This window comes from Streptomyces sp. NPDC059010 (assembly GCF_042740355.1).
In the GTDB taxonomy this organism is placed as follows: Bacteria; Actinomycetota; Actinomycetes; order Streptomycetales; family Streptomycetaceae; genus Streptomyces.
Genome location: NZ_JBHYJA010000004.1, coordinates 119366 through 174432, shown reverse-complemented (window position 1 = coordinate 174432; position 55067 = coordinate 119366). Strand labels below are relative to the sequence as shown.

At 70.6% G+C, this 55067-nt stretch carries 55 protein-coding genes and 1 tRNA gene (1 of these 56 cut by a window edge); 15 read left to right on the top strand and 41 right to left on the bottom strand.

Going from position 1 to position 55067, the window contains the following annotated elements; all coding sequences use genetic code 11:
- The 20 genes from ACFWYS_RS05760 to ACFWYS_RS05665 all read right to left on the bottom strand — a co-directional run.
- Positions 1 to 354, bottom strand: partial view of a polysaccharide lyase family 1 protein gene (locus ACFWYS_RS05760; protein WP_384763798.1) — the 5' end (the start) only. Its footprint begins 921 nt before the window's first position; only the first 354 of its 1275 coding nucleotides appear in the window; it begins with the start codon at positions 352 to 354; its stop codon lies beyond the left edge, outside the window.
- Positions 347 to 1393, bottom strand: coding sequence for a pectinesterase family protein (locus ACFWYS_RS05755; RefSeq protein WP_384763795.1), 1047 nt, complete (start codon positions 1391 to 1393; stop codon positions 347 to 349). Before ACFWYS_RS05755 ends, ACFWYS_RS05760 begins: the two co-directional genes overlap by 8 nt.
- A gap of 1 nt (position 1394) precedes the next feature.
- Positions 1395 to 2534: a pectinesterase family protein gene (locus tag ACFWYS_RS05750; RefSeq protein WP_384763793.1), complete on the bottom strand. Its 1140-nt coding sequence runs from the start codon at positions 2532 to 2534 to the stop codon at positions 1395 to 1397.
- A 103-nt stretch (positions 2535 to 2637) separates the two neighbouring features.
- Positions 2638 to 3951 (bottom strand): polysaccharide lyase family 1 protein, encoded by a 1314-nt coding sequence (locus ACFWYS_RS05745; protein ID WP_384763790.1) that lies wholly within the window; start codon positions 3949 to 3951, stop codon positions 2638 to 2640.
- A gap of 29 nt (positions 3952 to 3980) precedes the next feature.
- Positions 3981 to 4775 (bottom strand): rhamnogalacturonan acetylesterase, encoded by a 795-nt coding sequence (locus ACFWYS_RS05740; RefSeq protein WP_384763788.1) that lies wholly within the window; start codon positions 4773 to 4775, stop codon positions 3981 to 3983.
- Between the two features lie 135 nt (positions 4776 to 4910).
- Complete coding sequence (locus ACFWYS_RS05735; protein ID WP_384763786.1) at positions 4911 to 6260, bottom strand: ABC transporter substrate-binding protein; 1350 nt, start codon at positions 6258 to 6260, stop codon at positions 4911 to 4913.
- A 50-nt stretch (positions 6261 to 6310) separates the two neighbouring features.
- Positions 6311 to 8308 (bottom strand): pectinesterase family protein, encoded by a 1998-nt coding sequence (locus ACFWYS_RS05730; RefSeq protein WP_384763783.1) that lies wholly within the window; start codon positions 8306 to 8308, stop codon positions 6311 to 6313.
- A gap of 33 nt (positions 8309 to 8341) precedes the next feature.
- A complete protein-coding gene (locus tag ACFWYS_RS05725) occupies positions 8342 to 9850 on the bottom strand; it encodes a family 43 glycosylhydrolase (protein ID WP_384763780.1) in 1509 nt (502 codons plus the stop codon).
- Complete coding sequence (locus ACFWYS_RS05720; RefSeq protein WP_384763778.1) at positions 9847 to 10692, bottom strand: PmoA family protein; 846 nt, start codon at positions 10690 to 10692, stop codon at positions 9847 to 9849. Before ACFWYS_RS05720 ends, ACFWYS_RS05725 begins: the two co-directional genes overlap by 4 nt.
- Positions 10692 to 11864, bottom strand: coding sequence for a Gfo/Idh/MocA family protein (locus ACFWYS_RS05715; protein ID WP_384763775.1), 1173 nt, complete (start codon positions 11862 to 11864; stop codon positions 10692 to 10694). Before ACFWYS_RS05715 ends, ACFWYS_RS05720 begins: the two co-directional genes overlap by 1 nt.
- Positions 11861 to 13156, bottom strand: a complete 1296-nt coding sequence (locus ACFWYS_RS05710; RefSeq protein WP_384763773.1) for a polysaccharide lyase family 1 protein — start codon at positions 13154 to 13156, stop codon at positions 11861 to 11863. Before ACFWYS_RS05710 ends, ACFWYS_RS05715 begins: the two co-directional genes overlap by 4 nt.
- A complete protein-coding gene (locus tag ACFWYS_RS05705; RefSeq protein WP_384763771.1) occupies positions 13153 to 14049 on the bottom strand; it encodes a carbohydrate ABC transporter permease in 897 nt (298 codons plus the stop codon). The genes ACFWYS_RS05710 and ACFWYS_RS05705 overlap by 4 nt, the downstream gene beginning before the upstream one ends.
- Positions 14046 to 14981, bottom strand: a complete 936-nt coding sequence (locus tag ACFWYS_RS05700; RefSeq protein WP_384763768.1) for a carbohydrate ABC transporter permease — start codon at positions 14979 to 14981, stop codon at positions 14046 to 14048. Before ACFWYS_RS05700 ends, ACFWYS_RS05705 begins: the two co-directional genes overlap by 4 nt.
- An 84-nt stretch (positions 14982 to 15065) precedes the next feature.
- Positions 15066 to 16802 (bottom strand): L-arabinonate dehydratase, encoded by a 1737-nt coding sequence (araD, locus tag ACFWYS_RS05695; RefSeq protein WP_384763766.1) that lies wholly within the window; start codon positions 16800 to 16802, stop codon positions 15066 to 15068.
- On the bottom strand, positions 16799 to 17707 hold the full coding sequence (locus ACFWYS_RS05690; protein ID WP_384763765.1) for a dihydrodipicolinate synthase family protein: 909 nt from the start codon (positions 17705 to 17707) through the stop codon (positions 16799 to 16801). The genes araD and ACFWYS_RS05690 overlap by 4 nt, the downstream gene beginning before the upstream one ends.
- Positions 17704 to 18372 carry a GntR family transcriptional regulator gene (locus ACFWYS_RS05685; protein ID WP_384763762.1) on the bottom strand — a complete coding sequence of 223 codons (669 nt, stop codon included), beginning with the start codon at positions 18370 to 18372 and terminating at the stop codon, positions 17704 to 17706. Before ACFWYS_RS05685 ends, ACFWYS_RS05690 begins: the two co-directional genes overlap by 4 nt.
- 128 nt (positions 18373 to 18500) lie before the next feature.
- Positions 18501 to 19148 (bottom strand): dihydrofolate reductase family protein, encoded by a 648-nt coding sequence (locus ACFWYS_RS05680; protein WP_384763759.1) that lies wholly within the window; start codon positions 19146 to 19148, stop codon positions 18501 to 18503.
- Between the two features lie 39 nt (positions 19149 to 19187).
- Positions 19188 to 19805, bottom strand: a complete 618-nt coding sequence (locus tag ACFWYS_RS05675) for a TIGR03086 family metal-binding protein (protein WP_384763757.1) — start codon at positions 19803 to 19805, stop codon at positions 19188 to 19190.
- A gap of 77 nt (positions 19806 to 19882) precedes the next feature.
- Positions 19883 to 20329 carry a DUF6010 family protein gene (locus ACFWYS_RS05670; protein ID WP_384763754.1) on the bottom strand — a complete coding sequence of 149 codons (447 nt, stop codon included), beginning with the start codon at positions 20327 to 20329 and terminating at the stop codon, positions 19883 to 19885.
- 204 nt (positions 20330 to 20533) lie between these two features.
- A complete protein-coding gene (locus ACFWYS_RS05665; protein ID WP_384763751.1) occupies positions 20534 to 20692 on the bottom strand; it encodes a hypothetical protein in 159 nt (52 codons plus the stop codon).
- Between the two features lie 279 nt (positions 20693 to 20971).
- On the opposite strand from ACFWYS_RS05665, the gene ACFWYS_RS05660 reads away from it, so the two are divergent.
- Complete coding sequence (locus ACFWYS_RS05660) at positions 20972 to 21697, top strand: DUF4328 domain-containing protein (RefSeq protein WP_384763748.1); 726 nt, start codon at positions 20972 to 20974, stop codon at positions 21695 to 21697.
- A 111-nt stretch (positions 21698 to 21808) separates the two neighbouring features.
- Complete coding sequence (locus ACFWYS_RS05655; RefSeq protein WP_384763745.1) at positions 21809 to 23044, top strand: MFS transporter; 1236 nt, start codon at positions 21809 to 21811, stop codon at positions 23042 to 23044.
- Here ACFWYS_RS05655 and ACFWYS_RS05650 read toward each other — a convergent pair.
- Positions 22981 to 24144: a hypothetical protein gene (locus ACFWYS_RS05650; protein WP_384763742.1), complete on the bottom strand. Its 1164-nt coding sequence runs from the start codon at positions 24142 to 24144 to the stop codon at positions 22981 to 22983. The two genes, ACFWYS_RS05655 and ACFWYS_RS05650, sit on opposite strands and share 64 nt — an antisense overlap.
- Positions 24141 to 25094 (bottom strand): 5-dehydro-4-deoxyglucarate dehydratase, encoded by a 954-nt coding sequence (locus ACFWYS_RS05645; protein ID WP_384763740.1) that lies wholly within the window; start codon positions 25092 to 25094, stop codon positions 24141 to 24143. The genes ACFWYS_RS05650 and ACFWYS_RS05645 overlap by 4 nt, the downstream gene beginning before the upstream one ends.
- A gap of 186 nt (positions 25095 to 25280) precedes the next feature.
- On the opposite strand from ACFWYS_RS05645, the gene ACFWYS_RS05640 reads away from it, so the two are divergent.
- From ACFWYS_RS05640 to ACFWYS_RS05605, 8 genes are all read left to right on the top strand, one after another.
- Positions 25281 to 26090, top strand: coding sequence for an NAD-dependent epimerase/dehydratase family protein (locus ACFWYS_RS05640; RefSeq protein WP_384763737.1), 810 nt, complete (start codon positions 25281 to 25283; stop codon positions 26088 to 26090).
- A 259-nt stretch (positions 26091 to 26349) separates the two neighbouring features.
- Positions 26350 to 27120: a DeoR/GlpR family DNA-binding transcription regulator gene (locus ACFWYS_RS05635; RefSeq protein ID WP_384763735.1), complete on the top strand. Its 771-nt coding sequence runs from the start codon at positions 26350 to 26352 to the stop codon at positions 27118 to 27120.
- A 130-nt stretch (positions 27121 to 27250) separates the two neighbouring features.
- Positions 27251 to 28612 (top strand): ABC transporter substrate-binding protein, encoded by a 1362-nt coding sequence (locus ACFWYS_RS05630; RefSeq protein ID WP_384763732.1) that lies wholly within the window; start codon positions 27251 to 27253, stop codon positions 28610 to 28612.
- A 2-nt stretch (positions 28613 to 28614) separates the two neighbouring features.
- Positions 28615 to 29562 carry a carbohydrate ABC transporter permease gene (locus ACFWYS_RS05625; RefSeq protein ID WP_384763729.1) on the top strand — a complete coding sequence of 316 codons (948 nt, stop codon included), beginning with the start codon at positions 28615 to 28617 and terminating at the stop codon, positions 29560 to 29562.
- Positions 29562 to 30428 carry a carbohydrate ABC transporter permease gene (locus tag ACFWYS_RS05620; RefSeq protein WP_384763726.1) on the top strand — a complete coding sequence of 289 codons (867 nt, stop codon included), beginning with the start codon at positions 29562 to 29564 and terminating at the stop codon, positions 30426 to 30428. The genes ACFWYS_RS05625 and ACFWYS_RS05620 overlap by 1 nt, the downstream gene beginning before the upstream one ends.
- Entirely contained in the window at positions 30425 to 31414 is a 990-nt protein-coding gene (locus ACFWYS_RS05615) for a zinc-dependent alcohol dehydrogenase family protein (RefSeq protein WP_384763723.1), read from the top strand. The genes ACFWYS_RS05620 and ACFWYS_RS05615 overlap by 4 nt, the downstream gene beginning before the upstream one ends.
- Before the next feature lie 85 nt (positions 31415 to 31499).
- A complete protein-coding gene (locus tag ACFWYS_RS05610; RefSeq protein ID WP_384763720.1) occupies positions 31500 to 31724 on the top strand; it encodes a hypothetical protein in 225 nt (74 codons plus the stop codon).
- 74 nt (positions 31725 to 31798) lie between these two features.
- Positions 31799 to 33001, top strand: coding sequence for a TerD family protein (locus ACFWYS_RS05605; protein ID WP_384764131.1), 1203 nt, complete (start codon positions 31799 to 31801; stop codon positions 32999 to 33001).
- A gap of 82 nt (positions 33002 to 33083) precedes the next feature.
- On the opposite strand, the gene ACFWYS_RS05600 is transcribed toward ACFWYS_RS05605, so the two are convergent.
- The 7 genes from ACFWYS_RS05600 to ACFWYS_RS05570 all read right to left on the bottom strand — a co-directional run bounded on the left by ACFWYS_RS05600 (position 33084) and on the right by ACFWYS_RS05570 (position 41140).
- The gene (locus tag ACFWYS_RS05600; RefSeq protein WP_384763718.1) at positions 33084 to 34121 is read right to left on the bottom strand and encodes a LacI family DNA-binding transcriptional regulator; all 1038 of its coding nucleotides are present in this window, start codon (positions 34119 to 34121) and stop codon (positions 33084 to 33086) included.
- A gap of 97 nt (positions 34122 to 34218) precedes the next feature.
- Positions 34219 to 35235: a 1-aminocyclopropane-1-carboxylate deaminase gene (locus ACFWYS_RS05595; RefSeq protein WP_384763715.1), complete on the bottom strand. Its 1017-nt coding sequence runs from the start codon at positions 35233 to 35235 to the stop codon at positions 34219 to 34221.
- Between the two features lie 13 nt (positions 35236 to 35248).
- A complete protein-coding gene (locus ACFWYS_RS05590; RefSeq protein WP_384763712.1) occupies positions 35249 to 35905 on the bottom strand; it encodes a GntR family transcriptional regulator in 657 nt (218 codons plus the stop codon).
- 99 nt (positions 35906 to 36004) lie between these two features.
- Positions 36005 to 37588 (bottom strand): TROVE domain-containing protein, encoded by a 1584-nt coding sequence (locus ACFWYS_RS05585; protein WP_384763709.1) that lies wholly within the window; start codon positions 37586 to 37588, stop codon positions 36005 to 36007.
- Positions 37589 to 37954: 366 nt separating this feature from the next.
- A tRNA-Met gene (locus ACFWYS_RS05580) sits at positions 37955 to 38036 on the bottom strand.
- A 38-nt stretch (positions 38037 to 38074) separates the two neighbouring features.
- On the bottom strand, positions 38075 to 39526 hold the full coding sequence (locus ACFWYS_RS05575; RefSeq protein WP_384763706.1) for an alkaline phosphatase PhoX: 1452 nt from the start codon (positions 39524 to 39526) through the stop codon (positions 38075 to 38077).
- 180 nt (positions 39527 to 39706) lie between these two features.
- Positions 39707 to 41140, bottom strand: coding sequence for a hypothetical protein (locus ACFWYS_RS05570; protein ID WP_384763703.1), 1434 nt, complete (start codon positions 41138 to 41140; stop codon positions 39707 to 39709).
- A 300-nt stretch (positions 41141 to 41440) separates the two neighbouring features.
- On the opposite strand from ACFWYS_RS05570, the gene ACFWYS_RS05565 reads away from it, so the two are divergent.
- Positions 41441 to 43270: an endonuclease/exonuclease/phosphatase family protein gene (locus tag ACFWYS_RS05565; protein ID WP_384763700.1), complete on the top strand. Its 1830-nt coding sequence runs from the start codon at positions 41441 to 41443 to the stop codon at positions 43268 to 43270.
- Positions 43271 to 43283: 13 nt separating this feature from the next.
- On the opposite strand, the gene ACFWYS_RS05560 is transcribed toward ACFWYS_RS05565, so the two are convergent.
- The 5 genes from ACFWYS_RS05560 to ACFWYS_RS05540 all read right to left on the bottom strand — a co-directional run bounded on the left by ACFWYS_RS05560 (position 43284) and on the right by ACFWYS_RS05540 (position 46534).
- Entirely contained in the window at positions 43284 to 44018 is a 735-nt protein-coding gene (locus tag ACFWYS_RS05560; protein WP_384763697.1) for an SRPBCC domain-containing protein, read from the bottom strand.
- Positions 44019 to 44070: 52 nt separating this feature from the next.
- Positions 44071 to 44685, bottom strand: coding sequence for an ArsR/SmtB family transcription factor (locus ACFWYS_RS05555; protein WP_384763693.1), 615 nt, complete (start codon positions 44683 to 44685; stop codon positions 44071 to 44073).
- A 275-nt stretch (positions 44686 to 44960) separates the two neighbouring features.
- Positions 44961 to 45341: a DUF3618 domain-containing protein gene (locus ACFWYS_RS05550; protein ID WP_384764127.1), complete on the bottom strand. Its 381-nt coding sequence runs from the start codon at positions 45339 to 45341 to the stop codon at positions 44961 to 44963.
- Positions 45342 to 45629: 288 nt separating this feature from the next.
- Positions 45630 to 46325: a hypothetical protein gene (locus ACFWYS_RS05545; RefSeq protein ID WP_384763690.1), complete on the bottom strand. Its 696-nt coding sequence runs from the start codon at positions 46323 to 46325 to the stop codon at positions 45630 to 45632.
- Positions 46322 to 46534, bottom strand: a complete 213-nt coding sequence (locus ACFWYS_RS05540) for a hypothetical protein (protein WP_384763688.1) — start codon at positions 46532 to 46534, stop codon at positions 46322 to 46324. Before ACFWYS_RS05540 ends, ACFWYS_RS05545 begins: the two co-directional genes overlap by 4 nt.
- A gap of 83 nt (positions 46535 to 46617) precedes the next feature.
- Between ACFWYS_RS05540 and dapA the strand changes: the two genes are divergently transcribed.
- Positions 46618 to 47520, top strand: coding sequence for a 4-hydroxy-tetrahydrodipicolinate synthase (dapA, locus tag ACFWYS_RS05535; RefSeq protein ID WP_384763686.1), 903 nt, complete (start codon positions 46618 to 46620; stop codon positions 47518 to 47520).
- Between the two features lie 150 nt (positions 47521 to 47670).
- Here dapA and ACFWYS_RS05530 read toward each other — a convergent pair whose 3' ends face one another.
- The 5 genes from ACFWYS_RS05530 to ACFWYS_RS05510 all read right to left on the bottom strand — a co-directional run bounded on the left by ACFWYS_RS05530 (position 47671) and on the right by ACFWYS_RS05510 (position 50544).
- Positions 47671 to 47892: a hypothetical protein gene (locus ACFWYS_RS05530; protein ID WP_384764124.1), complete on the bottom strand. Its 222-nt coding sequence runs from the start codon at positions 47890 to 47892 to the stop codon at positions 47671 to 47673.
- Between the two features lie 210 nt (positions 47893 to 48102).
- The gene (gene dapD / locus ACFWYS_RS05525) at positions 48103 to 49107 is read right to left on the bottom strand and encodes a 2,3,4,5-tetrahydropyridine-2,6-dicarboxylate N-succinyltransferase (protein WP_384763683.1); all 1005 of its coding nucleotides are present in this window, start codon (positions 49105 to 49107) and stop codon (positions 48103 to 48105) included.
- Between the two features lie 118 nt (positions 49108 to 49225).
- The gene (locus ACFWYS_RS05520; protein ID WP_384763680.1) at positions 49226 to 49762 is read right to left on the bottom strand and encodes a TetR/AcrR family transcriptional regulator; all 537 of its coding nucleotides are present in this window, start codon (positions 49760 to 49762) and stop codon (positions 49226 to 49228) included.
- Complete coding sequence (locus tag ACFWYS_RS05515) at positions 49762 to 50082, bottom strand: DMT family transporter (protein ID WP_384763678.1); 321 nt, start codon at positions 50080 to 50082, stop codon at positions 49762 to 49764. The genes ACFWYS_RS05520 and ACFWYS_RS05515 overlap by 1 nt, the downstream gene beginning before the upstream one ends.
- 72 nt (positions 50083 to 50154) lie before the next feature.
- Positions 50155 to 50544 (bottom strand): helix-turn-helix domain-containing protein, encoded by a 390-nt coding sequence (locus tag ACFWYS_RS05510; RefSeq protein ID WP_272117645.1) that lies wholly within the window; start codon positions 50542 to 50544, stop codon positions 50155 to 50157.
- A 101-nt stretch (positions 50545 to 50645) separates the two neighbouring features.
- Here ACFWYS_RS05510 and ACFWYS_RS05505 point away from each other — a divergent pair, with 101 nt between their 5' ends.
- Positions 50646 to 51053 (top strand): RidA family protein, encoded by a 408-nt coding sequence (locus ACFWYS_RS05505; RefSeq protein ID WP_384763674.1) that lies wholly within the window; start codon positions 50646 to 50648, stop codon positions 51051 to 51053.
- A gap of 4 nt (positions 51054 to 51057) precedes the next feature.
- Here ACFWYS_RS05505 and ACFWYS_RS05500 read toward each other — a convergent pair whose 3' ends face one another.
- Positions 51058 to 51942: an endo alpha-1,4 polygalactosaminidase gene (locus tag ACFWYS_RS05500; RefSeq protein WP_384763671.1), complete on the bottom strand. Its 885-nt coding sequence runs from the start codon at positions 51940 to 51942 to the stop codon at positions 51058 to 51060.
- 117 nt (positions 51943 to 52059) lie between these two features.
- A complete protein-coding gene (locus tag ACFWYS_RS05495; protein ID WP_384763669.1) occupies positions 52060 to 52968 on the bottom strand; it encodes an MBL fold metallo-hydrolase in 909 nt (302 codons plus the stop codon).
- Positions 52969 to 53050: 82 nt separating this feature from the next.
- Between ACFWYS_RS05495 and ACFWYS_RS05490 the strand changes: the two genes are divergently transcribed.
- Together ACFWYS_RS05490 and ACFWYS_RS05485 are read left to right on the top strand one after the other, a co-directional pair.
- On the top strand, positions 53051 to 53902 hold the full coding sequence (locus tag ACFWYS_RS05490) for a LysR family transcriptional regulator (protein WP_384763666.1): 852 nt from the start codon (positions 53051 to 53053) through the stop codon (positions 53900 to 53902).
- Between the two features lie 199 nt (positions 53903 to 54101).
- Positions 54102 to 54929 (top strand): AbfB domain-containing protein, encoded by an 828-nt coding sequence (locus tag ACFWYS_RS05485; RefSeq protein ID WP_384763664.1) that lies wholly within the window; start codon positions 54102 to 54104, stop codon positions 54927 to 54929.
- Positions 54930 to 55067: the final 138 nt, after the last annotated feature.

The window sequence follows — 55067 nt, the reverse complement described above, 5'->3', positions numbered from 1 at the left end:
GTACCGGGTGTCGGACCACTCGGCCCCGTCCACGCCGAAGCAGGACATGTACCGGGCGAGGTCGTATCCGGGCGCGTAGTCCTGCTCGCCGAGCAGCGAACCGTCGTCCGCCTCATGCCCGTCGATGTCCCCCACGACCCGGATCACCTTGGGCGCCGCGGGGTCGCCGCCGTTGCCGAGGGCCTCCTTGAGCTCGACGCGGGTGCGCACCGTCCAGGTGGTGCCGCCCGCGCCGCCGGTGGTGCCGGAGCCGGTGGCGGCCCAGCCGACGGGTTCCCGGACGGGGGCTGCCGAGGCGGGAGCGGGCAGCCCGAACAGACACGCGCAGACGAGGAGAGCGGCCACCCTACGCATACGGCCGCCAGTCCCCGAGATACGTCCTCCGCGTGTTCAACCTGGCTTCTGTGTAAGTGAGTTGGGGCCGGTTCTCCGGAACCGTGATCACCGCTCCCGGCCCGCTGTTGCGGTACTCCCTGAACCGCATGGCCTGCCAGGGGTACTGCTCCCGCATGTCGGTGTACGGCGCCACCGCGTCGATCCCGGGCCCGATCCGGGTGTCCCGCACGACGAGCGACGGCCGGGCGGTGGTCTCGTACGACGGCACCCAGGGCCGGGCCAGCTTGTACGCCCCGTCCTCGGCGCCGGAGGTGATCCGGGAGCGGACGGCGAGGATGCCGTGGGGGTTGGCGCGGGCGGTGGACGGCGCGAAGACCATGCCCTTGGGGGTGAAGTCCACCGCGCGCTGCAGCGTGTGGAAGTGGCAGTCCTCGAAGACGGCCGTGGCCCGTCCGAAGACGAAGTCGACGTCGCCCTCGATGTAGCAGTGCCGGAAGTACTGCCGGTCGAAGGCGTCGAGCGCGGTCGTGTCGACGAAGAGGGTGTCCTGGTGGGCGAGGAGACGGACGTTCCCGAAGGACGACCGGTCGCCGGTGACATACGCCGCCACCGCCTGGGTGCCGGTGATGTCGGGGTGGTCGGCGCGCAGCCAGTCGTTGGCCAGGGTCAGGTCGCGGACCGTCAGTCCCGGGGCGGCCGAGGTGAAGGTGGCGGAGCCCGCGGTGCCGTAGGTGCCCGAACCGTCGGGCTTGGGTGTGCCGTTGGCGTTGTCGTAGACGATGACGACGTCGCGCGGGTCGCGGGTGGCGCCGCGCAGCGTCAGCCCGGCCTTGTCCTCCGGGACCTTCACCACCTCGCGATACGTCCCGGGATGCACGACGATCGTCCAGCCGGGTCCGTCCACCGCGTCCACGGCCGCCTGCACGGAGTCCCCGGGCCGGACGTGCCGCACCGGCCGGGCACCGGAGGCAAGGGCGAGGGCGGGCGTGGGGGTGGACCCGAGGGCGGCGGTCAGACCCCCGGCGATCCCGGCCGCCAGCAAGGTCCGTCTGCGCATCTCAGCGGCCCTCCTTCCACGGCGTCCAGTCGCCGAGGTACCCCTCACGGGTCGCCGACCCGGCCTGTTCGGCGGTGAGCTGGGGCCGGTTGCCGGGGACGGAGACGACGGCGCCCGGGCCGGTGTTGCGGTACTCGGCGAAGCGCTGGTTCTGCCACGGGAAGTCGTCCGACATGTTGGCGTAGGGCGCGACCGCGTCGATGCCGGGACCGAGGTGGGTGTCGCGGACGGTGAGCGACGGGCGGGCGTTCCGGTCGGAGCTGGGCACCCAGGGGCGGGCCAGCTTGTAGTGGGCGTCCGGGGCCTCGCCGGTGACACGGCTCCCGGTCACCAGGTAGCCGCGCGGGTTGGCGCCCGCCGTCGAGGGCGCGAAGACGAAGCCGTACGGGGCCGACGACAGGTCGGTGCGGTTCAGGGTCCGGAAGTGGCAGTGCTCGTACACGGCCGTGGCCCGCCCGAAGACGAAGTCGACGTCGCCCTCCACATAGCAGTGCGCGAAGTACTGGCGGGCGAAGACGCCGAGGGCCATCGAGTCGGCGTACAGGGTGTCCTGGTGGCCGAGGAACCGGCAGTGGTGGAACGCGGACCGGTCGCCCTGCACCTTGATGGCGACGGCCTGGGTGCCGCTGATGCCGGGGTGGTCGGCGCGCAGCCAGTCGTTGGCGAAGGTGATGCCGCGGGCGGTGAAGCCGTCGGCCTGGACGAGGGTGGTGGCGGAGCCGGTGGTGCCGTAGGTGCCGCCGCCGGGCTTGGGGGTGCCGGCGGCGTTGTCGTAGACGATGACGACGTCACGCGGGTCGTCGCCGGCCCCGAGCCAGGTCATCCCCGTCCGGGTCACGTCGACGGCGACCGTCTCCCGGTACGTCCCCGGCGCGATGACCAGCGTCCAGCCGCTGCCGCTCGCCGCGCTGAGGGCGGCCTGGACGGTGGTGAAGTCGCCCTGGCCGGAGGAGTGTACGTACAGGGTCTGCGGGGTCAGCCGGGCGGCGGGCGAACCGTACCGGCCGAAGGGGCAGGGCGGCCTGGCGTGGTCGGCGGCCAGGGCGGGGACCGGGGCAAAGACGAGTGCGGCGCCTAGGGTGGCGCCCGCCGTCAGGAATCCCCGTCTGGTCAGGGGCGGTCGGAGGTGGGGCGAGGGCATGCGGGTGCTCCTTCGCGGGGCGGCTCGTGCTGGGGTTGCCGGGGAGGGGCGCCGGAACTGCGGTGCGCCCCTCCCCCGTTGAGCGCGTCAGTGCGTCAGTGCGTCAGCCCAGACGGCCGGCGCCCGCGCAGCGGTTGACGATCCCCGGCACCGCCTTGGGGTTGTCGACCTTGGTCCGCAGGGTCGGTGTCCACCCGGCCCCGGACTGGAGGGTCTCCGCCGGGATCTCGGCGTTGTGGACGGCGATGAGGTCGGTCGGCTTGCCGTTGACGTAGTTGTTCTCGGCGGTCAGCGGCGACTCGTTCCACTTCTTGAGCACCTTGCCGACCTTGGCACCGGCCGGCAGCGAGATGCTGTTGTCACTGGCGTGGAGCTGCGAGGAGATACCGACACCGAAGATGTAGTAGTCGTCCTTCTGTTCCTCGGTCACCACGTAGTGGTTGTTGTAGACGTCGACCTGTCCGAACCGCACGCGCGGGGAGCGCTGGAGGATGCCCTCGAAGCGGTTGTGGTGCATGGTGACCTTGAGCTTGCCGCCGTCGGTGGCGGCGAGGCCGTCGCCGTTGCCGATCAGCATGTTCTTGTCGTGGTCCTGGAAGCGGTTCCAGGACACGGTCACGTAGTTGGAGCCGCGCACGATGTCCGTCAGGCCGTCGTGCTGCTGGAAGACCTTGCCGAAGTAGACCGGCCGCTCGCTGTCGGGGTAGCGCCCGTCGGTGAACGTGTTGTGGTCGAGCCACACATGGTCGGTGCCGTAGACGACCACGGCGTCGTACTCGGAGTTCCAGTTGCCGGTCTTGTTGTCGTCGGTCGGGTCCCACTTGGGGAAGCAGTCCAGCGGGGCCTCGATGGTGAGGTTGCGCATGATGACGTTCGAGACGCCCTTGATCTGGAGGCTGCCGCCGAGGATGCCGGAGTCCTTGCCGACGCCGACGATGGTGGTGTTGCTGGGGACGTTGGCCTTGATCTCGGTGTCCTGCTTGGCGGCGGAGGCGACCCGGGCGTCCTCCTGCGGACCGCTGGCGACCTCGTCGTTGCCCCAGACGGCCGGGTCGTAGTCCTTGAGGTACTGCTGGAGGTCGTAGCCGTCGGTCACGAAGGCTTCGCAGCCCTCGGAGACGGCGTCGATCATGCCCTTGACCTGGATGATCTTCGGGGCATCCGCACCCGCCTTCAGCGCGGCCTTGAACTCGGCCCACGTGGTGACGGTGTAGACGTGCTGGGCGTCGGCGGCCGACCCACCGGTGGTCCCCGCCCCCTCCGAGCCCCAGCCGTCACTCGCGCCGAGGACCTGCCGGCCGAGGTCACGGGGCCCGGCCTGCGCTCCTGTGCCGGTCAGCCCGAGGACGAGCGCGGTGCAGCCGATCAGTACGGCAGCCTTCACTGTGGCATGCCCATGCCATACCTGTGCGTTCATTGTGCGGCTCTCTTCTGCGGTCGGGGTGGTTACGCTGCGGCTTGCGGCCAGGTGATCCAGGACTCCGGGATCTCCTCGTCGAGCCGCCGCACGTCCTGCGGGCCGAGCACCCGCGTATGCAGCAGTTCCTGCGCCACGAGCCGGGCCACGGCAATGGCGCCGGGCGGGTTGAAGTGCGTGTTGTCCTGCTCGGCGGCGGTCCAGTTGAAGTACTTCTTCGTCTCCTCGACCCCGATCCGCTGCCACAGCGCGAGCGACAGCGCCTGGATGTCGAGCAGCGTGACCCGCTTCTCCTGCGCGAGCGCGCGCATCGCCGCCGGATAGTCGCCGTGGGTCGGCACGGAGTTGCCGTCGGCGTCGAACCTCCGCCGCTCGACGGCGGTGGCCAGCACCGGCCGCGCCCCCCGCTCCCGGGCACCGTCGACATACAGCCGCAGATAGTCCTGGTACGTAGTCCAGGGCTCGGTGTACCGCGTCGGGTCGGTGGCCTTCTCGTCGTTGTGCGCGAACTGGATCAGCAGAAAGTCCCCGGGCCGAATGGCCTGGAGGACGACATCCAGCCGCCCTTCATCGACAAAGCTCTTGGAACTGCGCCCGTTCACCGCGTGATTGGAGACGAGCAGGCTGTTCCGCAGAAAGAAGGGCAGCGCCATGCCCCACCCGGTCTCCGGGGCGGCATCGGCGTATTTCTGGGCGGCGGTGGAGTCGCCGGCGATGTAGAGGGTGCGGGGACCCCGGCTCGCCTGGGCGGTACCAGTGCCGGCGAAGGCAAGAGGAACGGCAGCAGCGGCAGCCACGCTGACCTGTCTGCGGGTAAGAGACACAGGGTTGCCTTTCAACAGGGGAAAGTGAAGCTCCCTCAGGGGCGCGGGACTGTATCGATTTGCGGCTCCGCCGCGTGGGCGCGACCAGCCACAACGAAACCCGCAGCCGGCCGCGCACCAGAAGCGACCGAGTTCCTAGCCCTTCCTTTCCTTCCACTCCGCCTGAGCCTCATTCAACTGCTCAGCCATCGTGTCCAGAAAGTCCTTGGCACTCATGTCCCCGTTCAGCACCTTCTGGAGGTTCGGCTCGTTGTCGGCCTTGGAGATGGTGTTCCAGTCAGGCAGGTAGTACGGCAACTGCACAATGGACGTGGACCCGTCCGTCAAAGCGGCAGCAGCAAGCTTCGTGGGCTCGGCCTTCGAAATCCACGCATCCTTGGCCGCGTCGTTGTTCGCCGGCACCTGCCCCGCCGCCTCGTTGAACTTCGAGTTCTCCTCGTGCGACGTGGCGAACTCGATGAACTTCCAGGCGGCTTCCTTGTTCTTGGAGCTCTTGAACAGCCCCATCCCGTCCACGGGGTTGGACACCTGAACCCGCTTACCGGCGGAGCCGACCGGCTGCGGAATTCCCCGGAACTTGTCCGTCCCCAGCGCCTTCACATGGTCCTGGTACGACCCCAGGTTGTGGTTCAGCATCCCGATCGTGCCGGAATCCCACTGCGCGACCATCTTGGTGAAGTCGTTGTTGAGGTCGGCGGCCGGAGTGACCTTCTTGTAGAGCGCGGCGTACTTCTCCAGCGCGGCCACGTTCTTGGGGTCGTTGACGGTCGTCTTCGCACCGCTCGCGTCCCAGAACGACGTGATCCCGGACTGCCCGTACATCGCGTCCAGCGCCTGCGCGATGGACCCGGAACCACCACGGATGGTGTACCCGAACTCGTTCTTCTTGGCGTCGGTCAGCTTCTCCGCGGCGGTGAAGAACTTGTCCCAGGTGGTCGGCTCGTCCAGGCCGGCCTTCTTGAACAGATCGGTGCGGTAGTACAGCACACCGTTGTTCGCGGAGGTCGGAATCGAGTACAGCTTGTCGTCGCCACCGCCCGCGGCCTTCAGCGAGGCGACCATGTCGTCGTTGAGCTTGCCGTTCAGGGAGGACTTGGCGAGCCGGTCGTCCAGCGGCTCCAGCGCGTTCTGCGCGGCGAACCCGGCGAGCATGGCCGCGCCGACACCGCCGACATCCGGCAGGCCGCCGCCCTGGAGGGCGGTGTCCACCTTGGACTGGTAGTCGGTGGACGGGATCCCGACGTACTCGACCTTGATGTCCGGGTTGGCCTTCTCGAAGTCGGCGATGATCTCCTTCCAGATGTCGGTGCGCACACCGCCGTTGTTGTCCCAGAAGACGATCTTGCCCTTGCCGCTGCCCTCGGCGCCCTTGTCGCCGCCCGTGCCGCTCCCGTCGTCACCGCAGGCGGTGGCGGTCAGGGCGAGGACGGACCCGAGGGCGACGGCGGTGGCGGCGCGCCTGCTTCTGCGGATGCTGTTCTTCATTGGTCGGCTCTCTTCGTTCTGGATCCAGCGGAGATATGAAGCTGTGGGGGTCAGTGACGGGCGTACGGCGCCCAGCCGTCCGTGCCCTGGAGGTAGTCGGCGACGGTGTGGTCCCGTGCCTCGGCCTCGCTCATCTGCGGCCGGTCCGCGGTCACGGCCGCGCCCGGTCCGGAGTTCCGGTACTCGGTGAACCGCGCGCCCTTCCACGAGAACCCGCTCATGTCGGTCCACGGCGAGGGCTTGATCGCGGCGGGCAGTTCGGTGTCGCGGATCAGCACCTGGGCGACCGCGGCGGGCTCACCGCCCGGATGCCAGGGCCGCCCGAGGTGGAAGCTCCCGTCGGGGGCGTCGCTCACGATCCTCGACCGGGTGATCAGAAACCCGTACGGATTGCCCGTCCAGGTCGAAGCCGCGGTGATGTAGCCGTTGTTGGTGTCCGATCCCCGGCTCAGCGCGCGGATCACGGAGCGTTCGATGACGGTGGTGGCCCGCCCGTAGACGAAGTCGACGTCACCCTCGATGTACGAGTCGCGGACGTACACCCGGCTGATCACATCCAGCTTGGGGCTGTCGGTCATCAGGGTGTCCTGGTTGCCCAGGAAGGCGGTGTCCTCGAAGAGGATCCGGTCACCGGTCGTCTTCATCGCCAGCGCCTGCTCGCCGTTCAGCTCGTGCGCGGCCTCGTCGAAGTCGTTGCTGAAGGTGAGGTTGCGGGCGGTGACGTCGTTCGCGGCGATCCGGACGGTCGCGCTGCCCGTCGAACCGCCGTACGCGGCGGGCGTGTCGAAGACGACGACGGTGTCGGACCGGTCGCGTCCGGTCCCCTGGAGCACGACGTTCGGCTTGCTCGCGGGGATGAACACCTTCTCGCGGTACGTCCCCGGCGCGACGGCGATCGTCACCGGCACGGTGTTGCCGTCCGGCACGGCGTCCACGGCGGACTGCACGGTCGGGTGGTCGTCCGGCACCCGCAGTGTGGTGCCGATCCGCTGCTGCGGCCCGGAGAACCTCTTCACCAGGGCCGGCACGGCGGCCGCCGGGTCCAGCCGGTAGTCGTAGAACTCCCGTGGGTCGAAGGCGGCACCCCACTCGTCGGTCCGCCCCGTCGTGTTCCTCAGGATCGACCCGCGCTCGACCAGCTCGGCCGTCGTATCGGCCTGGTAGGGATGCTGGACCCCGTCGTAGTAGCTGTTCTCGATCACCATCCGGGTCCTGCCGCGCGACCAGTTCCCGTACGTCCACGTCGGGTCCCCGTCGGCCACCTGGGCCGACAGGTAGTTGTTGTAGAGGTGCGCGTAGGCGCAGTTGTCGGCCGACGGATTGCGCTGCTTCGTGCCCGTGAACCAGTTGTGGTCGACGGTGATCTGCGTCTGGACGTTGGTCGTCCAGCCGATCCCGAACGCCTTGTTGTGGTGCGTGAACCGGTTGTAGGAGACGGTGATGTACTGGCTGTCCTTGCGGATGTCGAGCAGCCCGTCGCCCATGTGCGTGAAAAGGTTGTGGTCGATCCAGACGTGGTCGACGGTGTCCATCTGGATGGCGTCGAAGTCGGTCGTCTTGCCGTCCCAGTCGCCCTCGACGTACGAGTCACGGATCGTCAGATTGCGGATGATGACGTTGCTGGTACCGGGGTTGAGGTGCAGCTCGCCGTGCACGATCTCACCGGTGTCGCCGACGCCGATCAGGGTCTTGTCCGACCCCACCACGATGTCCGAGCCGAAGGGTGCGACGTCGATCGATCCCGACACCCGGATGATGTACGGCTCGGGCGCCGCCGCGTACCTGGCCAGCGAGGCCTGGTCCGTGACGGTCACGACCTTGCCGCCCGCCCCGCCGGTCGTGCCGCCTGCGAGGGAGGCGAACCCGTGAGGCCGGTCGGTCCAGCGGTCGGCGGCGGCCGACGTCGCCGTCTCACTCGCGGCCCGCGCCTCCCCCATCGCCCCGAGGCCGAGCGCGGCGACAAGACTGAGCACGGCGGCCACGACCTTGCCGTGTCCCGGTCTCGGCTTCGCTCTCGGCAAGCGCTTGCTATCAAGGTGCTGCGTCATTGCGGCTCCCAACAGGCTTACGGGTGAGGTGCGTTACTGGGGGTCGATCCTGAAGTGCGTGAAGGTTGCCGCGCCGGCGTGTCCCGCTCCGGCGGGCGCGAGGGCGAACAGGCCGAGCAGCGCACCGACCCAGCGCCAGGGGGTGGCGGCGAAGACGGGACCGGACGACGTCCAGCCGTCCCCGATGTCGTGGAGGAAGCGGCACCGTGCCCCGTCCCCGGCCTCGATCCGCAGCCGTACCCGCCCCTCGGGAGCGAGCCGCGCATGCTCGGCGTCCCGTTCCCGCTCCGCGACGGCCTCCGCGAACCGGTGCACGACATGCACCGCCCCGTCCGCGCCCCGCTGGAGCCCGATCCAGCCGAACGCGTCCCCCAGCACCGCGAGACCGGCCCGCGCCCCCGGTTCCTCGCTGTCCAGCCGTAGCCCGACCTCCACGGCGCAAGGGTTGCCCGGGAGCCGCTGGGTGAGGATGTGCGGCAGTTTGCGCAGGTCGTGGGCGTCGGCCGAGCGGACGCAGGTCAGTCTCAGGCCGTCGCCGGAGTGCTGGGTGGCCCAGCCGTCGCGCAGGTTGGCGGTCCATGACCACTGGCGTCCGAAGCGTCCGCCGGGGAAGTCGTCGTCGGTGGCGGGCGCGGCGGGCGGCTGGGTCGGCAGATCGGGTCTGCGGTGGACGGTGACGGGGGCGCCGTCGTTGCCGAGTACCGGCCAGCCGTCGGTGTCCCAGCGCATCGGCTGGAGGTGGACGACCCTGCCGTAGGCGCCGCACTGCTGGAAGTGCAGGAACCAGTCCTCACCGGACGGAGTGCGCACCCAGCCGCCCTGGTGGGGGCCGTTGACGTCGGTGTCCTTCTGTTCGAGGACGATCCTCTCCTCGTAGGGCCCGAAGAACTCGCGTGCGCGGAAGGCGCCCTGCCAGCCGGTCTCCACTCCCCCGGCGGGCGCGAGGATCCAGAACCAGCCGTCGTGTTTGTAGAGCTTGGGCCCTTCGAGCGTGAACCAACCAGGGATGCGGTCGCCGTCGACGATCAGCTTGCCCTCGTCGAGGAGTGCGGTGCCGTCGGGGTGCATCCGGTGGCCGGTGAGCCGGTTCTTCACCCCGGAGCGGGACTTGGCCCAGGCGTGCACGAGGTAGGCCTCGCCGGTCTCGTCGTCCCACAGGGGGCAGGGGTCGATCAGGCCCTTGCCCGCCTTGACCAGGTGCGGACGGGTCCAGGGGCCGCGGATCGCCGGGGCGTTGACCTGGAAGATCCCCTGGTCGGGGTCGCCCCAGAAGATCCAGAAGCGGTCGTCGTGATGGCGCAGGGAGGGGGCCCAGACTCCGCAGTCGTGCCGGGGGGCCGCGAACTCCTTCGCCGGTTCGAGGCGGTCGACGGCGTGGCCGACCAGGGTCCAGTTGACCAGGTCGCGGGAGTGCAGCAGGGGCAGGCCCGGGGCGCGGCCGAAGCTGGAGGCGGTGAGGTAGAAGTCGTCGCCGACGCGGACGACGTCCGGGTCGGACCAGTCGGCGTTGAGCACGGGGTTGGTGTACGTCTCGGCGGTCACGGGCTCACCGCCTTGCGGATCAGGGACGCCGCTTCGAGCCGGCCGATCCGGCCGTCGGCGACGACGGTGACGATCCGGCGTACGGCGGTCTCGCCGGGCGGGATCGGCAGCCGTTCCCCGGCGGCGAGGGAGGAGCCGACGCCGGGATACTCCTCGGCGCGCACGAACCACGGGTCCCGGCGGGTCTCCTCGGTGGCCCCGGCGAAGATCAGGGTCCAGGTGGAGCCCGCGAGCGCCACCCAGGGGGCGGGCGTGCCGTGGATCGCCTGCTCGCCCTCGCGGTCGACGGTGAACACGTCCGGCGCCGACGCCTCCTTGCGGGCCCGCCAGAAGAAGCCGCCGTACGCCGCGCCGGGGCGGCCGTTGGTGGCGGGGCTGCCGATGGACAGCGGGCCGGAGGTGACGTTGGTCAGCGAGAAGGTGAAGTCCAGCGCCCAGGCGAACTCGGTGAGTTCGGTGGCCGCGACCGTACGGCGCTCGCGCAGCAGCTCGGCGCCGGACGCCACCCAGCGCAGTTCCTCGACGAAGCCGTCGGGGTCGCGCAGCTGGAAGGCGGTGTGCCGCTGGGCGCCGTGGTTGTCCAGTTCGGTCGGGCCCCGGTCGCGGACGAAGGTGCGTCCGCCCCAGAAGTTGTGCCCCTCGACGTCGGGAACGGCGACACCGACGCCGAGGTGGTGCAGGTGGTCGGCAGGGCTGAGCTCGGTGACCGCCGTGCCGGCCAGGGTGGTGACGGGGTGCAGGTAGGGGCGTGGGGAGAGCCGGGCCGGGAGTTCGGGCCGGGTGACGTACCGGCCGACCGGGCGGCCCGCGACGCGCAGCACCGCGGTGTCGTGGGGGGTCATCAGGTGCTCACCTCATTCGTTGGTGCCGGAGGAACCCAGGGGGCGCCGAGCTCGGAGTAGAGGGCGAGGGTGTCGGCGGCGGCCGCGACCAGGCCGTCGATGCCGGGGACGACCCGGCGCCGCTCGCCGGTCTCGCCGGCCTCGCCGCGGAGCAGTCGCCAGGCGTCGGCGGGCAGCGGGGCCGGGTCGGGGGCCAGTCGAATCGCTTCAACGACCTTCATGAAGGCGCCGGTCATATCGGGGGTGACCAGCAGGTCGGTGCCGTCGGTGAGGTGGTCGACGAGGTTCTCCAGCAGGTCGGTACGGCCGTACTCGAACTCCTCCGGGCCGTGGTCCGCGCGCTGGAGCAGGATGCGGTCCTGCTTGTACCAGAAGGTGATCCGGCCGTGTTCGCCGTGGACGACGACGTACGGATCGTCGGGGTCCTCGGCGCACAGCGTCGCGCCGACGACGACCTGGGGGCCGTGTGTGGTGACGCGGACGCAGGAGGTGTCGTCGGACTCGATGTCGTTGGCGCGCAGCAGCTCGGTCTCGATGCCGGTGACGTCCTCGGCGCGGGGGGTGCCGCCGAGGGCGAGCGCGGTGGCGACGGCGTGCGCGAGCGGGTTGGTCAGCACCCCGTCGATCACATCGACGCCGTTCAGCCTGCGCCTGCCCGCCCAGGGTGCCCGCCGGAAGTACGCCTCGGGCCGCGCCCAGGCACCGGCCCCGCCGATCCCGGCGATGTCCCCGATCGCGCCCTCGGCCATCAGCGTCCGCACCGCGGGCACGGCGTGCGAGCCCAGCGACTGGAATCCGATCTGACAGGCGACGCCCGCCTCGGCGACCCCGTCCGCCATGCGCCGGAACTCTGCGTACGACGGGGCGGGCGGCTTCTCCAGCAGGAGGTGCACGCCCTTGCGGGCGGCGGTCAGCGCCAGGTCGGTGTGGGTGGGGATCGGCGTGCAGATCACGGCGACCGAGGCGCCCGTGGAGTCCAGGAGGGCGCCGAAGTCGGCGGACTGCTCCGGCGAGCCGAGGCCCTCGGGGATCTCCTGCGCGGTGAGCGGGTTCAGCTCGCAGATCCCCGCCAGCCGCACGATCCCCTTGTCCTGGAGCCGGCGGATGTTGTCGAGGTGCCAGCGGCCGTGGCCGCGCGCTCCGGCCAGCACGATGGGTACGGCAGTACTCATGGGATCCTCCCTGCGCCCGCGCCTTCGGCCACCGCTCGGTCGGCGGCCCCGGCGCTGTCGATCTTTGTGTGCAGGGTAGGTGTCCAGCCGACGTCGGCCGTGAGATCGCGCTCGCTGCCGGAGTTGTAGGCGTTGTGGATGGCGAGCAGGTCGACCGGATAGCCGTTGAAGAGGGTGCCGGACTGGTGCAGGGCGGTGCCGTTCCAGCTCTTGACCAGGTCGGCGACCTCGATGTGGCCGGGGGTGTGGAAGGCGTTGTTCTCTGCGTAGAGCGCGGACTCGTTCGACACGCCGATGGAGTAGCGGTGGTCGTGGGCGTCGGCCGGGACGACGTACCGGTTGTTGTAGAGGTGCACCTGCCCGAAACGGACGCGCGGGGCGCGCTGGACGACGGACTCGAACTCGTTGTGGTGCAGGGTGACACGGAGCTTGCCGCGGTCGCCGGTGGCCGTGTCGCCGTTGCCGACGAGAATCGCCTTGTCGTGGTCGGCGAACCGGCTCCAGGAGACGGTGACCAGGTCGGAGGCATTGGTGATGTCGAGCAGGCCGTCGTGGCGGAGGTAGTTGCGGCCGAAGTAGGTGGGCTCCTCCTCGTCCGGGTGCCCCTTGTCGCTCAGGCTCACATGGTCGATCCACACATGGGTGGCGCCGCGCAGCCAGATGTTGTCGTACGCCGTCTTCCAGTCGCCGAGGCCGCCGGTGTTGGGCTGCCAGACGGGGAAGCAGTCGTAGGCGTCGCGGAGTTCGAGGTTGCGGACGATGACGTTGTCCGCGCCCCTGAGCTGGAGGCTCGCGCCTTTGAGTACGGCCCTGTCGCCGAGTCCGACGATGGTGGTGTTGGAGCCGACGGCGAGCTCGATCCGCTCGGCCTGTCCGGCCGCCGACGCCTGCCGGGCCTCCTCCTGCGGGCCGCTGGGCTTGGCGGAGCCCCAGGTGCGGGGGTCGTAGGCGGCCAGGTACTTCCTGGTGCTGTAGCCGTCGGTGGCGTAGTCGGCGCAGTCCAGGTGGTCGCCGTCGTCGTCGGTGTTGGCGTCGACGGTGCCGGCGATCCGGATGATCTTCGGCGTCGAACTGCCGCCGTCGAGGGCCCGGACCAGCTCACCCCGGTTGCGTACGGTGAAGACATGGGCGTCGTCGGCGGTGGAACCCCCCGTGGTACCACCGTCGGCCGCCGCCCAGCCGTCGTTCGCGGGCAGGGTGTCGCGGCTGATGTCCCGGACGTCGTCGGCGTGCGCGGGCACACAGAGCAGCCCCAGCAGAGCGGTCAGTAGCGCTACTTGACGGAGTCTCATCCCTTCACCGCCCCCGCACTGAAGCCGGTGATCAGCCACTTCTGGATGAAGGCGAACACGATCACCACCGGTACGGCCGCGATGATGCCGCCCGCGGCGAGCGCGCCCAGGTCGACGCTGTCCGCGCCCATCAGGGTGTTGAGGCCGACCGGGATGGTCTGCTTCTCCTGGTTGTTGAGGAACATCAGGGCGAACAGGAAGTGGTTCCAGGAGTGCACGAAGGCGAAGGAGCCGACGGCGATCAGACCGGGCCGCAGCAACGGCAGGACGATGATCCGGAAGGCCGTGAACCGGTTGCACCCGTCGACCCAGGCGGCCTCCTCCAGGGAGTACGGCACGTTCTTGATGAAGTTGCTGATCAGGATCATCGACAGCGGCAACTGGAACACCGTCTCGGCGATGATCACGCTGCCCAGCGAGTTGATCATCTGGAGCTCGGCGAAGATCTCGAACAGCGGCACCAGGAGCAGCGCGCCCGGCACGAACTGGGAGCACAGCAGGGCCAGCATGAACGCCCGCTTGACCTTGAAGTTGAAGCGCGCGAGGGCGTAGCCGCCGGCCAGGGCGACCAGGGTCGTCATCAGCAGGGTGACGACGCCGACGAGGACGCTGTTCTGGAAGTAGGTGCCGAAGCTCCGCTCCGTCCAGACCTTCTCGAAGTGGTCGAAGGTCATCGGCCAGGGCACGAGCGAGGTCGAGCCGGCCGGGCGGAGCGAGAAGAGCAGGATCCAGTAGAAGGGGATGAGGGTGAAGACGAGGTAGACCGACAGCGGCAGATAGATCTGCCGGCGCGGGACCTCGTCCCAGGAGCGGTTCTTCTTCGCCGGACGGGGCGGTTCGGGGGCGGCACGCAGGGGCGCGGGCGCGGCCTTGGTGGCTTCCTTCACGCTCACTTGTCCTCACCTCCGAACTTGCTCAGCCGCAGATAGACGATCGAGCAGAAGAGCAGGATCACGAACGCGACCGTGGTCAGGGCGGACGCGTAGCCGAAGTTGTGGGCGTCGACGCTGGTGTTGGCGATGTAGAGCGGCAGGGTCGTGGTGACTCCCGCCGGGCCGCCGCCGGTCAGGGTGTAGAGCAGGTCGACGTTGTTGAACTCCCACACCGCGCGCAGCAGCGTGGACAGGACGATCGCGTCCTTGAGGTGGGGCAGCGTGATGTGCCAGAACTGCTTGATCCGGCTGGCTCCGTCGACCTCGGCGGCCTCGTACAGGTCCTTCGAGACGGACTGGAGGTCGGCGAGGATGAGGATCGCGAAGAACGGCACACCGCGCCACAGGTCGGCGACGACCGCCGCCGGGAAGACGGTGGAGGTGTCCGACAGCCAGCTGGTGCCGTAGGAGCCGATGCCGACGTCGGCGAGGTAACGGGTGATGCCCGTCTGGGAGTTGTAGAGCAGCACCCAGATCGCCGAGGTCAGCACGCCGGAGACGGCCCACGGGGAGAAGACGAGCGCACGGCCGAGCGCACGGCCCGCGAAGGTCTGGTTGACGATCAGCGCGAGCGCGAGCCCGAACAGCAGCTGGAGTCCGACCTCGACGACGACCCACTTGGCGCTGAAGACCAGCGTGTCCCAGAACAGCGGGTCCTCGGTGAAGGCATGGACGAAGTTGTCGAGGCCCGTGAAGCCGTTCCGCCATGGTTTGGTGGGGTTGTACTCCTGCAGGCTGTAGTAGAAGACGCTGATCACCGGGTAGGCGATGAAGCCCAGCATGAGCAGGGCCGCCGGGGCGATCAGCAGATACGGGAGCCTGCGCGGGGTGGCGGAGGCACGGCGTCGCCGGGGTGGCGCGGGCGGTTTCGCCACGGCTGCGGCTTGGGCCATGACTGTTCTCCGTTCTCGGTGAAGCGCTTTCCGATCATCGTTCGGGATCTCGACCACAGCGAGGTGCGGGTGGCCGAGGGTGGTTCAGCCTGCGTACGGGTCGGCGACCTTGCCCGGCCGGGCCAGGAACTCGAAGTCGCAGCCGGTGTCGGCCTGGGTGATCTGTTCGTTGTAGAGCGCGCCGTAGCCCCGCTCGTAGCGTGCGGGCGGCGGCGTCCACCGAGTCCTGCGCCGCTCCAACTCCTCGTCGTCCACGTCGAGTTGAAGGGTCCGCGCCTCCACGTCCAGGGTGATCAGGTCCCCGGTGCGCACGAGGGCCAGCGGTCCGCCGACGTACGACTCCGGCGTCACGTGCAGCACACAGGTGCCGTAGCTCGTGCCGCTCATCCGCGCGTCGGAGATCCGCACCATGTCCCGCACCCCCTGCTTCAGCAGATGGTCGGGCAGCGGCAGCATGCCGTACTCGGGCATGCCCGGACCGCCCTTGGGCCCGGCGTTGCGCAGCACCAGCACACTGTCGGCGGTGATGTTCAGCGACGGGTCGTTGATGGTCCGCTGCATCGTCTTGTAGTCGTCGAAGACGACGGCACGGCCGGTGTGCTTGAGCAGATGGCGCTCGGCGGCAATGTGCTTGATGACGGCGCCGTCCGGACAGAGGTTGCCACGCAGCACGGCGACCCCGCCCTCGCCGGCCACCGGGTTCTCACGGGTGCGGATCACGTCGTCGTGGTGGACGACGGCGCCCTCGATCTGCTCCCCCAGGGTGCCGTTCACGGTCGGCCGGTCCAGGTGCAGCAGGTCGGTGATCCGCGAGAGGAAGGCGGGCAGGCCGCCGGCGAAGTGGAAGTCCTCCATGAGGTACGTCTGTCCGCCGGGACGGACGTTGGCCAGGACCGGGACGGTGCGGGCGATGCGGTCGAAGTCGTCGAGGGTGAGCTTGATGCCCGCGCGGCCCGCCATCGCGATCAGATGGATGACGGCGTTGGTGGAACCACCGAGCCCGAGCACCGTGGTCACGGCATCCTCGAAGGCCTCCCGGGTGAGGATCCCGGACGGCTTGAGCCCGGTCCAGGCCAGCTCCACCGCGCGGCGCCCGGAGGCGGCGGCCATCCGCTCGTGCGCGGAATCGACGGCCGGGATCGAGGAGGCGCCGGGCAGGGACATGCCGAGGACCTCCGCCGCCGCGGTCATCGTGGAGGCGGTCCCCATGGTCATGCAGTGACCGGGCGAACGCGCCAACCCGCCCTGCAGCTCGCGCAGTTCGCAGTCGGTCAGATTGCCCGCGCGGTGCTCGTCCCAGTACTTCCACATGTCGGTGCCGGACCCGAGGATCTCACCGCGCCAGTGCCCCGGCAGCATCGGCCCCGCGGGGACGAAGAGCGACGGAACATCGGCCGAGGCCGCGCCCATGAGCAGCGCCGGGGTCGACTTGTCGCAGCCGCCGAGCAGCACCGCCGCGTCGATCGGATACGACCGCAGCAGCTCCTCCGTCTCCATGGCGAGGAGGTTGCGGTAGAGCATCGGGGTCGGCTTCTGGTACGTCTCCGAGAGCGTGGAGACCGGGAATTCGAGCGGGAAACCCCCGGCCTGCCACACCCCCCGCTTGACCGCCTCGGCCCGCTCACGCAGATGGACGTGGCAGGGGTTGATGTCCGACCAGGTGTTGAGGACGGCGATCACCGGGCGGCCCCGGTACTCCTCCGCCTCGTAGCCGAGCTGGCGCATACGGGCGTTGTGCGACCAGGTGCGCAGCTGGCCCTCGGTGCCGTACCACTGATGGCTGCGCAGTTCCTCCGGGCTCTTGCGCGCTCTGTCGGTCATATCGACCACCCGGCGGCGATGGCGGCGACCTCGGCGCGCTCGCCCTCGGGGAGGTGCCGGCTCGGCGGCCGGACATCGCGGCGGCACAGGCCGAGGGTGGCGAGGGCCTCCTTGACGACGGTGACGTTGTTGGCGGAGCCGTTCGCGGCGCGCAGCTCCTCGAAGCGGCGGATCTGCTCCCAGACCTTCATCGCGCCCGGGTAGTCACCGGATCGAAGCGCTTCGATCATGTTCAGCGAAACGGACGGGGCGACGTTCACGAGTCCTGAGGTGAAGCCGGTGGCGCCCGCGGAGAAGTACGAGGGCGCGTACGGCTCGGCGAGCCCGGCGACCCACACGAAGCGGTCGAGCCCCGCGTCCCGTGCGAAGGCGGCGAACCTGGCGGCGTCCGGAACGGCGTACTTCACGCCGATGACGTTCGGGCAGTCGTCGGCGAGTTCGGCGAGCCGGGCGCCGTCGAGCTGGGCGTTGCGGATGTACGGGACGACGCCGAGCTCCGGCACGGCTGACGCGATGGCGCGGTGGTAGTCGACCCAGCCGCTCTGCGAGACGTAGGGATGGACGGGCTGATGGACCATCACCATCCGGGCGCCGAGCTCGCGGGCGTGCCGGGCGGAGGCGACGGCGGTGGGCACGTCGTGGCCGACGCCGACGAGGACGACGGCGGTGTCGCCGCACTCGTCCACGGTCAACTCGGTGACCAGACGGCGCTCTTCGGGGGTGAGGGCGTAGAACTCGCCGGTGTTGCCGTTGGGGGTGAGGGTGGTGACGCCTCCGTCGAGCAGACGACGCAGCAGGGCCCGGTGGGCGTCCTGGTCGATCGTGCCGTCCTCGGCGAACGGGGTCACCGGGATCGCCACCACGTCGGCCAGGGCCGCCCGTTGGGTCTCGAACGTCGTTGTCATGCCGGACCGTCCTTTTCCTGGGCCTCGACTCCCGCGTCCGGGAAGGCCCGCTCGACGAACGACGCGATATGGGCGTGCAGGGCGCGCGCGGCGCCGTCGGCGTCCCCTTCGAGCGCGAGCCGCAGGATCTCCCGGTGCTCACCGGCCTCCCGCTCCCAGGAGGGGGAGGCGGCCCAGGCGACGGCGGAGACCAGGGCCGCCTGGTCGCGGACCTCGTCGAGCATCCGGCCGAGCAGCGGGTTGCCGCAGGGCAGGTACAGGGCGCGGTGGAACTCCCGGTTGGCGAGGGAGCGTTCGGCGGTGTCGGCGGCGGCGTCGGCCCGGGTGAGGGCGTCACGGGCGGCGGCGAGAGACGCTCCGCGCCGCACGGCCCGCTTCAGCGCCTCGGGCTCCAGCAGCAGCCGCACGTCATAGACCTCGCGTGCCATGTCCGCGTCCACCATGCGCACCGTGACGCCCTTGTACTGGCTCATCACGACCAGCCCGGTCCCGGCCAGCGTCTTGAGCGCCTCGCGCACGGGGGTCTTCGACACCCCGAACTGTGCGGCGAGCTCGGTCTCGACGAGGGCCTGACCGGGCGTCAACTGCCCGGTGAGGATGCGGCGTTTGATCTCCTCCAGCACGAACTGCGTGCGCGAGGGGATCGGCGTGGGCACAGAGGTCATGCGCGCCTCTCGGATATCGCGTCTCATATATGACGTACGAAGTACGACGCGATGAAGGTAGGAGCGCGTCTGTGATTCGTCAATGCCTCTGACAAAAGGAAGTTGGGGTTCCGGGAGGGCGCTCGGACTCAGAGACCCGCGCGGCTGAACGTCAGATGCGTGACCCCACTGGGCGAGGACGTGGCCTCGACCTCGTAGTCCTTCTCCAGGCCCTCCAGTCCGTCCCAGAGGCGTACGCCCCGGCCGAGCAGGATCGGGGCGACCACGACGTGCAGGTGGTCGATGAGCCCGGCGGCGAAGAAGTCACGGATCACGGTGGGGCCGCCGCCGATGCGGACGTCCTGTCCGTCCGCCGCCTCACGGGCCGCCTTGAGCACCTCGGCGGGCGAGGCGTCGAGGAAGTGGAACGTCGTGCCGCCCTCCATCTCGATGGACGGGCGCGGGTGATGGGTGAGGACGAAGGTCGGTGTGTGGAAGGGCGGGTTGGGCCCCCACCACCCCCGCCACTCGGGGTCCTCGTGCCATCCGGGGTAACCGAACTTCCCCGCACCCATGATCTCGGCACCGACCCCGGGCAGGAACTGCCGCGCGAAGGCGTCGTCGACACCGCCGCCCCCGCCGGACCCGCCGGTCATCTGGTTCCACCACCGGGTGGCGAACATCCACTCGTGCAGCCGTTCGCCGGCATGGCCGAACGGAGCCTCCCGGCTCAGGCCCTCACCGGTGCCGAAGCCGTCGAGCGAGACGGAGAAGTTGTGGACGCGGACAAGTGACATGACTTCTTCCCTTCCTTTGCTCTTCTTTGCTTCTGCTGGTTACGGCTTGTGCGACAGGTCCCGGTCGGCCGTCGCCCGCCACTGCGGATCCCGGCCGCTCAGTCCCACCGCCCGGTCGAGCAGCGCCGCGTCGTCCGGGACGGGGACGACCGGGCCGAAGATGCCGCCGCCGCGGCTCGGGTCGTCGGCGGCCACGAGCAGCATCCCGTACGACAGCTGCAGGGCGGCCGGGTCGGGGGTGTACGGCTGACCGGTCGCGCGGGCCAGGTCCCAGCCGTGGATCACCAGCTCGTTCGTGGCGACCGCACCGGCCTCCGGGCCGGTCAGCGGCACTCCGCCCGCGCGGGTCCGGCCGGTCCAGGCGGCCGGGTCGCGCCATGCCTCGGCCAGTTCCGCCAGGACCTTGGGCAGCTCCTCGCGCCAGCCCGGCCCGATGTCCGGCAGGGCGGCCTGCGGGTTCGTGTCGGTGGTGGGGCCCAGGTCCTTGCGGCCGGCGTCGCGGAAGGCGACCGACAGGCCGAGCAGGTGCCCCAGCAGGTTGCGCACCGTGTACGCCGGGCACGGCGTCCCGTCCGTCAGCTGATCGTCGCGGACGCCGTCCGCCAGGCGGGCGATCACACGGGCCTGTGGTTCGAGGTCGAGGGTGCTGTCAGTCATGGGCCAACTCCTCAGGGATGTGTTCCTGAGAGGTTGACCCTCGGCGCGAGCGAAACTCATCGCCGACACGAGACGCCCTACGACCGGCCCAGCCGAGCCGCCTCCACCGGCACCGGACCCTTCCGCCCCCGGGCACCCCGCATCCACTCCAGCAGCTCCCTCGGCGTCCTGCCGCCCGCGAAGCACCACAGCGCGATCACCGGGTCACAGATCGCGCAGCCCAGGGAGGAAGTGTGGGCGAAAGGGATGATCGGGTCGCCCTTGATGTGGTGGACGATGTCCCACGCGGTGTGCAGCAGCCAGGCGACGCCGATGAAGGTCCACGAGTCCAGGCCGCGAAAGGCGACGTAGGTGACCAGCGCGGTGAACGGGAATTCCCAGCCGCCCATACCGCCGCCACTCAGATAGGCGGCCCCCGCTCCGGCGACCATGACGGCGTTGAAGCGCCGCCGGTGCGGTTCCCGGATCAGGGACATCAGAAGGGCGTAGAGGATTCCGACGCCGATCGGCGCGACGTACTGCATGCGAAGTGCCTTTTCCCACAGGTGACTTGGACGGCTCACCACGCTATGAGCGGGCCCACCCCCACCCCAGAGGCATAACCGACAGCTTCCGACGGATTCCCGCCCGGCCGCCGCTCGGCGCGTCGGGGTGACGTTCCCCTTTCCGGACAGCCAGAACGGCCCGGCGGAGATCCGACGGGCCGTCACAGTACTGCGAGCAGAGGGTCAGCCGACCGGCTGTGCGGCAATGGCGACCGATGTCTCCGTGGTCGTGGGCTCTTCGGACTCGACGCCCTCTTCGCGCTGCTTCTTCAGCGCGAGTTCCCTGGCCGTCTTTTCCGAGAACAGCCTCATTTCAGCCTCGGTCCGCAGATCGAACACCATTGCCTCCTTCGAGCTTTGTCCGGCCGCGGTTCACTTGGTCACCGCGAGCACCTCTTTACCTGCACATTACCTCATGATCCGCCGTCGAGGCAGGGTCAAATCACAGTCGCACACAGGGAATTGGCGTACCGTCAACCCCACCGCGCACCACGCTCACGCCCCCCGTCCCCACCGCACGCGGAATTGTCATGGACGGGACGCATGGGATCGACGTATCGTGCCCCGGCCGCGCACAGTTCCGCGGACCGTTTCCTTCTCGTCCGTGGGGGCCGAACAGCCATGTCCGCATCAGATGACCTGCGTCCGCGTCCCCAGCTGCCCGCAGGGGCCCCCGAGTCGTCCCTCGGCCTCCTGATCGCAGCCGTCGCGGGGCTCGCTCTGGTTGCCCTGTGTGACGCGTTCAGTCTTGTCGCCGGCCTTCGGCTCCGAGCGGCGATCGACGCGGACGGCGGCTTCGTGACGGCCCCGCGGCAGGAGCTGGAAGCCGCTGCCTCGCTGTACGAGACGGCCGGGAGGTACCAGGTCATCGTGTACCTGCCCGCCGCGATCCTGTTCGTCGTCTGGTTCTTCCGTATGCGCCGCAACACCGGCCTTCTGGCACCGGACCGGTTCCGCAACGGACCCGGGTGGGCCATCGGCGCCTGGCTCATTCCGCTGGTGAACCTCTGGATGCCGTACCGCATCGCCCTCGACATGTGGGGGGCCGCCACTCCGCTGCCGGCCGGGGGCGAGCGGTACCGGGCACGGACCTGGCCGGTGAACCTGTGGTGGGGTCTGTTCGCCTTCAGCGTCCTGTTCAACCGGTACGCCGGGACGAAGTACGACAAGGCCGAGACACTGACGGAGGTCAGGGACGCGGTGGTGCAGTACATGGCGGCAGACGTGCTGCACATCGTCGCCGCCGCTGCCGCCGTCCACTTCGCCGTCCGGCTGACCGCCATGCAGCGGTCCAAGGCGGTTCAGGGGCCGTACGGACCCGCGGTCGCCAAGGACACGACGCCCTAGTGGCCCTCCCTTGGCCGCAACGTCGTCCAAGGCACTCCCAAGGCTTTCAAGGCGCTTCTAAGGCACTTCCCCGATCCCCGCGCCCCCGCCTTAGCCGCACAGTGACCAGGCATGACGACCACCACCTGGGCACTCGCACGCGTCCTGCGCGACCGCGACGCCCGCCTCTACCTCACCGGAGTCGTGATCTCCGGCTTCGGCACCTCCGCGCTGTGGCTGGCCTCCGGCGTCTGGGTCAAGGACCTCACCGGCTCCGACGGCCTGGCCGCACTGTGCCTGCTCGCCCTGTGGGCGCCCACCCTGGTGGGCCCGCTCCTCGGCACGCTCGCCGACCGCACCCGCCGCAAACCGCTGCTGATCGGCACGAACCTGCTCCTGGCCGCGCTGCTGCCCCTCCTCTTCGCCGTCGACTCGGCGGACCGGGTCTGGCTGGTGTTCGCGGTCCTGTTCGGCTACGGCGCGGCAGGCGTCGTCCATGACGCCGCCGAGTCCGCCCTCGTCGCCACCGCCGTCCCCGGCCCCCTGCTCGGCGACTTCAACGGGCTGCGCATGACGGCCACCGAAGGCATGAAACTCCTCGCCCCGATGGCCGGTGCGGGCGTCTACGCGGCGTACGGCGGTGCGAGCGTCGCCCTGCTCGACGCCGTCACGTTCGTGGTCGCGACCGGTCTGTACGTCTGTCTCCGGGGCCGCGAGAGCAGGCCCGGGCCGCCGGCCGAGGGCTGGCGGAAGCAGACCGCCGAAGGCGCCCGCCACCTGTGGTCGCACCCGCGGCTGCGGCCCCTCGTCCTGGCCGGCGGCACGACCATGCTCTTCGCCGGCCTCAACGGCGCGATGATCTACGCCGTCATCGACGGCCTCGGGCACTCCCCCGCGTACGCCGGTGTGCTGTACGCCGTCCAGGGCGCCGGTTCGGTGGCGGTCGGGCTGCTCTCCGGCCCCGCCCTGCGCCGCTTCGGCGAACGCCGTTTCGCCGCGTACGGCATCGCCCTGACGGCCGCCGCGGCGGGCCTGCGCGCGATCCCGTCCGACCCGGTGGCCCTGGTCTGCAGCGGGGCGATCGGCGCGAGTCTGCCCTGTGTGCTGATCGCCGCGCTCACCGCCGTACAGCGTGAGACCCCGGACGCGCTGCTCGGCCGTACCGCCGCCACCGCCAACACGCTTCTGTTCACGCCGAACGTCATCGGGCTGGCGGCGGGCGCGGCACTCGTCGAACTGCTCGACGTACGGCTGCTGTCGGCGGCCGTCGGCCTCGCGTGGCCGGCGTCCGCCCTACCGCTGCTTCAGAGCCCGGCGAGCCCCTCCCGCACCGCCGCCAGGTCCCCGTCCGACGCCAACCCCGCGTGATAGAGCCGGATCTCCGTCGCCCCCAGCGCACGCGCGCGTGCCGCGTCCGACGCGAGCGTGCCCGGGCTGCCCCCCATGCCGGAGACCACACCGAGGTTGGCGGCGACGACGGCGCCCTCGCGGCCCTGCTCGGCGAACGGGGTCAGCAGGCCGGGGCCGCCCGCGCAGGGCACCACCACGCCGTCCGCGACGGACAGGATGTGCGCGGGGTCGACGCCGGGGTTCGCGCCGACGCGGTACGTCATCGGGTCGGCGTGCAGCAGCACCTGGAAGCCGTCGGGTGCGGCCCGGCGTACGGCCGCGACGACCGTCTCCTGGAGCGTACGGGCGGTTTCGTCACGCCACGCGCGGGTGGCCGCCGCCGTCTGCGAACCGAGCAGCTTCTCGACCCCGGCCCAGCCCTCGTCGGCGACCGCGCCCTGCCACAGCGGTTCGAGGGCGGTGCGTACGGCCGCCGCCAGTTCGTCGGCGTCCACGCCCTGGGCGCCGTAGCCCTCCTTGCAGGTCGGGCAGAAGCAGAGCGCCATGAGGTAGTACCCGGCGTCGCCGAGTGGGACCCCGGCCGTCTTGTCGTGGGCGTGCAGATGCTGCAGGCCGTACCAGCCGAGGGACTCCAGCTCGGTGCCCCGGGCTCCGGGGCGTACGGCGGCCTCGGCGGCCAGGTCGACGAGGTACGCGCGCGTGGCGGGCTGGGCGATGCAGGGGGCCCAGGGGTAGCGGTCACCGTAGGCGTTGACGACCGAGGTGCCGGGGTGCTCGGCGCCGAGGCGGGAGTTGTGCGCGAGGACGACCCAGGTGTGCACCTCCAGGCCCGCGTCCGCGAGCGCGGTGGCCGCCTCGCCGTAGGCGTCGCCGGGTGCCCAGTCGCCGGCCGGGTACGGACGCAGCTCGCGGCCCTTCCAGCGGTCGTCCGGCGGGTACAGCACGGCCGCGTGTTCGGCGGTGACGATGCGGTGGCGCGGGTGGCGGGGGGTGAGGGCGCGGGTGGAGTGGTAGGCGGCGGCGAGCGTCACCTGCTGCACACCGAGGGCGGCGATCCTGCCGGGTGCCTCCGGGTCCGCGTTGACGTCCCAGGGGTAGACGAATGTCGACGCCTTCACTTGGTGTCCTCCGGGTCCTTCTCCAGCAGCGCGTACCCGCGCTCGATCAGCTGAGCGAGCTGCTTGACATGATCCTCGCCCGGCTCGTGCAGCGGTGGCCGCACCTCCCCGACATCCAGTCCGCGCAGCCGCACGCCGGCCTTGACGAGGGCTACGGCGTATCCGCGGCCCTGGGCGCGCAGTTCGACGAACGGGCGGTAGAAGCCGTCCAGCAGACGGTTGGCGGTCGCCTCGTCGCCGGTCTCCAGCGCCTCGTAGAAGGCGAGGGCGATCTCCGGGGCGAAGCAGAAGACGGCGGAGGAGTAGAGCGTGACGCCGATCGCGCGGTAGGCGGGCTGGGTCTGCTCGGCGGTCGGCAGTCCGTTGAAGTAGAGGAAGTCGCCGGGGACCTCGGTGCGTACGGCGCTGACGGTCCGCTGCATCAGGTCCAGGTCGCCGAGGCCGTCCTTGAGGCCGATGACGCCGTCCGTGCGGGCCAGCTCCACGACGGTGTCCGGGCTGAACACGGCGTTGTCGCGCTGGTAGACGATCACGGGGAGCCCGGTCGCCGCCGCGATCTCCTTGTAGTGCCGCAGCAGCCCCTCCTGCCCGGCGACGACGAGATAGGGCGGCATGGCGAGCAGCCCGTCCGCCCCGGCCGCCTCGGCGAGCCCCGCGTAGCGCACGGCGAGGGCGGTGCCGTACCCGGTGCCCGCGACGACCGGCACACGGCCGTCCGTGGCCTCGACGGCGGCCCGTACGCACGCCTCGTACTCCTCGGGTGTGAGCGCGTGGAACTCCCCGGTGCCGCACGCCGCGAACACGGCGGCGGCCCCGGCCTCGACGCCCCGGCGCACATGGGTGCGGTAGGTGTCGAGGTCGACCGAGCCGTCGGGGCCGTAGGCGGTGACGGGGAAGAACAGCGGCCCGCTGCGGATGCCGAGTCGAGCGGCAAGGGGGGCAGGCGTCACGGGCTCTCCCTAGAACGAGAACGGGTGAGTACAGGGCAGTACAGGGCAGTACAGGTTTCTGATCAGAGTTTACGTTTATGAACACGCCCCGCACCACCCTTGACGCCGAAGGATGGTGATCCTTAACTAGTCCATGAATGTGAATACCGTGCACGCATGCGGCCGATGACTCAAGGAGACCCGAGGATGCCAGCGCCCCGCACCGTTCTGCTCACCGGCGCCGCCGGCGGCCTCGGCACCCTGATGCGGGACCTGCTCCCGGCGTACGGCTACGAGCTGCGGCTGCTCGATCTGCGCCCGGTCGAGGACGAGCCGGACGCGATCGTCGCCGACCTCGCCGACCGGGAGGCGCTGCGCGAGGCCGTGCGGGGCGTCGACGCGATCATCCACCTCGCGGGCATCTCCCTGGAAGCCCCGTTCGAGAAGATCCTCAAGGCGAACATCGAGGGCACCTACAACCTGTACGAGGCCGCCCGCGAGGAGGGCGTCGGGCGCATCGCGTTCGCCTCCTCCAATCACGCGGTGGGCTTCACGCCCCGCCCGCAGGGGGACGACCCCCTCATCCCCGTCGACACCCCGCGCCGCCCGGACACCTTCTACGGCCTGTCCAAGTCCTTCGGCGAGGACCTCGCGCAGTTCTACTGGGACAAGCACGGCCTGGAGACGGTGTCCGTGCGCATCGGCTCCTGCTTCCCCGAGCCGACCAGCGTCCGCATGCTCTCGGTGTGGATGAGCCCGGCCGACGGCGCCCGCCTCTTCCACGCGGCCCTGACCGCCGAGAACGTCGGGCACACGGTCGTCCACGGCTCCTCGGCGAACACCCGCCTGTGGTGGGACCTGACCACCGCCCGCTCCCTCGGCTACGAGCCGCAGGACGACTCCGAGCCCTACGCCGAGAAGCTGATCGCCGCGCAGGGCGAGCTCGACCCGGAGAACATCGCGCACGCCTACCTGGGCGGCCACTTCGTGAGCGACCCGCCCATCTGGCCTTACTGACCCAAACAGGTCGTACGGAAGGCAGGCGGGCACCGAACGGGCCCGCCTGTCGGCGTATTCGGGCACGGACGGCGCCCGATCTCACGCGCCACATCGCAACCACGCAGGTCCGCGACGGGCACACCACACGGTGAACGGGCATATACGGGCAGCATCGGACCCGCAACAGACCTGGTCAGCACCGGACACCCGCTGTAGAACTTCCCCCAAGGCCCTCACGGGGCCCGAACGGGCAGCGAAGCGGAAGGCAGGTGTCGGCATGAGCACGAGAACGGCGGAAGAGCGCCAGCGCGAGATCGTGCTGGCCGCACGGCGTCACGGTTCGGTCGACGTCACCGCGCTCGCCGTCGAACTGGGCGTGGCCCGGGAGACCGTACGACGGGATCTGCGCGTCCTGGAGGACCACGGCCTGCTCCGCCGCACCCATGGCGGCGCCTACCCCGTGGAGAGCGCCGGCTTCGAGACGACGCTCGCCTTCCGCGCCACCAGCCATGTCCCCGAGAAGCGCCGGATCGCGGCCGCCGCGGCCGAGCTGCTCGGGGACGCCGAATCGGTCTTCGTCGACGAGGGCTTCACCCCGCAGCTCATCGCCGAGGCCCTGCCCACGGACCGGCCGCTGACCGTGGTCACCGCGTCCCTGCCGGTCGCGGGCGCCCTCGCCGAGGCCGAGAAGATCTCCGTGCTGCTACTCGGCGGCCGGGTGCGGTCCGGCACACTCGCCACCGTCGACCACTGGACGACGAAGATGCTGGCCGGCTTCGTCATCGACCTGGCCTTCATCGGCGCCAACGGCATCTCCCGCGAGCACGGCCTCACCACCCCCGACCCGGCCGTCAGCGAAGTGAAGTCACAGGCGATCCGGTCCGCGCGGCGCACGGTGTTCGCCGGCGTCCACACCAAGTTCGGTGCGGTGAGCTTCTGCCGGTTCGCCGACATCGGCGCGCTGGAGGCGATCGTCACCAGCACGCTCCTGCCCACCTCGGAGGCCCACCGCTACTCCCTGCTGGGGCCACAGGTCATCCGCGTCTGACCCCCAGCGGCACCCGCCGTCCCACCTCCAGAGCCAGTCCAGTAATCCAACCGACCCGCCTGTAGGGCACCCGTAGGGCACTCCCCGCCCCAAGATCGTCCCCTTTGCACCTAATGTCCAGGAGTACCGCATGCGAACCCAGAGCCGACGCGCGCCACGCACCCTCTACGCGGTGGCAGCGATAGGGACGCTGATCGCTCCGCTCGCCGCCTGCTCGGGCGCCGGCGGGTCCTCGTCCGCCGACGGGCGCTCCATCAACGTCCTGATGGTGAACAACCCGCAGATGGTCGAGCTGCAGAAGCTCACCGCCGACAACTTCACCAAGGACACCGGGATCAAGGTGAACTTCACCGTCCTCCCGGAGAACGACGTCCGCGACAAGATCAGCCAGGACTTCGCCAACCAGGCCGGCCAGTACGACATCGCCACCCTCAGCAACTACGAGATCCCGATCTACGCCAAGAACGGGTGGCTGCACTCCCTGGACTCCTACGTCAAGGCCGACACCGCCTTCGACCAGGCCGACGTCCTCAAGCCGATGACCCAGGCCCTCACCGCCGAGGACGGCAAGCTCTACGGCGAGCCCTTCTACGGCGAGTCCTCCTTCCTGATGTACCGCAAGGACGTCTTCGAGAAGGCGGGCCTGAAGATGCCCGACAAGCCCACCTGGCAGCAGGTCGCCGACCTCGCCGCCAAGGCGGACGGCGCCGAGTCCGGCATGAAGGGCATCTGTCTGCGCGGCCTGCCCGGCTGGGGCGAGGTGATGGCGCCGCTGACGACGGTCGTCAACACCTTCGGCGGCACCTGGTTCGACAAGGACTGGAACGCACAGCTGGACTCCAAGGAGTTCAAGGCGGCCACCCAGTTCTACGTCGACCTGGTGCGCAAGCACGGTGAGTCCGGCGCCGCGCAGTCCGGCTACGCCGAGTGCCTGAACAACATGACCCAGGGCAAGACGGCCATGTGGTACGACGCCACGGCCGGTGCCGGCTCCCTGGAGGCGAGCGGCTCCCCGGTCAAGGGCAAGATCGGCTACGTCCCGGCTCCGGTCGACAGGACCGACAGCTCGGGCTGGCTCTACACCTGGGCCTGGGGCGTGCAGAAGGCGTCCCAGAACGCCGAGGACGCCTGGAAGTTCATCTCGTGGGCGTCCGGCAAGGAGTACGAGAAGCTCGTCGGCGGGAAGATCGGCTGGGCCAATGTGCCCGGCGGCAAGCGGACATCGACGTACGACATCCCGCAGTACCGCAAGGAGGCGGCCGCGTTCGCGGACGTCACCCGGGACGCCATCGCGAACGCCAAGCCCGAGGACCCGGGCGTGCAGCCCCGGCCCGCGCCCGGCATCCAGTTCGTCGGCATCCCCGAGTTCACGGACCTGGGCACCAAGGTGTCCCAGGAGATCAGCGCCGCCATCGCCGGCCGGCAGTCCGTGGACAGCGCACTGAGCAAGTCGCAGAAGCTCGCCGAGGCCGTCGGAAAGAAGTACCAGTAGCCATGACCGTCACGACTCCCCCCACCCGGGTCGCCGCCGCCCATTCGCGGCCGGCGGCCCGGCGGCCGAACCGTATGCGCGCCTGGGTCACCCGGGCCCCGCTGCTGCCCGCGCTGATCTTCATGATCCTCGTGACGCAGCTGCCCTTCGTGGCCACGCTGGTGATCTCGTTCTTCGACTGGAACGCGCTCTACCCGGACGACCGTCACTTCGCCGGCCTCGCCAACTACTCGGAGGTGCTGAGCACACCCGATCTGCGCAAGTCGGTGTGGACCACGGTCGTGCTGACCGCCACGGTCGTGCTCGTCAGCCTGGTGCTGGGCCTGCTCCTCGCGCTTCTGCTGGACCGGAAGTTCCGTGGCCGGGCCGCCGTGCGCACGATGCTCATCGCCCCGTTCCTGCTGGTGCCGATCGCGGCCGCGCTGCTGTGGAAGCACGTGCTGTTCAACCCCGAGTACGGCCTGTTCAACGGCATCCTGCACTGGATCGGAGGGGAGGGCGCGGCCCAGCCGGACTGGATCTCGGAGATGCCGCTGATGGCGGTCGAGGCCTCGCTGATCTGGCAGTGGACGCCGTTCATGACGCTGATCCTGCTCGCCGGACTGCAGAGCCGTGACCCGCAGCTGATCGAGGCGGCCCGGGTGGACGGCGCGAGCGACTGGCAGGTGTTCGTCCACATGACGCTGCCCCACATCCGCCGCTACATCGAACTGAGCGTGCTGCTCGGCTCGATCTACATCGTGCAGAACTTCGACGCGGTGTACACCATCACCTCCGGCGGCCTGGGCACCGCGAACCTGCCGTACACCATCTACCAGACCTTCTACCAGGCGCACGAGAACGGCCTCGCCTCGGCGGCCGGCGTCATCGTCGTCATCGGTTCGATCATCCTCGCGACCTTCGCCCTGCGCGTCGTGTCGTCCCTGTTCCGCGCGGAGGTGTCCCGCTGATGACCACGCTCACCACCGCAACCCCGCGACGGCCGCGCCCCCGTTGCAGCTTCCAGGGCGCCGCCCTGGGCGTCGCCGCATGGCTGGCCGGCATCCTGTTCGTGCTGCCCATCCTCTGGCTGGTCCTGACGTCCTTCCACTCCGAGGCGGACGCGGCGACCAACCCGCCCTCGCTGGCGGCCTCGCTGACCCTGGACAGCTACCGGGAGTTCTTCGGCCTGGCGGGCGGCGCCAGCCCCTGGCCCGCGCTGATCAACTCCACGACGGCATCGGTGGTCTCCACGCTCCTGACGCTGGTCCTGGCCCTGCCCGCCGCGTACGCGCTGTCCATCCGCCCGGTGAAGAAGTGGACCGACGTCCTGTTCTTCTTCCTGTCCACGAAGATGCTGCCGCTGGTGGCGGGCCTGCTGCCGATCTACCTCTTCGCCAAGAACACCGGCCTGCTGGACAACATCTGGGCCCTCGTCATCCTCTACACGGCCATGAACCTGCCGATCGCGGTGTGGATGATGCAGTCCTTCCTCTCCGAGGTCCCGGTGGCGATCATCGAGGCGGCACAGATCGACGGCGCGCGACTGCCGACGATCCTGGGCCGCGTCGTGGCCCCGATCGCCCTTCCCGGCATCGCGGCGACCTCCCTGATCTGCTTCATCTTCAGCTGGAACGAGCTGCTGTTCGCCCGAGTGCTGACGGGTGTCGTGGCCGAAACGGCCCCCGTCTTCCTGACCGGCTTCATCACCAGCCAGGGCCTGTTCCTGGCGAAGGTGTGCGCCGCGTCGCTCGTCATCTCCCTGCCGGTGCTCGCCGCGGGGTTCGCCGCCCAGGACAAGCTGGTCCAGGGCCTGTCGTTGGGAGCCGTCAAATGAAGGCCGCCGTCATCGAGTCCGTGGGCAAGGCCGTCGTCGCCGAGGTCCCGGACCCGACGCCAGGACCCCGCGAGGTCGTCGTCGAGGTGGCGGCCTGCGGCCTGTGCGGCACCGACCTGCACATCCTCCAGGGCGAGTTCGCACCGAAGCTGCCGATCGTGCCCGGGCACGAGTTCGCGGGCGAGGTGGTCGGCGTCGGCACCAGGGTCACGGAACTGTCGGTGGGCGACCGGGTCGCGGTCGACCCGTCGCTCTACTGCTACGAGTGCCGCTACTGCCGTACCGGCCACAACAACCTCTGCGAACGCTGGGCGGCGATCGGCGTGACGACGGCGGGCGGCGCGGCGCAGTTCGCCGTGGCGCCGGTCGCGAACTGCGTGAAGCTGCCGGACCATGTGCGGACGCAGGACGCGGCGCTGGTGGAGCCGCTGTCGTGCGCGGTACGCGGCTACGACGTCCTCAAGTCCCGCCTGGGCGCCCACGTCCTGATCTACGGCTCGGGAACGATGGGCCTGATGATGCTGGAACTCGCCAAGCGGACCGGCGCGGCCAGCGTGGACGTGGTCGACGTCAACCCGGCCCGGCTGGAAACGGCCCGCCGCCTCGGCGTCTCCGCCTCCGCCGCCAACCCCGACGAACTGGACCGCCCCCAGGGCTGGGACCTGGTCGTCGACGCCACGGGCAACGCGGCGGCGATCCAGGACGGCCTGGACCGGGTGGCGAAGGCGGGCACCTTCCTGCAGTTCGGGGTGGCGGACTATGCGACGCGGGTGACGATCGACCCGTACCGCATCTACAACCAGGAGATCACCATCACGGGCTCCATGGCGGTCCTCCACAGCTTCGAGCGCGCGGCGGAGCTGTTCGCCGGCGGCGTCCTCGACCCGGAGGTCTTCATCAGCGACCGGATACCGCTGGAGCGCTACCCGGAGGCACTGGAGCAGTTCGCGTCCGGGGTGGGACGGAAGATCGTGGTGGTGCCTTAGCCGACCGGGCCGACCGGCGGCGATCGGGAGTCCCCTCCGGAAAACCGTTGGGGGCGCGGGGCCACGGGATCATACGATCCCGGGCATGCCGCGCCCCCATGGATTCGAGTACCGGGAACACGCCGACGGCACCGTGCGGATCACCCACCACGGTCGCCCCGCAACCACTCTTCACCCGCCCCGCTCCGGCCAGTTCCTCGCCGAGGTCGGCGCCTCCTCCGACCCCCAGCTGGTCATGGCCCGCTGGACCGGGAACTACAAGCGGGGCAACGAACGCACGGCCCGCGACCACCCCCGCAACCGCCGCTGACCCCGCCTCCGCCAAATGGCCGCCGGGTAAGGGAACGGTAAAACGCCGCCGCTCGTTCACCGGGCATGACAGCTATGACCCCCGGCTCGAACATCCCTCTCCCCGCCGCGCGCGTGACGGTGGACGTCGCCGCCCCGGTGCGGCTCGACGTATCGGGCCTGCTGCTCACCGCCGACGGCAAGGTGCGCTCCGACGACGACTTCATCTTCTACAACCAGCCCTCCGGCCCGGGCGTGACATACCGCTCGGGCGGCGGCACCAGCCCCGACGCGATCACCGTCGACACGGCGGCCGTTCCCCCCGGCATCGAGAAGATCGTCGTCACCGCCAGCCCGGACGCCGCCGGCCAGACCTTCCAGGGCATCGAACCCACGGCGACGATCCGCAACGCCGACGACAACAGCGTCCTGGCCACCTTCACACCCCCGCAGCTCGGTGCCGAGACGGCACTGGTGATCGTCGAGGTCTATCTGCGCAACGGCCAGTGGAAAGCCCGCGCCGTGGGCCAGGGCTACGCCAACGGCCTGGCCGGCATCGCCACCGACTTCGGCGTCACGGTCGAGGAACCGGCCCCGGCACCGGTGGCCCCACCGCAGCCCACCATGCAGCCCCCGGTCACCCCGCCCGCCCCGCCGGTGTCCGCTCCGGCCGCTCCCCCGGCCCCGCCGGCACCCCCCGCCCCGCCAGCGCCCGGCGCCGGCAAGATCAACCTCGACAAGGGCCGGGTCAGCCTCCAGAAGAACCAGACCGTGTCCCTGATGAAGGGCGGCCGGCCGCTGCTCTCCCAGGTCAAGATGGGCCTCGGCTGGGAGCCGGCGTACCGCGGCAAGGACATCGACCTGGACGCCTCGGTCATCGCCTACGGCCCGCAGCGCAACCACATCGACAGCTGCTACTTCGGCAAGCTCCAGATCGTGCAGGGCGCCATCCGCCACTCCGGCGACAACCTCACGGGCGAGGGCGGCGGGGACGACGAGGTCATCACCGTCGACCTCGGCCGCCTCCCGCAGGACGTCACCGGCCTGGTCTTCACCGTCAACTCCTTCTCCGGCCAGAAGTTCACCGAGGTCGCCAAGGCCTACTGCCGCCTCATCGACGCCACCTCCGGCGAGGAACTCGTCCGCTTCGACCTCACCAGTGCCGAGCCCCAGACGGGCGTCCTGATGGCCAAGCTGATCAGGCAGTTCTCCGGCGAGTGGGAGATGACGGCGATGGGCGACTTCGTGAAGGCCCGCACCGTACGGAACATGGTGAAGCCGGCGGCACAGGCGCTGTAGCCGGCGCGCCGCGGACAGCCGGACGGCCGGACAGCCGTGCGACGTCCAGGGCGCCCCCACCCCACAGGGGCGCCCAGCCGTATCAGGCGGAGGCCCGCACGGCCAGCTCGGGAATGACCCAGGCGTCGGCGCCCCGCAGCGGCTCCTCCCCCGCGCGCAGCCGGGCCACCTGCTCCACGGCCAGCCGTCCCAGCCGCCGTTTGTCGATGTGCAGGGTGGTCAGGGCGGGCTCCACCAGCTCGCCCAGCGACAGCCCGTCGAAGCCCATGACGGCCAGGTCGTCCGGCACCCGCCGGCCGTGGCGCCGGGCGGCCCGCATGGCGCCGACCGCGATCAGGTCGTTGAACCCGAACACCGCGGTGACCTCGGGCCGGTCGGCCAGCAGCCGCTCCATGCCGGCCTCGCCCCCGGCCACGCTGTGCTCGGGGCACAGCGCGATCCAGCCGTCGTCGACGGGCAGGCCGTGCCGCCGGGCCTGCTCCAGGAAGGCCTGCCGGCGAGGGCCGGGGCCGAACACGCCGTCCAGCATGCCGATCCCGCGGTGTCCCGCGCCCACCAGATGCGCCATGCCCTGTGCCAGCCCCGCGGCGGCGTCGATGCCCACGGCCGCGAAACGGGTCTGCTGCGGTCCGCGCTCCAGCAGCACCAGCGGTACGCCGCCCAGGTGCCGGGCGAGCACGTCGTCGGGGCTCTTGAAGTAGCCCACGACCGCGTCCGCCTGATGGGACAGCGCATCGAGCGCGTCCCGCTCCCGGGCCTCGTCCATCCGGGAGTCCCACACGACCACCTGCCAGCCGCGCTGTTCGGCCGCCTCCAGCACTCCGGCGGCCACCTCCGGGAAGAAGGGGTTCATCAGGTCCGGGATCACCAGCCCGGCCGTCACGGTCCCCTTGCGCACCAGGCCGCGCGCGAACCGGCTCGGCCGGTAGTCCAGCAGCCGGGCCGCCTCCAGGACACGTTCCTTCGTGGCCGGGTCGATCTCGCCCTTGTCGTTGACCGCGCGGGAGACCGTCTGGCGTGACACTCCGGCCAGCTTCGCGACATCGTGGATCGTGGCCCGTCGGCGGGTACCGTCCGGCCCCTCGACACCCGGCTCCCGCCGCTGATCGTCCGCCCACACGCTGTGCACTGTATCCGGCCACGTACGCACCGGGGCAGGGTCCGGTTCAACGAGGGTGGCCCGGCCCCGCAGGCCGAAGCCCCGGGCCGGCTGGTTTCTAGAACAGCGCGCTGTACGCGTTCAGCGCCGGCTGGCCGCCGAGGTGGGCGTACAGCACGGTGGACTCCCGGCCGATCTCCCCCCGCCGGACCAGGTCGACCATCCCGGCCATCGACTTGCCCTCGTACACCGGGTCGGTGACCATCCCCTCGGTCCGCGCCGCCAGCCGCATCGCCTCCAGCGTCGTCTCGTCCGGGATGCCGTACGTGCCGGCGTGGTACCGCTCGTCCAGCTCGACGTCCGCCTCGGTCAACTCCCGCTTGACGCCGATGAGTTGCCCGGTGTTCCGCGCGATCCGGGCGATCTGCTCACGGGTGGCGGCGGGCCTGGCCGAGGCGTCGATGCCGAGGATCCGGCGCGGACGGCCGCCGGCCTCCTCCAGGGCGGCGAACCCGGCGACCATGCCGGCCTGGGTGGAGCCGGTCACCGAGCACACGACCACGGTGTCGAAGAAGACCCCCGACTCCCGCTCCTGCTCGGCGACTTCGTACGCCCACCCGGCGAACCCCAGCCCGCCCAGCGGATGGTCCGAGGCACCGGCCGGAACGGCGTACGGCTTGCCGCCCGACTCCTCGACCTCCCTGAGCGCCTGCTCCCAGCTGTCCTTGAAGCCGATGCCGAACCCGGCCCGGACGAGGCGTACATCGGCCCCGGCGAGACGGCTGACGAGGATGTTGCCGACCTTGTCGTAGACGGAGTCGGGCCAGTCCACCCAGCTCTCCTGGATCAGCACGCACTTGAGCCCGGCGCGGGCGGCGACGGCGGCGACCTGGCGGGTGTGGTTGGACTGCACCCCGCCGATCGAGACGAGCGTGTCACAGCCCTGCGCGAGCGCGTCGGCGACCAGGTACTCCAGCTTGCGGGTCTTGTTGCCGCCGTACGCGATCCCGGAGTTGCAGTCCTCACGCTTGGCCCAGAGGGCGGCACCGCCGAGGTGGGCGGTGAGGCGTTCCAGGGGGTGGACCGGTGAGGGGCCGAAGAGCAGGGGGTAACGGTCGTACGAGGAAAGGGACATGGGTCCTCCCGGGTCAGTCGTCGTCGGCCAGGTCCACGAGGTCGGCGAGGCTCCGCCAGATCTCCGCCGTGACGCGGACCGCCGCACCCGTGTCGGCGCGGGCGCAGGCCTCGATCAGCCGCTCGTGCAGCCCGGCCGAGCGGCAGGTGCCGCCCTCGCCGAAGCGCCGTCGCTCCAGGCGACGGATGAGCGGGGTGTAGCGGGCGACGGTCGCGGCGGCGGCACGGTTGCCGCTCACCCGGACCAGTACGTCGTGCAGTTCGTCGTCGGCCCGCAGGGCCAGGTCCACCTCACCGGCCGCGACGGCGACGGCGAAGCGCTCGTTGGCCGCGCGCATGATCTCCACGTCGGCGGCCATCAGCCGGGGCACGGCGACCCGTGTCACCAGCTCGTGCATCGCGCCGACCACGGCGGCCGCGTCCCGCACGTCGGCGGCCACGACCGGGGTCACCCGGGTGTAGCTCTGCGGCTTGCTCTCCAGCAGCCCCTCGTCCACCAGCCGCGAGAACGCCTCCCGCACCGGCGCCCGCGACAGCCCGAGCCGTTCGGCGAGCTCGGCGTCCCGCACCACCGCACCGGGCTCGATCTCCCCGGCCACGATGGCGTCCCGGATCGCTGCGTACGCGCGGTCCCTGAGCAGGGTCCGGCTTACGGGTCGCATCGCTTCCACAACTGAAATGTTAGATGTCAGTTCGATGTCCGGACAAGGGTGTGGCCCGCACCCCCCGTGAAGTGCGGGCCACGCTCCGGCCTCGGTCCGGTCCGGACCTCAGGCCGCCGCCCAGGGCCAGTCGGCGTCCCGAGCGCTCTCAAGCAGCGGAACCATCCGGAAAGCGGCGTCCGACAGACCCCCGAAGGTGTGCCGGTTCGCCTTCCCCGACGGGCCGTGGCCCGCCCGGTACCCGGCGAGGTTCCAGGTGTAGACCGGCACGTCGGCGGGAACCTGCTGGGTCGGGTCGCCGTGGTGGCTGTACGCGTACTGCTCGTCGGTGACGATCAGCACCCGGTCCTGCCCCCGGTAGTGCGCGCGGACGGCCGAGGTGGTGTCCGTGCCGCCCAGGTCACCGAAGCGCCCCAGGATCTTGAGCACCGACTCGCCCTTGCCGAAGGCCAGGCGCCGGTTGGTGGTGCCGAACTCGACGAGGTCGGCGTCCTGCGCGCGCAGCGCCAGTGCCGTGCCGAAGATCGCCGCCGCGTCCGCCCGGTTGAGCTTCGAGCGGTCGGACAGCGGACCCCACATCGAGCCGGAGCGGTCCACGAGCACCAGCGTCCGGCCGGGCAGCGCCGGCACATTGGCCAGCGAGTGGCCGAGCGCCTGCTCCAGCGGGTACGCCCAGCGCAGCGAGGGCGCGTGCTGGTACGCGGCGAGGTACCGGAAGGGGAACTGCCGCGACCGCGCGACCTCCGCCGGGTCGCTGATCCGGGCGGCGACCCGGGCCGCGACCTCGTCGGACACACCGGCCTCGTCGAAGTTCCGCAGATTGCGGACCAGCGCCATGGCACCCATGGACGGGATCACGGCCTCCCAGGCCGCCTTGTCCATCGGGCCCTGGAGCCAGCCGGCCAGCGCCTCCCAGGTGATCCCGGCCGCCGCGAGCCGCTCGGCGCCGCCCTCGGACGTGACGACCGCACGCCGCTGCCCGACCGGCAGCGCCATCAGCTCGCGGTGCGCGACCAGCGTCCGGTTCGACGCGGGCGGCACGGCGGTGTCCGGGTTGTGCCGACGGTCGAGGGCGTACCGGAACAGCTCGCCCTGCCACGCCTTGCCGGGGTCCGGCGCCGCGTGCGTCAGGTTGAGGATGTCGCCGAAGCGGTAGCCCTTGGACGCGGTGTCGTACTTCAGCAGCGACTTGCCGCTGTAGAGACGGCGTACGGCGTCGGCGATGCCTCGCTTGACCGGCTTGGGCACGTTCCGGCCGTACGTCGCCGTCCAGTAGGCGAGCAGTTCGCCGGGCTCGTCGGGGCGCCGCAGCACGGAGTCGACGACCTGCCGGTTGGACGGGCCGTCGGTGGCGTCCGCGTCGAGGCGTGCCTTCACGTACTCGGCGGCGCCCACGAGGGCCGCGGTGCGCAGGTTGCCCTCGCCGCGCAGCCAGCCGAGCAGGCCGGCCGTCCACTCGGGGTCGGTGACGGCGAGCTCGCGCACGAGCTTCGCGAACCGGTCGTCGCGGTCGGCGCCGTTCTCGTAGAAGGTCTCCTGCGAGACGAAATTGGCGACGGCGAGGAGGAAGAGCTCCGAGCGCGCGTCGCGCTCATGGCCTCGGCCGCCCTCGTAGGTACGGAGCACACGGCCCGTCGACGTCACTCGCGAAGTGGGACGCGGCTTGGCCGCCCGTGTGTTGAATCGCGCCATGCTGAATTCCCCCGAATTCATTGTGGTTTTCGGAGGGAGGCGCAGCAAAAGGAGGGTGCCCGAGATCAGGAGTCGGCGACGGACTTAGCCTGGTGCTCTTCCGAATTGAGCTACACCGACCCGAAGCCGATGACGGGATTCGAACCCGCAGCCGCCAGATCCAATGAAGTAACCGTTGCCTGCGCACCGGGCACCCACCATGAGCTGCGCCTCCCGAGATCAAGTCGGCGGCGGCATCGGATTCTTGTTGCAAAAGAAGTAGCCGCAGCCTGCGCACCGGGAGGTGCATGAAGTTGTGGTGTCCAGAGATCGAAGTCGGCGGAACCGACAAAGGTGCTCTAACCCCTGAGCTACATCGGCGCGTTGTACCGATGGCGGGACTCGAACCCGCGGCCGCCCCATTATGAGTGGAAGTAGGTCCTGCCTTCGCACCTGGACGTTCATCACTCTAGGAGGCGTACCGCGGGACGGGCGAGCGAATTAAGTTCAGCCGCGCTTCTGCCGCTTCCAGGGCCCCGTGATCGCGAGCATGATGCCGGGGGTCTGGATGTTGGCGTAGAGGGTCCTGCCGTCGCAGGAGAAGGTGACGCCGGTGAACTCGCTGTATTCCGGCTCGGCTTCGGTGCCGATGTTGAGTTCGTTGCGGGCGATGGGGTACGTGCGGCCGCTGTCGGTGGCGCCGAAAAGGTGCTGGATGCCCTCGCCGTCCTCGGCGATGACGAGGCCGCCGTACGGGGAGACGGTGATGTTGTCGGGGCCGTCGAAGGCGCCGTCCTTGGACGGGTCGGGGTTGACGCCGAGCAGGACCTTCAGGGTCAGGGTGCGGCGCTTGGGGTCGTAGAACCAGACCTGGCCGTCGTGCCGGACGGGGCTCTCCGCGCGGGCGAACGAGGAGACGATGTACGTGCCGCCGTCGCCCCACCACATGCCCTCCAGCTTGCGGGCGCGGGTGATCTCGCCGGCGGCGAACTGCTTGCGCACGGGCGTGGCCTTGGCGTCGCGGTCGGGGACGTCCACCCAGTCGACGCCGTAGACCGTGCCGATCTTCGTGGCGCGGGAGAGGTCGTCGACGAACTTGCCGCCGGAGTCGAAGCACTTGGGGGCCTGCAGGACGCCCGCGTCGTCGGCGAGGGCGCGGAACTTGCCGCGGCCGTACTCGAAGCCCTTCGGCGGGGTCCAGCGGAAGAGCAGGCCGTTGGGCGAGGCGGCGTCCTCGGTGAGGTAGGCGTGGCCGCGCCTGGGGTCGATGACGACGGCCTCGTGGTCGTAGCGGCCGAAGAACTTCAGCGGCTTGGGGTCACGGTTGGCGCGCCGGTCGACGGGGTCGACCTCGAAGACGTAGCCGTGGTCCTTGGTCATGCCGTTGGTGCCGGCCTTGTCGGAGTTCTCCTCGCAGGTGAGCCAGGTGCCCCAGGGGGTGCGGCCGCCCGCGCAGTTGGTGGAGGTACCGGCGATGCCGACCCACTCGGCGACCTGTCCGCCGGGGCGGACCTCGACGACCGTGCAGCCACCGGAGGCGGCGGGGTCGTAGACGAGGCCCTCGGTGAGCGGGACGGGGTACTTCCAGTTGGCGCGCGGGCCCTTCAGCTCGTGGTTGTTGACGAGGAGGGTGGTGCCGCGGGGGCCGTCGAAGGCCGCCGTGCCGTCGTGGTTGGAGGGCGTGATCTCGCCCGACTCCAGCTTCGTCTTCCCGCTGTACGTGATGACGCGGTACTTGAACCCGGCGGGCAGCGCGAGGATGCCCTCCGGGTCCGGGATCAGCGGTCCGTACCCGACACCGCCACCGTCGGCGTCCGCGGACTCCTCGCTCGCGACCTCGGTGTCCGTGGACGCGAGGGCGTTCGGCGCGGTGGCGAGAACGCCGGCACTGCCCGCCAGCGCGACACCGGCACCGGTGATCGCGGAGGTTCTGGCGAAGTCCCTGCGGGTGAGCGACATGGTGTCTCCCTGTGACAGTGGGTGCCGTGGAGGGTGGCGGACTTCGGGTCGGCCAACAATCTCGCTCACGTCTTAACTGCGGTTGAACAACGCCCTAAGGGGCGCGGGACTGTATCCATATGCGGCTCCGCCGCGTGGGCGCGACCAGCCCCCACATACCCGCAGCCGCCCACCCGGCCATTACCCCCCTTGTTGCGACCGCGCCTTGAAGGCCGCCTTCCGCGCCTCCTTCGCGATCTTCTTGTCCGGGTGCAGCCGTCCCATCGCCTCCAGCACATCCGCGGTCGCCGGATGCTCCACCCGCCAGACCGCCGTGAAGAACCCGCTGTGCTGCGCGGCCAGCCCCTGCACCAGCGCCCTCAGCTCGTCGGAGTTGCCCTCGGCCGCCAGCTGCGCGGCGACCGTGTCGATGGTCAGCCAGAACACCAGGTCCTGGGAGGGCGGGGGCACATCGGCGAACCCGGCCTCGGTCAGCCAGACCCGGGCCAGCCCGCCCAGCTCCGGGTCGTCCAGGACCTCGCGGAGCGCCGGCTCGGCCTCCGCGCCGACCAGGGACAGCGCCTGCTGGCAGCGCAGCCGCCGCAGCGGCGCCCCCTCATCGGCGCCCCGTGCCGCCGCGAGCAACTCCCGTGCGGCGGCGAGGGGTTCGGGCCGGGCGGCCAGCCACTGCTCGGTCTCGGCCTGCGCGGCGCTCTGCGGGTACAGGGCGGTCCCGTCGAGCAGCGCGTCGGCGCCCTTGTCGGCGAGGTCCCCGACGGCCGGCGCCTCGAACCCGGCCTCCAGCAGCCGGGACCGCAGCCCGTACCGTCCGAGCGGGGTCAGCCGCACCATGCCGTAGCGCGACACGTCGGTGTCGTCCACCACGGCGGAGGGCTCCTCGGCGTCGGCCATCAGTGCCTCGTCCACGGGCTGGTAGTCCACCAGGCCGACCGGCTCCAGCAGCCGGAACTGGTCGTCCAGGCGCATCATCGCGTCGGACACCTGCTCCAGGACGTCGTTGGTGGGCTCGCCCATGTCGCTGGGCACGATCATCGACGCGGCCAGCGCGGGCAGCGGCACGGGGCCGTCGCCGGGGCCGTCCTCGCTGACCGTCAGCAGGTAGAGGTTGCCGAGGACGCCGTCGAGGAACTCCGCCTCGGCCTCCGGGTCCCAGTCCAGCGAGGAGAGGTCGACCTCGCCGCCCGCGTCCATGGCATCGACCAGGTCGTCCAGGTCGGGCACGCTCGCGTCGGCGAGCACCGTCTCCAGTGCCCCGAGCCACACGCCGAGCACGTCCTGCGGCGAACCGCCGGTCAGCAGGGCCAGGTCGGCGCCGGTCGCGACCGTGCCGGCCTCCTCGTCGACGACCTCGACCAGCCCGGTGTCGACGGCCACCCGCCAGGCCTCGCTGGCGTAGGCGGCGGCGTCGTCCCCGCTCAGGCCGAGCTCCTCGGCGGCGGCGGGCAGCTGTTCGTCGGTGAGCCCGCCCCCGGCGTCGATGCGGGTGTCGGGTCCGGCCCAGCGGGCCAGTCGCGCGGCCCGGGAGAGCAACGGCGTGGACAGCGCGTCCCGCGCCAGCTCCGCTTCGGGGTGCAGCCGCACCGGCGGCAGGGGGGAGCGGGAGCTGTCTGACATCGGCTGGTTCTCCTAGAGCGCTCTGCATGGCCGTACACATCACGGCTCAACCGCTCAGCCTAGACGGATTTCCACCCATGCCGCCCGGTTCATCTCCCTGCCGGGAGGCGTACATGGCCGAAACCTTGACAAGTGGCTTGACCAGGCAGGAGATTACGCGCGTAGAAGTCTGGCGGACATCTGTTCACTGTATTTTCTACGCGCGTTGCCGCCGCCCGCCGTCGGCGGCCCCACGTTCCACGCTCCACCTCACGTTTCACCCTCGTCCCGGCACCCACGTATGTCCCCGGAGGGATCCCGTTGCCGAGCAAGAAGTCCGCGCGTCTCGCCGCGCTCACCGTCGCCGCCGTCTGCTCCGCGGCGTCCACCGTCGTGCTGACCGCGCCCGCGCATGCCGACTCCGTGCGCATCCATGACATTCAGGGCAGCACCCGAATATCCCCGTACGCCGGCAAGCAGGTCACGGATGTGGCCGGAATCGTCACCGGCGTACGCACCTACGGCTCGTCCAGAGGGTTCTGGATCCAGGATCCGACCCCGGACGACAACCCGGCCACCAGCGAGGCCCTCTTCGTCTACACCAACTCCACACCGAAGGGCGTCGCCGTCGGCGACGCGGTCACGGTGGCGGGCGCGGTCCAGGAGTACGTCCCGGGCGGTGCCGCCACCGGCAACCAGTCGATCACCGAGATCACCAAGCCGACGTTCACCGTCGTCTCCAGCGGCAACGCCCTCCCGGCCGCCGTGGTCATCTCCGCCAAGTCGGTACCGGCCGCGTACACCCCCGCCGGCGACACCGCCGTGAACGGCTCGATCAACGGCCTGACGCTCCAGCCGGCCGCGTACGCCCTGGACTACTACGAGTCCCTTGAGCACATGAACGTCCGGGTCGCCGACACCCGGGTGGTCACCGGCACCGACGACTTCAACGAGCTGTGGGTCACGGTGAAGCCGCGCGAGCACGCGAGCCGCCGTGGCGGTACGGTCTACGGCTCCTACGAGTCGCAGAACACCGGCCGCCTGCAGATCCAGTCCCTCGGCGCGGCCGCCGACTTCCCGAAGGCGAACGTCGGCGACACGCTCGCCGGCACCACCACGGGTCCGCTGGACTACACCCAGTTCGGCGGCTACACCCTGGTCGCGAACGAGCTCGGCACCCTCAAGAGCGCCGGCCTCAAGCGGGAGACGACCGAGAAGCAGGGGCGTGGCGAGCTGGCGGTCGCGACGTACAACGTCGAGAACCTCGACCCGTCCGACGCCACCTTCGCCGCGCACGCCTCCGCGATCGTGAACAACCTCCAGTCGCCCGACATCGTGTCCCTGGAGGAGATCCAGGACAACAACGGCGCGACGAACGACGGTACGGTCGCCGCCGACCAGACGATGCAGAAGCTGATCGACGCGATCGCGGCCGCGGGGGGCCCGGCGTACCAGTGGCGCTCCATCGACCCGGTGAACAACGCCGACGGCGGTCAGCCGGGCGGCAACATCCGCCAGGCGTTCCTGTACAACCCCGAGCGGGTCTCCTTCGTGGACCGTGCGGGCGGCGACGCCACGACCGCCGTCGGCGTGACCAAGGTCGACGGCAGGGCGGCGCTGACGGCCTCCCCCGGCCGTATCGACCCGGCCAACGCGGCCTGGACGAACAGCCGCAAGCCGCTGGCCGGCGAGTTCACCTTCCGTGGCCGCACGGTCTTCGTGATCGCCAACCACTTCGCCTCCAAGGGCGGCGACCAGTCGCTGCACGGGCAGTACCAGCCGCCGGCGCGCAGCTCGGAGACCCAGCGCCACCTGCAGGCGACCGCGGTCAACACGTTCGTCAAGGACATCCTGGCCGTCCAGAAGAACGCGGACGTCGTGACGCTCGGCGACATCAACGACTTCGAGTTCTCCGGCACCGCCGAGCGGCTGGAGGACGGCGGCGCGCTGTGGTCGGCGATCAAGTCGCTGCCCAGGAGCGAGCGTTACTCCTACGTCTACCAGGGCAACGCCCAGACGCTGGACCAGATCCTGGTCAGCCCGTCGATCCGGCGCTCCTGCGACTTCGAGTACGACAGCGTGCACGTCAACTCGGAGTTCAACGACCAGATCAGCGACCACGACCCGCAGGTGCTGCGGTTCCGCCCGTAACCTCCGGTGCGTTTCAGGACTGGCTGAACACGCCGTTCAGCCAGTCCTGCCAGGCGGCCTCGCACTCCTTGATCTCGGCGCCCGGCGTGAAGTCGTGCAGCGAGATACCGACCGGGTGGCCCCAGTGGTTGCGCCCGAAGAAGCGGGTGAGGCCCCGGTCCGTGCGCAGCCCGATGAAGTACGGGTTGCGGAAGTCGACCACGGCGTCGAAGGCGTCCGGGCCGTGGACCGTCAGCCGGGTGCCGGCGGCCGTGTCCGCCCCGATGCCCAGCGCCCGCGCCACGGCTTCGAGCGCGTCGCCGGCCTTCGAGGCCTCGGGCCCGTCGAAGGTGGCGAACGCCGCGGGGCGGGGCGCGAAGTGGACGAGGTACTCGCGCAGGGTGTGCAGATAGAAGTCGGTGTGCCTGGAGGCGCCGTCGTACTGGTTGTCCCAGTCGTCGACGAAGATGCCGCTGTGCACGTACCGCACCCAGGCCCGGCGGCCGTCGTCGCGGGGTTCGACGGTGTAGTCGAGCTGGTTCATCGACTGCTCGGTGATGCCCTCGACGTTCTCGACCCGGTTGGTGTAGCGGTGCGGCGGGTCCCAGGCGGTGACGGTCGACCCGAAGGGCCCCTTGCCGCCGACCTTGGGCTCCGGCGGCTCCATCGGCCACAGGTAGCCGTCGGTGCCGGTGGTGACGGCGTCCCACACCTGCTGCGGGGTGGCGTCGACCTCGAACTCGCGGGCGATCTCGAATTCCTTGGACATGGTGGACTCCTGCTTACTGGCTGTGCCTACTGACTGGGCTTACTGACTGGGCTTACTGACTGTCGAGTTCAGGGCTCTGCTGCTGAGGCTTGACCGTGGGATGGACGGCGACCACGATCCGGTGATCCCGGCCGCCCTCCGCGTCGGGCACGTCGTACTTGCGGATCAGCGCGCTCACGCCCGCCGTCAACTCCTCGATGAACGCGGCCCGTTCGGCCGCCGAGGCGAAGCGGACCTCGCCGTCCAGCGCGTACGTCGCCAGCCGCTTGCGGGCCTTCGTCGCGCCGGTGATCAGCGAACCGACGTCCCGGACCAGCCGGGCGCCGAGCGCGAGCAGCCAGCGCGCGGAGAGCTGGTCGCGGAAGCGGTCCGGGTCCGGCTGCACGGCGGCGAGCGCGAGCGGCGAGATCACGTACGACGCGGCGGTGGCCCGCATCAGCCGCTCGGTGACGTTGCCCTTGCGGCGCTCGTCGGCCAGCTCGACCAGGCCGTGCCGCTCCAGCGCCTTGAGGTGGTAGTTCACCTTCTGCCGGGGCAGTCCGACCTTGCCGGCCAGCATGGCGGCCGACGCGGGGCCCGCCGCCAGTTCGGCGAGCAGCCGGGCCCTTATGGGGTCCAAGGAGACGGCTGCGGCCTCGGGGTCCTCGATCACGGTGACGTCCAGCATGGGTCCACCGTCCCACCGAAAACTTTTTTTGTCCAGACGGTTCGAGTTTTCGGAAGGTGGGGTTGGCGTTGGCCGGGGGCTGCGAGCTGCGGCTGCGGCTGCGGCTGCGGCTGCGGCTGCGGCTGCGGCTGCGGACACACAGGTGGCGGCGCGGGACCGATGTACAGTCCCGCGCCGCCACCCCGATTCCCTCGTACCGGCCGTCCCGGTACCTCAGCCGCAGCCGCCGTGTCCGCCGCAGCGGGCGCCGCCCGCCGGTGCCGTCGTCGGCCCCGTCAGTGGTGTCCGTGGTGCCGTCGTCGCAGCATCCCGGTCGCGACCGCCGCTCCCACGGCGGCGCCGGCGACCAGTACCGGCCGCGGGTGCCGCAGACCGGCCTGGACGACGGTACGTACGGGGCCCGGCACGCTGTTCTCCACGGCATGCCCGGCGCGTGCCGCACCGTCGTGAACGGTGTGTCCGGTCCGGGTCGCCCGGTCCTGCACCGCGTACCCCGCCTGGGCCGCGCTGCTGCGCAGTTGCACGGTCATCGCGCCCGCCTTGTCGCGGAGGTCGGCGGCACGGGCCAGGGCCCGGCCCTTCACATCCGCCTTCCCCGCGAGGTCCGCCACGCTGTCGGCGGATTCACTCCGGGTCTCCTCGATCTGCCCCCGCAGTTCCTCGGGCCCCTTGGCCCCACGGGCACCCTTGGCCCCGCCGGTCGGCTCGGCACCGCCGGTTCCCTCGGCCCGGCCCTTCGCGGCACCGCCCTTCGCGGCCCCGCCGCCGGACTCCCCCGCTGCCCCTTCCGCCCCCGCCTTCCTGTCCGTCATCGCTGTACCTTCCTTGATCTCCTCGATCCTCGAAATCCCGGACGTCCGCGGAATCCCGGACGTCCGCGCAATCCTGGACGTCCGGTCCTCCCGGTTCGGAACGGAACCCACGGGTACCCTGCCCCGCCCCCGCTATCCCTGTCGTCCGTCGCCCGGCCCCGCCTCTCCCAAGCGGGCCAGCTGGGTCTGGAACCAGTCGAGGCGGGCCTGCAACAGGGCGGCCTCGGCGGCGAGTTCGGGTACGCCGAGGTCTTCGGCGGCGCCGAGGTCGGCCATCGTCACGGACGAGGCACCCTTTCCGGCCACCACCCGCAGCCCCTCTCCCGCCAGCCGGGCGAACCCCGCGAGCGAGACGGACGTACGGCCGTGCAGACAGCCCGCGCAGGAAGGGGCGAGTGCCCGCCAGCCGGGGCGGCCCCAGCCTGCATCGGCCAGGGCGGCGGCGACCGTACCGCAGGCGCACGGGCCCACCGTGGCGGTGCACACCCGCTGACGGGCGTAGCGGTAGCCGCGTTCGAAGCGGATGTACCGGCCCAGCACGGTGACTTCGAGCAGTACGGCCGTCCGGTGCTCGGCCGTGCACAGCAGCGCCTCGGCCGCCGTGCGGTCGTGCACACAGTGGAAGCCGCAGTCGCAGTGGCGGCTCGGTGCCCGGTGCCGCAGGCCGTAGACGCAGGACGCGTCGGCCAGGGCTCCGTACGGCAGCGCGCCGCCCAGCGACACACCGGTGAACCCGGCCCGGCTGCCGTCCTGGGACAGCATCGGGTGGGCGATCTTGTATCCGGTCGGCGGCTCCGTCGGGCGTTCCTCCGGAAGCCGCAGTCTCATCGGTCTGCCGGGACCTCTTCGGGCGCGGACGCCTCGATGTCCCGCAGTTCCTCCGCGAGGTCGACTTCCTCGTCGTGGGCCTGCGGCTGCTCTTCCGCGACTCCGGTGGCGAGTGCCTTGCCGAGCTTCATGACGCCTCCCATGACCAGCTGGTCGTTCACCGTCCCGACCATGGTGACCCATGACGCCCCGGTTTGGACATAGGGCAAGCCTTTACCTCATAGCATCCCTTAGCGATATCTCGTAGAAAAATTAAGTGGAGCTACGCGACCGCCGAGCCGACACTCGTCCTATGACCACTGCTGACGCCCCCGTCCCGCCCTTCGGCCGCGCCCTGTGCGCCATGATCACGCCGTTCACCGAGGCGGGGGCGCTCGATCTGGACGGCGCGCAGCGGCTCGCCGACCGGCTGGTGAGCGAGGGGTGCGACGGCCTGGTGCTCTCCGGTACGACGGGCGAGTCGCCGACCACGACGGACGCCGAGAAGTCGGAGCTGGTCAGGGCCGTGCGGGAGGCGGTGGGCGAGCGGGCGACGGTCGTCGCGGGGGTGGGCACCTTCGACACCCGGCACACCGTCGAGCTGGCCCTGGCGGCCGAAAAGGCGGGCGCCGACGGGCTGTTGGTGGTCGCGCCGTACTACAGCAAGCCCCCGCAGGACGCCGTCGAGGCTCACTTCCGCGAGATCGCCGACGCGGCCGGACTGCCGCTCGTGCTGTACGACATCCCGGGCCGCACCGGCACCCGCGTCGAACCGGAGACACTGATCCGACTCGCCGAGCACCCCCGGATCGTGGCGGTGAAGGACTGCTCCTACGACTTCCTCGGCGCCCAGAAGGTGCTGGCCCGCACGGAGTTGGCGTACTACGCGGGCTGCGACGAGCACAACCTCGCGCTGTACGCGGTGGGCGGGGCCGGTTACATCAGCACGGTGGCGAACGTCGTACCGGACCGGCTCCGTGCGGTCCTGGACGCGTTCGAGGCGGGCGACACCCCCGTGTCCGCCCGCCTCCAGCAACGCGCCACGCCGCTCATCGAGTTGATGATGTCGGCGGGGCTGCCCGGCACGGTCACCACGAAGGCCCTGCTCAATGAGCTCGGCCTGCCCGCGGGCCCGGTCCGCGCACCGCTGCGGCCCGCCGGCCGGGAGGCGGTCGACGGACTGCTGGCGGCGTACGAGGCGCTCACCGCCGACTGATCACGACCGGCGGATCAGCGGCGTGCGCCGGGGCCGGTACTCCTCCTCCGGGCCGGGCGCCCGCCTCTCTTCCGCCGAACAGCGGGGCCCGTACCGCTTCCCCCTCAGCGATACGGGCCCCGGCCCACGCTCACTGCGTGCGGCGTGCGATCAGCCCCACTTGTACCCGTCGCCGAAGAGCAGGAGGTGCTCCAGCACATCCTCCATCGGGTCGTCCACCTGCCCCATGTTGATCAGCGCGATACGGGGTCCGTTGTGCGAGCCGGTGTTGGTCTCGTCGGCGTACGCGTTCCCGACCGGCAGCCAGCACGCCCCCACGACGGTCACCGCACCGACCACCAACCGCAGCGCGCTCCTCGTCCGCTCGCTCATCTTCCCTCGACCGGCCATCGGTCCCTCATTTCGTCGGTTCGGCGTCTGATCGGAAACTGCGTCCACCCGTTCATCTGCCTGGACCGCACGGAGGTCACGTGGAGTAACCCGTACGTGAGCGCGCCGCGTCACGACCACGACGAACGCCCTCCGCTGCCGTGTGCGGCTGCGGAGGGCGTCCACCCAGCTGGGTCTGACCGTCGGACGTCGTCAGTTGTGGCTGTGCAGGATGTCGTTCAGGCCACCCCAGACCGCGTTGTTCGGGCGGGCCTCGACGGTGCCGGTGACCGAGTTGCGGCGGAAGAGGATGTTGGAGGCGCCGTTCAGCTCGCGGGCCTTGACGATCTGGCCGTCGGGCATCGTCACGCGGGTGCCCGCGGTGACGTACAGGCCCGCCTCGACCACGCACTCGTCGCCGAGGGCGATGCCGACGCCCGCCTCGGCGCCGATCAGGCAGCGCTCGCCGATGCTGATGATGACGTTGCCGCCGCCGGACAGGGTGCCCATCGTGGAGGCGCCGCCGCCGATGTCGGAGCCGTCGCCGACGACGACGCCCGCGGAGATACGGCCCTCGACCATGGAGGTGCCCAGGGTGCCGGCGTTGAAGTTGACGAAGCCCTCGTGCATGACGGTGGTGCCCGCGGCGAGGTGCGCGCCGAGGCGGACCCGGTCGGCGTCGGCGATACGGACGCCCTTGGGGGCGACGTAGTCCGTCATGCGCGGGAACTTGTCGACCGAGGTCACCTGGAGGTGCAGGCCCTCGGCGCGGGCGTTCAGGCGCACCTTCTCCACGTCGTCGACGGCGACCGGGCCGAGCGAGGTCCATGCGACGTTGGCGAGGAAGCCGAACTGGCCCTCCAGGCTCAGGCCGTGCGGCTTGACCAGGCGGTGGGAGAGCAGGTGCAGACGCAGGTAGACGTCGTGCGCGTCGATCGGCTTCTCGTCGATCGAGGCGATGACCGTGCGGACCGCGACGACCTCGACGCCCCGGCGCGCGTCCGGCCCGATCGCCTTGGCGGCGCCTTCGCCGAGCAGTTCGACGGCCTTCTCCGCGGACAGCCGCTCGCTGCCGGAGGGGCCAGGGCCGCTCGCGGCAGTCTCCGTGACGAGCTCGGGCGCGGGGAACCAGGTGTCCAGAACGGTGCCGTCGGCGGCGATCGTGGCAAGGCCGGCGGCCACGGCGCCGGTGGTACGAGGAGCAGTCGTGTCGGTCATAAGGGCAACCTAACGTGACGCCCACCGCGGGGGCGAACCGACAGGGGCACGTCTCACGTGCCGGGCGGTACGGCGGATCGGGACACGCTCAGCGGCGAGGCGCCCCGCCTGATCCCCGTCACGGAATGACCCGTGCCAGCACCTCCCGCGCGTACTCCTCGTCGTAGGTCCCCCCGGCGAGCAGCACCTGCAGACAGATGCCGTCCATCAGGGCCACCAGCGCCCGCGCCGTGACCGCGTCCGTGCGGTGCGAGAGCAGGTCGGCGAGGTCCTGCGCCCACTCGGCGGCGACCGGGCGCAGGGCGGGGCGGCGCAGGGCGGCGAGGTAGAGCTCGTACTCCAGCTCCACGCCGGTGCGGTCGCCCGCGAGCCACTCGCCCAGCCAGCCCGCGAGTTCCGCGGCCAGATCGGCGTCCGGGTCCTCCAGCCCGCCGCGCGAGGCCACCACCTTGGCGAACCCCTCGCTGGCCTGGCGCAACGCGGCGACCAGCAGATCGTCCAGGGTCTTGAAGTGGTACGTCGTCGAGCCGAGCGGCACATCCGCGTCGGCGGCGACGGTGCGGTGGCTGAGCCCGGCGATGCCCTTCTCCCCGACGACCCGGATCGCCGCGTCGATGATCCGCTGACGCCGCTCGGGGTCGTAGCGCCGGGCCATCAGTGCGCACCGCCCAGGTTCAGCACCACCACGCCGACGATGATCAGCGCGATGCCCGCGGCCTTGGTGACCGTCAACCCGTCCCCCAGGAACACGATCCCGATGGTGGCGATGGCCGCGGTGCCGACGCCGGCCCAGATGGCGTAGGCGGTGCCCACGGAGACGGTCTTCAGCGTCTGGGCGAGCAGCGCGAAGGAGACGAGATAGCCGAGGGCGGTCACCAGCGACGGCAGCAGCCTGCTGAAGCCTTCGCTGTACTTCATGGCGGTGGTGGCGGCCACCTCGGCCGCTATGGCTCCGGCGAGCAGCAGGTATCCCATGTGTACGAGCGTACACAACGATGCGTACGACCGTACACAAGCCCCACCCTCACAGACCTTGACCCGGTCCCCCTATGCCTTCCGCGCCTCGAAGTCCCGGCGTGACGCCTCGATGTGGCCGATGTACCGGTGGGTCCAGTCGCACATCCCGTCGATGGTCACCCGCAGGGCCTGGCCCGGCTCGGTGAGCGTGTACTCGACACGCGGCGGCACGGTGGGGTGCACGGTGCGCTCGACCAGGCCGTTGCGCTCCAGCATGCGCAGGTTCTGGGTGAGCATCTTGTGGCTGACGCCCTCGATCTCGTTCCGCAACTCACTGAAGCGCAGGGTGCGTTCACCCAGGGCCTCGATGATCAGGAGCGCCCATTTGTTGGCGATGTCCGAGAAGATCTCCCGGCCCAGCGAGTCCGCGCGGGTCAGGTCCGCCTGGTCGGGCAAGCCGCTGAGCTGCTTGGTCACCATGAGGTTCCCCAGTCACTGAAAAGTGCGTTCTTCCATGTCAGCGGCCACTCTCCTACGGTTCCCGAGTAACTACAAGTGACTACGAGAGGGCGGACCACACCATGGCCATCACCCTGGTGAACCCGACCGGACTGGTGGAGATCGACGCCTATCGGCAGGTGTCGGTCGCGAGCGGGTCGAAGCTGGTCTTCATCGCCGGGCAGGTCGCCTGGGACGCCGACGGGGTCACCGTCGGGGAGGGCGACCTCGCCGCCCAGGTCGAGCAGTGCTACCTCAACATCGGCACCGCCCTGTCCGCGGTCGGCGCCACCTTCGACGACGTCGCGAAACTGAACGTCCATGTCGTGGACTGGACCCCCGACAAGATGCCCCTGCTCATGGAGGGCATCACCCGGGCCGCCGCGAAGCTCGGGGGCGCTCCCGTCCCGCCGGCCACGCTGCTGGGCGTCGCGGCCCTCGACGTTCCCGAGCACCTGGTCGAGATCGAGGCCACGGCCGTACTCGACTGACCGGTCAGCAAGTGCGGCGGCGGTACCGTGCCTTCCCTTGCGGTACGACGTCGAGGTCGCGCAGCACCACCGAGAGCCGGTCGCCCCACTCCTCACAGGCGGCGGCGAGGCCGTCGGCGCGGTACTCGATGACGAAGACCCGGTCGTCGTAGGCGTCCGCGTACTCGCCGCACTCGTCGTACTGGCCGCACTCCTCGGCGACCGCGAAGTCGAAGCCGAGGTCGCGCCCTTGCCGTGCCAGACCGGCGGCGTTCTTCTGGCCGATCGCGAGGCCGGCGGCATGGGCCCGGGCGGCGAGCAGCTTGCCGAAGGCCATGTCGTCGTCGGTGGCCAGCAGCCCGTCGGACCGCTCGTGCGAGTCGAGGTTGTCGGCCTCGACCGCCTGGAATCCGGCCTCGGCACAGCCGTCGATCCACTTGCCCACGATCCCGGCGAGCCGTTCGCGCTTGGCGGCCGTCGAGATGTCGAGCAGGGCCTCGTCCCAGTCCTCGTCGACCACCAGCGTGCCGTCGGCGTCGCGGAGCAGCAGGTCGGGATGGTGGTCCTGCCACCAGCCCTCGGCGTCCGGCTGGGTCTGGAAGGCGTTGACGTAGCAGATGTTGTACACGTCCGGCGCGGGCTTCGCCGTACGGTCGCGGGAGACCGCTTCCACGCCACTGGGCGGCGGATAGGCACCGCCGATCTGGTAGTCGAAGCCGATGCCCGGCTCGGGCAGTTCCACCTCCGCCTCGCCGCCCGGGCCCGTGGCCGAGGGAGCGGTGGAGCGGTCCGGGGCGGCGCCGTCCCCGCCGTCGGACGCCGTGCAACCGCCGACGGCGAGGGCGAGCGCACCGCACAGAGCCGCGACCGCCGACGCTCGGCGAAGGGCACGGGGGACGCGGTGGACCATGATCCGGGGGCTCCTGTCGGTGCGTGAACTACGGTGCTGCCCGGCCATGATGCCCTGCTCCGGGGCACGGTTTGGCACGTGCCCGCCCCTACGACGACCCGCCCACACTCCCGAAGCTCATCCGGTGTGCTCGGCGCACAGGCATCCCACGCCCCGCTCGATCCACTCCCGGCCGGCCCACTCCGGATGCCGCTCGATCAGCAGCGCCCCGACCTCGGCGGCGATCTCGTCCTCGCCCATCGCGGAGTCCCGTCGCCGCCAGGTCTCGTCGCGCAGCTCGCGCAGATAGTCCCGGACTTCGGTGAGCACCTCCGGACCGCCGACGCCACCATGTCCGGGGACCACAACCCGGGCTCGGCCCGCGACCAGTCGGTCCATCACCGCCAGCCAGCGCACGCCGGAGACGTCGGTGTCGTACGGCGGGAACCACGGGAAGATGGCGAACTGCCCGGTCTCGGCCAGGTCCCCGGTGAACAGCACCCCGGCGTCCGGCACTTCGACGACCTGGTCGCCCCTCGTATGGCCCCGTCCGGTGGCCCGCAACCGGACGATCCGGCCGCCGAGATCCAGGTCGCGACCGCCGTCGTGGACCACGTCGGGGGTGGGCGGACGGACGCCTTCGAGACGGCGGGCTATGTCCCCGCCGAAGCCCCGGAACATCTCCAGGTAACCCGCTCCCTTGGTCCTGAGGTCGTCGGCCTGTGCGCGGTTGACCAGGTAGGTGGCCTCGTCGGCGAAGACATGGGCGCCGAAGGCGTGTTCGGGGTGGAAGTGGGTCGTGGTCAGGTACAGCCGGCGGCCCTTCGCGACCTCGGTGGCGAACGCGAGGACCTGCTCGGCGTTGGCGGTGCCCATGCCCGTCTCTACGACGAGCACGGCCCGGGTCCCGCCGATGACGCCGATATTGGGCACCAGCGGGACCCCTCGGTTCGGGATCACCAGCAGGCCGGGGGCGATCTCCTCGGCGCCCGCCGTGCGTACGACGGGGTCGGGCAGGGGCTCTTCGGACATCGATTTCTCGGTCATGCTCCGAGTCCAACGCCGAGGCGCCCCGACCGTCCAAGACCCATACGGTGGACCCGATACCGTACGGGTATCGTCGCTGTTCATGGAGCTGCGCACCCTGCGCTATTTCGTGGCCGTCGCCGAGGAACTCCACTTCGGCCGGGCCGCTGCCCGCCTGCACATGAGCCAGCCGCCGCTGAGCCGGGCGATCAGACTGCTGGAGTCCGACGTCGGCGCCGCCCTGCTGCACCGCTCCCCCGCGGGCGTCACCCTCACCCCGGCCGGGGCAGCGCTGCTGGACGAGGCGCGTGCCCTGCTCGACCAGGCCGACCGGGTCCGGGTACGGGTGGCGACGGCGGCCGGCGCCACCACTCTCACCGTCGGCTTCCTGGGCGACAGCACCGACCGGGGCGCGCGGCGACTGGCCGACGCCTACCGGGAACGCCACCCCGGCGTGGAGGTACATGTCCGCGAGACCGACCTGACGGATCCGACCTGCGGGCTGCGCGCCGGCCTCGTCGATGTCGCCCTGACCCGCGGGCCGTTCGACGAGGCGGGCCTGACGGTGCACGAGTTGCGGGCCGACCCGGTGGGCGCCGTGCTGCGCGCCGACGATCCGCTCGCCCGACGCGACCGGCTGACGCTGTCCGACCTGGCCGGCCGGCGCTGGTTCCGGTTCCCGGCGGGCACCGACCGGCTCTGGCAGGCGTACTGGAACGGCGGTGAGAGCCGCGAGGGTCCCGTGGTGCGCGGCGTCCAGGAGTGTGTGCAGGCAGTGCTGTGGAACGGCACGGTCGGGATGACCCCGCTCGGGCACGAGATGCCCGAGGAGCTGGCCGTCGTCCCGGTCGTCGACATGGCGCCGAGCCGCGTGCTGGTGGTGTGGCAGGAGGGCGACAGGAACCCGCTGATCAGGTCACTGGCCGGGATCGCGACGGCCGCGTACCGCGTTTGACGGCAAGTGGCCGCCCAGGAACGCCGATTCGCGCTGTTTCACGTTGATTCACGTTGATTCACTCGGAGGAACCGATGTGGATACGGGTCGTTCCAAACAGCTGCTCCCGAACCACTGGGTCCACTAGTGTTTCACCGTTCACATACCGGTCCTTCGCAGCCGCGGCTGTCGTCTCGTGACGCCGCTGGAGGAACACCGCATGCGTGAAAACAAGTCCCGGCCGCCTCAGGACCAACCCTGGGAGAACGGCTGGGCCCCGGACACCTCGCGGGCACCGGGAACGCGCCGCCTGTGGCTCGCGGGCGGGATGGCGTTGGCGACGATCATCGCCTGCGCCACGGCGATAGCCATATCGGAGAGGGACTCCGACGGTGATTCAGCCGCGGCTTCGACACCCGCCGCGGACTCGACGGTCCCCGGCCTGATCTCCTTCGCCACACCCTCGGGGACCGCTCCCCCGAACGGCAAGAGCGGCCTGTCGACGAAGAAGCCGACGACCGAGGCACCCCATCAACAGAACGCCTCCAAGCCGGAGCCGGTGCCTTCCAAGTCCCCTTCCGGCGACGCCGGTTCACCGACGAAGGCCCCGAAGCCCCCGGCTACCACCACCTGGCTTTCCGTACGCTCGGTCAACTACCCCGACCGCTACTGGCACATGAGCGACGGCATGGTGGGCCTCGACCAGGTCCGCGGTTCCGAGTCCCGCGAGGACTCCACCTTCAAGCAGGTCAAGAGCCTGGCCAACAGCTCCTGCTACTCCTTCGCCACGCGCGACGGCCAGTACCTGCGCCACCGCAACTTCGTCCTGCGCGCCGAACGCGCCGACGGCTCCGCCCTGTTCACCCAGGACGCCACGTTCTGCCCGCGCGGCTCGGCCCACTCCTCCGACGCGACCATGCTGGAGTCGGTGAACTACCCGGGCTACTTCCTGCGCCACAAGAACTTCGTCGTCCGCCTCGAACGCTACGACCACAGCTCCCTGTATCTGGCGGACTCGTCGTTCCGGCTGGTGAACGGGCTGGCCTGAGCCGGGTCGGCACAGGCAGCCCGGGCACAAGAAAAGCGGCGGCACCCGGCAGGTGCCCCCGCGGGCGCGTGGACCGGGAGTCTCAGAGGTTGTACCCCCGCGCCCCGAGCGGCGCTCGGCCGTCGGCCGGGGGGTTGT

Bases quoted from the DNA above. Each gene is read 5' to 3' on its own strand.
- ACFWYS_RS05755 (WP_384763795.1), bottom strand. From the start codon at position 1,393: ATGCGCAGACGGACCTTGCTGGCGGCCGGGATCGCCGGGGGTCTGACC.
- ACFWYS_RS05750 (WP_384763793.1), bottom strand. From the start codon at position 2,534: ATGCCCTCGCCCCACCTCCGACCGCCCCTGACCAGACGGGGATTCCTG.
- ACFWYS_RS05745 (WP_384763790.1), bottom strand. From the start codon at position 3,951: ATGAACGCACAGGTATGGCATGGGCATGCCACAGTGAAGGCTGCCGTA.
- ACFWYS_RS05735 (WP_384763786.1), bottom strand. From the start codon at position 6,260: ATGAAGAACAGCATCCGCAGAAGCAGGCGCGCCGCCACCGCCGTCGCC.
- ACFWYS_RS05730 (WP_384763783.1), bottom strand. From the start codon at position 8,308: ATGACGCAGCACCTTGATAGCAAGCGCTTGCCGAGAGCGAAGCCGAGA.
- ACFWYS_RS05720 (WP_384763778.1), bottom strand. From the start codon at position 10,692: ATGACCCCCCACGACACCGCGGTGCTGCGCGTCGCGGGCCGCCCGGTC.
- ACFWYS_RS05715 (WP_384763775.1), bottom strand. From the start codon at position 11,864: ATGAGTACTGCCGTACCCATCGTGCTGGCCGGAGCGCGCGGCCACGGC.
- ACFWYS_RS05710 (WP_384763773.1), bottom strand. From the start codon at position 13,156: ATGAGACTCCGTCAAGTAGCGCTACTGACCGCTCTGCTGGGGCTGCTC.
- ACFWYS_RS05700 (WP_384763768.1), bottom strand. From the start codon at position 14,981: ATGGCCCAAGCCGCAGCCGTGGCGAAACCGCCCGCGCCACCCCGGCGA.
- araD (WP_384763766.1), bottom strand. From the start codon at position 16,802: ATGACCGACAGAGCGCGCAAGAGCCCGGAGGAACTGCGCAGCCATCAG.
- ACFWYS_RS05690 (WP_384763765.1), bottom strand. From the start codon at position 17,707: ATGACAACGACGTTCGAGACCCAACGGGCGGCCCTGGCCGACGTGGTG.
- ACFWYS_RS05685 (WP_384763762.1), bottom strand. From the start codon at position 18,372: ATGACCTCTGTGCCCACGCCGATCCCCTCGCGCACGCAGTTCGTGCTG.
- ACFWYS_RS05680 (WP_384763759.1), bottom strand. From the start codon at position 19,148: ATGTCACTTGTCCGCGTCCACAACTTCTCCGTCTCGCTCGACGGCTTC.
- ACFWYS_RS05675 (WP_384763757.1), bottom strand. From the start codon at position 19,805: ATGACTGACAGCACCCTCGACCTCGAACCACAGGCCCGTGTGATCGCC.
- ACFWYS_RS05670 (WP_384763754.1), bottom strand. From the start codon at position 20,329: ATGCAGTACGTCGCGCCGATCGGCGTCGGAATCCTCTACGCCCTTCTG.
- ACFWYS_RS05665 (WP_384763751.1), bottom strand. From the start codon at position 20,692: ATGGTGTTCGATCTGCGGACCGAGGCTGAAATGAGGCTGTTCTCGGAA.
- ACFWYS_RS05660 (WP_384763748.1), top strand. From the start codon at position 20,972: ATGTCCGCATCAGATGACCTGCGTCCGCGTCCCCAGCTGCCCGCAGGG.
- ACFWYS_RS05655 (WP_384763745.1), top strand. From the start codon at position 21,809: ATGACGACCACCACCTGGGCACTCGCACGCGTCCTGCGCGACCGCGAC.
- ACFWYS_RS05640 (WP_384763737.1), top strand. From the start codon at position 25,281: ATGCCAGCGCCCCGCACCGTTCTGCTCACCGGCGCCGCCGGCGGCCTC.
- ACFWYS_RS05635 (WP_384763735.1), top strand. From the start codon at position 26,350: ATGAGCACGAGAACGGCGGAAGAGCGCCAGCGCGAGATCGTGCTGGCC.
- ACFWYS_RS05630 (WP_384763732.1), top strand. From the start codon at position 27,251: ATGCGAACCCAGAGCCGACGCGCGCCACGCACCCTCTACGCGGTGGCA.
- ACFWYS_RS05625 (WP_384763729.1), top strand. From the start codon at position 28,615: ATGACCGTCACGACTCCCCCCACCCGGGTCGCCGCCGCCCATTCGCGG.
- ACFWYS_RS05620 (WP_384763726.1), top strand. From the start codon at position 29,562: ATGACCACGCTCACCACCGCAACCCCGCGACGGCCGCGCCCCCGTTGC.
- ACFWYS_RS05615 (WP_384763723.1), top strand. From the start codon at position 30,425: ATGAAGGCCGCCGTCATCGAGTCCGTGGGCAAGGCCGTCGTCGCCGAG.
- ACFWYS_RS05610 (WP_384763720.1), top strand. From the start codon at position 31,500: ATGCCGCGCCCCCATGGATTCGAGTACCGGGAACACGCCGACGGCACC.
- ACFWYS_RS05605 (WP_384764131.1), top strand. From the start codon at position 31,799: ATGACCCCCGGCTCGAACATCCCTCTCCCCGCCGCGCGCGTGACGGTG.
- ACFWYS_RS05595 (WP_384763715.1), bottom strand. From the start codon at position 35,235: ATGTCCCTTTCCTCGTACGACCGTTACCCCCTGCTCTTCGGCCCCTCA.
- ACFWYS_RS05585 (WP_384763709.1), bottom strand. From the start codon at position 37,588: ATGGCGCGATTCAACACACGGGCGGCCAAGCCGCGTCCCACTTCGCGA.
- ACFWYS_RS05575 (WP_384763706.1), bottom strand. From the start codon at position 39,526: ATGTCGCTCACCCGCAGGGACTTCGCCAGAACCTCCGCGATCACCGGT.
- ACFWYS_RS05570 (WP_384763703.1), bottom strand. From the start codon at position 41,140: ATGTCAGACAGCTCCCGCTCCCCCCTGCCGCCGGTGCGGCTGCACCCC.
- ACFWYS_RS05560 (WP_384763697.1), bottom strand. From the start codon at position 44,018: ATGTCCAAGGAATTCGAGATCGCCCGCGAGTTCGAGGTCGACGCCACC.
- ACFWYS_RS05555 (WP_384763693.1), bottom strand. From the start codon at position 44,685: ATGCTGGACGTCACCGTGATCGAGGACCCCGAGGCCGCAGCCGTCTCC.
- ACFWYS_RS05545 (WP_384763690.1), bottom strand. From the start codon at position 46,325: ATGAGACTGCGGCTTCCGGAGGAACGCCCGACGGAGCCGCCGACCGGA.
- dapA (WP_384763686.1), top strand. From the start codon at position 46,618: ATGACCACTGCTGACGCCCCCGTCCCGCCCTTCGGCCGCGCCCTGTGC.
- ACFWYS_RS05530 (WP_384764124.1), bottom strand. From the start codon at position 47,892: ATGAGCGAGCGGACGAGGAGCGCGCTGCGGTTGGTGGTCGGTGCGGTG.
- dapD (WP_384763683.1), bottom strand. From the start codon at position 49,107: ATGACCGACACGACTGCTCCTCGTACCACCGGCGCCGTGGCCGCCGGC.
- ACFWYS_RS05520 (WP_384763680.1), bottom strand. From the start codon at position 49,762: ATGGCCCGGCGCTACGACCCCGAGCGGCGTCAGCGGATCATCGACGCG.
- ACFWYS_RS05515 (WP_384763678.1), bottom strand. From the start codon at position 50,082: ATGGGATACCTGCTGCTCGCCGGAGCCATAGCGGCCGAGGTGGCCGCC.
- ACFWYS_RS05510 (WP_272117645.1), bottom strand. From the start codon at position 50,544: ATGGTGACCAAGCAGCTCAGCGGCTTGCCCGACCAGGCGGACCTGACC.
- ACFWYS_RS05505 (WP_384763674.1), top strand. From the start codon at position 50,646: ATGGCCATCACCCTGGTGAACCCGACCGGACTGGTGGAGATCGACGCC.
- ACFWYS_RS05500 (WP_384763671.1), bottom strand. From the start codon at position 51,942: ATGGTCCACCGCGTCCCCCGTGCCCTTCGCCGAGCGTCGGCGGTCGCG.
- ACFWYS_RS05495 (WP_384763669.1), bottom strand. From the start codon at position 52,968: ATGACCGAGAAATCGATGTCCGAAGAGCCCCTGCCCGACCCCGTCGTA.
- ACFWYS_RS05490 (WP_384763666.1), top strand. From the start codon at position 53,051: ATGGAGCTGCGCACCCTGCGCTATTTCGTGGCCGTCGCCGAGGAACTC.
- ACFWYS_RS05485 (WP_384763664.1), top strand. From the start codon at position 54,102: ATGCGTGAAAACAAGTCCCGGCCGCCTCAGGACCAACCCTGGGAGAAC.